This is a genomic window from Gillisella vitis (assembly GCF_021559775.1).
Lineage (GTDB): Bacteria > Pseudomonadota > Alphaproteobacteria > Rhizobiales > Rhizobiaceae > Allorhizobium > Allorhizobium ampelinum.
In genome coordinates this window covers 2936006-2992500 of the sequence record NZ_CP056047.1, presented here as the reverse complement: position 1 = coordinate 2992500, position 56495 = coordinate 2936006, and the positions used below count along the sequence as shown (strand labels likewise).

Genomic DNA, 56495 nt, shown 5'->3' with positions numbered 1-56495 from the left:
GGGAGTGAAATAGAACCTGAAACCGGATGCCTACAAACAGTAGGAGGGCGAAAGCCTGACTGCGTACCTTTTGTATAATGGGTCAACGACTTAGTGTAACTAGCAAGCTTAAGCCGGTAGGTGTAGGCGCAGCGAAAGCGAGTGTTAATAGCGCGATTGAGTTAGTTGCATTAGACCCGAAACCGAGTGATCTAGCCATGAGCAGGTTGAAGGTTGGGTAACACCAACTGGAGGACCGAACCCGCATCTGTTGCAATAGATTGGGATGACTTGTGGTTAGGGGTGAAAGGCCAATCAAACTCGGAAATAGCTGGTTCTCCGCGAAAACTATTTAGGTAGTGCGTCGATCGAATACCTCAGGGGGTAGAGCACTGGATGGGCTATGGGGACTCACCGTCTTACTGATCCTAACCAAACTCCGAATACCTGAGAGTACTAATCGGCAGACACACGGCGGGTGCTAACGTCCGTCGTGAAGAGGGCAACAACCCTGACCTCCAGCTAAGGTCCCCAAGTCATGGCTAAGTGGGAAAGGATGTGAGGATCCCAAAACAACCAGGATGTTGGCTTAGAAGCAGCCATCATTTAAAGAAAGCGTAACAGCTCACTGGTCTAAATAAGGGTCTTTGCGCCGAAAATGTAACGGGGCTAAAGCCATGCACCGAAGCTGAGGATGTGCAGTAATGCACGTGGTAGCGGAGCGTTCCGTAAGCCTGTGAAGGGACAGTCGTGAGACATCCTGGAGGTATCGGAAGTGCGAATGTTGACATGAGTAACGATAAAGGGGGTGAGAGACCCCCTCGCCGAAAGACCAAGGGTTCCTGCTTAAAGTTAATCTGAGCAGGGTTAGCCGGCCCCTAAGGCGAGGCAGAAATGCGTAGTCGATGGGAACCACGTTAATATTCGTGGGCCTGGTGGTAGTGACGGATCACACAAATTGTACAGTCTTACTGGATTGATTGTGCAGTGGAGTGGTTCCAGGAAATAGCTCCACCGTATAGACCGTACCCGAAACCGACACAGGTGGTCAGGTAGAGTATACCAAGGCGCTTGAGAGAACTATGTTGAAGGAACTCGGCAAATTGCACGCGTAACTTCGGAAGAAGCGTGACCCCTTTTTACGCAAGTGGAGAGGGGTGGCACAGACCAGGGGGTAGCGACTGTTTATCAAAAACACAGGGCTCTGCGAAGTCGCAAGACGACGTATAGGGTCTGACGCCTGCCCGGTGCTGGAAGGTTAAAAGGAGAGGTGCAAGCTTTGAATTGAAGCCCCAGTAAACGGCGGCCGTAACTATAACGGTCCTAAGGTAGCGAAATTCCTTGTCGGGTAAGTTCCGACCTGCACGAATGGCGTAACGACTTCCCCGCTGTCTCCAACATAGACTCAGTGAAATTGAATTCCCCGTGAAGATGCGGGGTTCCTGCGGTCAGACGGAAAGACCCCGTGCACCTTTACTATAGCTTTACACTGGCATTCGTGTCGGCATGTGTAGGATAGGTGGTAGGCTTTGAAGCTTGGACGCCAGTTCGAGTGGAGCCATCCTTGAAATACCACCCTTATCGTCATGGATGTCTAACCGCGGTCCGTTATCCGGATCCGGGACAGTGTATGGTGGGTAGTTTGACTGGGGCGGTCGCCTCCGAAAGAGTAACGGAGGCGCGCGATGGTGGGCTCAGACCGGTCGGAAATCGGTCGTCGAGTGCAATGGCATAAGCCCGCCTGACTGCGAGACTGACAAGTCGAGCAGAGACGAAAGTCGGTCATAGTGATCCGGTGGTCCCGCGTGGAAGGGCCATCGCTCAACGGATAAAAGGTACGCCGGGGATAACAGGCTGATGACCCCCAAGAGTCCATATCGACGGGGTTGTTTGGCACCTCGATGTCGGCTCATCGCATCCTGGGGCTGGAGCAGGTCCCAAGGGTTTGGCTGTTCGCCAATTAAAGCGGTACGTGAGCTGGGTTCAGAACGTCGTGAGACAGTTCGGTCCCTATCTGCCGTGGGTGTAGGAATATTGACAGGATCTGTCCCTAGTACGAGAGGACCGGGATGGACATATCTCTGGTGGACCTGTTGTCGTGCCAACGGCATAGCAGGGTAGCTATATATGGAATGGATAACCGCTGAAGGCATCTAAGCGGGAAACCAACCTGAAAACGAGTATTCCCTATCAGAGCCGTGGAAGACGACCACGTTGATAGGACGGGTGTGGAAGCAGGGTAACCTGCGAAGCTTACCGTTACTAATAGCTCGATTGGCTTAATCGTTCTCATTGACCATGCTCATCGACTTCGTCGATGAGCCATCTGTTTAGCGCTCACGCATGAGCGGCTCGTATACGAGCCTATGCTCCGCGAGGGCGCCGAACGATCGGCGACGCGCCTTGCGCTTGCGGACTTCGTCCGAAAGTGCCAAGCAAAACGTCGCGGAATGACGTGTTCATACAATAAGAAAACGGGCAACGCCCGCCAGCTTCTCAATTATGCAAAGCATCAATACGGTTCCGTATCAACGCTTTGGCACCCTTCTGAGCGCAGGCGAAGAAGATGGGTTTGCCAAAGAAAAGGGAACACTATTGGTGCCAAGCGTCAACATTGCCCTTAGCTGACCTGGTGGTCATGGCGGGGCGGCCGCACCCGTTCCCATTCCGAACACGGCCGTGAAACGCCCCTGCGCCAATGGTACTTCGTCTTAAGACGCGGGAGAGTAGGTCGCTGCCAGGTCTGCTAAGCGCAATGTTCATACTCAAATCAATCATCTTCTCTCACATACATCGGCCCCGCCGAAAACATAAAGGGTCGCTCAAGCGACCCTTATTCCGTTAACGAATAACAATATATAACGCGGGGTGGAGCAGCCCGGTAGCTCGTCAGGCTCATAACCTGAAGGCCGCAGGTTCAAATCCTGCCCCCGCAACCAAAATTACATCAATCCCGTAGCCTTAAACGCTGCGGGATTTTTGCGTTTGGGGAATGAGATCCTCCAGGCTTTCAGCTCTGTTTATATGTTACAAGGAAGGATGCGCACAGTTTCGAACCTGCGGCTTACTCCGTAAGTACTCACGGTTGAGATGATATCGATTTTCGAAATTGCTTTGTGAAACTTTCTAGACGGTTGACGTAGCTCAAAGCCTTCCAAGCCACCATCAGTCATCTGTGTCTAGAAGGCTTATGTCTTCTGGACATAATTAAGGATGATGGCCATGGCACAGTCTAATTTTGTTTCGAATGAGAATTCAATCGCACTGGAGGCTTTGCATCGCCAGATGAATGACCTTCGCGCTGACATTGCTGCGCATGCGCAGGATTTGTTGCAAGGTCTGTGCGGTTCGGCGGTGGTTCCCCTGCAACATAGGCCAGCGATTGAAAACCTTTGTCATTATCTTTCACTGCGCCACCGTGACCTACGTGTTTTGCAGCGCGAGTTGATGTGGAGAGGATTGTCGTCTTTGGGCCGGCTGGAAAGCCGCGTGCTTCCAACCTTGGATGCAGTCTCCGCAGCGCTATCGGGTCTACAAGGTGTTGCGTCACACCTCGATGGACTGTCTGAGAGTAAGTTCTTTGCCGGAGAGCGATCGTTGCGAGCGGCAACAGAGGACTTGTTTGGACCGGCCCGCTCCTCTCGCCGCGGGCGGATCATGGTGACCATGCCAAGCGAGGCTGCTGATCAGCCGGATTTTGTACTTGATCTCGCCAAACGCGGGATGGACATTGCCCGGATTAATTGTGCGCATGATGACTGACCTTGCCCCCAAGTTTTATCCAGTTTTGAGTTCGCTCCAGTGGTTTTGGGTTGCTGTATTCGGGGCGGTAGCGGCGGGTTGCGGTGCGGAGCCATTTCGGCTGCGCAGCACCGCATCACGTCGCGGGTTGATGGTCTGAGCGAACTCGGCCGGTGTCAGCCAGCCTAGACCAGAGTGTGGTCGATGATCGTTGTAGTCGCCTCGCCAGTTTGAAAGCCCTGCTCGAGCATGGTTCAGTGACGAGAAGAGCGTTTCATTCAAGAACTCGTCGCGCAGCCGCCCATTGAAGCTTTCGATGAAGGCGTTCTGGATCGGTTTGCCGGGTGCGATGTAATGCCAATCGACCTTCGTCCGATCCGTCCATTGCAGGATCGCGTTGCTGGTGAATTCGCTGCCATTGTCACTGACGATCATCTTCGGCTTGCCTCGTCCCTCGATGATCCGCTCCAGTTCACGGGCAACCCGCAGGCCAGAAAGAGACGTATCGGCGACGAGGCCAAGGCATTCTCTGGTGCAATCATCGACGACGGTCAGCACCCGGAACCTGCGCCCATCGGTGAACTGATCCGACACGAAGTCGAGGGACCAGCGGTCATTGGCGGCAAGCGGGATCAGCATCGGTGCTCGTGTGCCTATCGCCCGTTTCCGACCGCCGCGCTTGCGCACCGTCAGCTTCTCTTCCCGATAGAGCCGGAAGAGCCGCTTATGGTTCACAAGGTGACCCTCACGCCTGAGCAGCACATGAAGTCGTCGATATCCAAAGCGGCGGCGTTCATGCGCCAGCGCCTTCATCCGCTCGCGAAGGTCATAGTCATCGCAGCGCCTGGTCTCGTAACGGATCGTCATCCGGCAAAAGCCGATGGCTTTACACGCCCGCCGTTCGCTCATCTGGTGGTGATCCATCAGATGAGCGACAGCTTTCCGCTTTGCTGCGGGCGTCACCACTTCTTTCCCAAAAGGTCTTTCAAAGCCGAATTGTCGAGCATCGCATCTGCCAGGAGCCTTTTCAGCTTCGTGTTTTCGTCCTCCAGCGTCTTCAGCCGCTTGGCTTCGGAAACTTCCATTCCGCCGAATTTGGCCTTCCATTTATAGATGCTGGCATCGCTGACGCCGTGCTTGCGGCAAAGCTCCGAGACCGGCGTGCCTGCCTCATGCTCCTTCAATATCCCGATAATCTGCTCGTCTGTGAAACGGTTGCGCTTCATTCTCTGGTCCTCTCAATGGGACAGAGCTTACTTCAAAATGGATTAGTTCAGTGGGGCAAGGTCATGACGAGAAGGCATGGACAATGATTTCCGGTCACGTCCGCGCGGCGTCAGAGATCACTGGCCATAAACTGACCGTGTTGATGGATATCGCCGGACCAAAGATTCGCACGGAGGCCGTCGCGGGAGAAAAGCGCAAACTTAAAGTCGGGGACCGCCTCAGATTGGTTGCGCAAGGAAAGCCGCGTCCAACCGAGGATGTGGAGTTTGCGGCGACCGTATCGGTTGCGGAGATCGTCACCCGTGTCGCTGTGGGCCATCGGGTTCGATATGACGACGGTAAGCTGGAAGGTGTCGTTGAAGAAACGGGGCCAAACGAAGCGGTCATTCGTGTAACCCATACCAAAACCGGAGGTGTGAAACTCAAGCCCGAAAAGGGTTTGAACCTGCCCGATACAGCGCTTGGTCTTTCGCCGCTAACGACGAAAGACTATTCCGATTTGGCAACCGTTATGACACACGCGGATATGCTGGGCTATTCCTTTGTCAGCCATGCTGATGATATCGATCTTTTGGAGGATGAACTGGCGAAATTCCCGGCTCGTTTGCAGCCGCTTGGCTTGATTGCCAAGATCGAGCAGCCGCAGGCTGTGACCAACCTGCCGGAATTGATCGTGCGAGCTCGATGCCGTAATCGCCCGTTTGGTGTGATGATCGCCAGGGGTGATCTGGCGGCTGAAATCGGCTTTGAGCGGGTAGCGGAAATGCAGGAGGAGCTGTTGTGGCTCTGTGAGGCAGCCGCTGTACCCACCATCTGGGCGACCCAGGTTCTCGAGGATCTTGTCAAAACCGGTCTGCCGTCCCGGGGAGAGATGACCGATGCCGCCATGGCCGCTCGCGCGGAATGTGTGATGTTGAACAAAGGGCCTGCGGTGGGTGAGGCCGTGAGCCTTCTCGATAGTCTCCTTGCCCGTATGGACGGACATGTGTTCAAAAAGACCCCGACGCTTCGCGCCCTGAAATCATGGTAGAAGACGAACGCTTGTAGCGATCACCTTCATGTGCTTGACCCTCTCGGCACTGGCGGAGAGGGTCAAGTATATTCCAATTCATCATTTGCGGGTCGCCGTTACAGCAATCATTCCACGTAGTATTTATTGTATTGCTTGCGGAATTTCTCTGAACCGCCGAAGTCGCTATAGCGAGTCAGGGTCTGCATGTCTGTCTTGTTCAAGAGAACGCCGAGGACCTTATTGCTGATATGGGGTTCTGCTTCGAGTAGATCGGACACCAGCTTCTTAGGCGTCTTACCCCATTCGACAACGAAGACGAAACCATCTGCCAAGGGGGCGAAGGCCTTGGCATCGACGACTGGGCCAAGCGGCGCAAGATCAACGATGATGTAATCGAACGATTGGCGGACATTTTCGAGCAAGGCATTCATTCCAGGCGATGCGATGAGCTCGTTGGTATGAGCCAGAGATCGGGCTGCCGCGCCGGGAACGATGGGTAGGACGGCAAGTTTCGTTTCCTGGTCGACCTTGATGCAATCCTGCCAGGAGACCTCACCAAGCACGGCCTGCACGAGGCCGGTTTTCGGGGCGGGCTGCAGAAGCCGGCTGAGGCTCGGATTGCGTAAGTCGGCGTCGATCAGCAATGTCCGCTTGCCGCTGGAGGCAAGCAGAACGGCGAAATTTGCTGCAACCGTAGACTTACCTTCGCCAGGAAGTGCCGACAGGACACCGATAACGCGGCTTGTCTTGCCCTGTAGAATAATATCGGTGGCCAGCTTGGTATTGCGCAGGGTTTCTGTGAAGGCGGATCGGGGTGCTTCGATCACGGTTCGCATCATTCTGTCGAGCGATACATTTTCCGCGCCAGGAACGACTGTCGCTCCCTTAGGCGCTTTTTGACGCCAACGGGCAAGTTTGGGATTGATCGGCTTTTTCAACTTGGGACCGAGACGCGGCAGATAACCCAGAGATTTTTGGCCAAGTGTGGTGCGTACGTCGCTTTCCAGCCGGAAATACCGCTCCTGCATTTCCTGAAGAAAGGCTAGCCCGGCACCGGCCATCAGGCCGAGAACCATGGAAAGGGCGATCACCATTGTCTTTTTCGGGCTGGATGGTGAGGCGGGTATGCCAGCCTCCGAGATAACCCGTGCTTTGGCAGCCGGCAGTGATTGGCTTTGGCTGGCCACTTCGTAGCGATTCAGGAAGGCTTCGTAGAGGGTCTTGAGCGCTGACGATTTCTGCTCAAGCTCTCTCAGATGCACAAGCGATCGATTGGCGTCGGAATTGGTGCCGGTCAACTTCTCCAGGCTCCCGCGCAGTGATTGCTCACGCGATCTGGCAACGTCGAATTCATTGCCATAGCTTGACGTCAGTTGTTGCAGTTCCTGGAAAATCTGGCCGCCGACATTGTCTTTTTCAGCCTTCAGCGCTTTGGCCTGGGGATGGGTCGGGCCAAAATTGGCAACGATATCCTGTTCACGCTTTTCGATCGACAAATACCGGCTTCGCAGATCCTGGAGCACCTGATTGGCGCCAGCCTGTCCGGAAACGATGGCATTCTTGACCGCATTTTGCGGGCCTTGCGTGACGATGCTTTTATATTGCTCGTAGCGGGCCTGCGCGCTTGCCGCATCGGCCTGGGCAACGATCAACTGCTTGTTGAGGTCGGTCAACTGTTGTTCGGACATCAGTTCGCCGCCCGTTTGGGTCAGGCCGTTTTCTGCCTTGTATTTCTCAACGTCCAACGAGGCTAGTTGGGCACGCTTTGCCAGGTCGTCCAAGCGACCTTGCAGCCACAGTGTCGCCCGCTCACTGGCGTCGAAATTGGCATTCAACTGATCAGTGAGGAAGGCATCTGCGTAGGCTTTGGTGACTTTCGCCGACAGCAGAGGGTCAGGAGAGCGGTAGGATACGGCAATGACCGCACTGCGCATCACCCGCTCCACGGTGATGTTCTGCTGTAGCATGGCAGCGGCCTTGCCGCGCTTGCCTGCTGCAATTTCCGCATCGGTTAATTTCGGTCCGGGGCTGACCAGTCTCTTTACGGATCGCAACATGTCCTTGACGAAGGAGACTGGCGAGGCAGGAGGATTGGTGACCAGTTCGTTATCGCTGAGCTTGGCCTCATCGACAACCCGCAGGGCCATGCTGTTGGATTTAAGGATTTCGACGGCGCTGGCCAGTTCGGTATCGGCCTGGGAACGGTCACCGGGCGCTGCCTTGTCGTCTTGCGTGTAGCGCGACAGGCTATCATCCAGCAGGATCTGCGTCATCGACGTATAATAGGGTGTCGTGAAGAGCAGATAGGTGACGCCGAGCATCACGAAGAGGGCGATCGACAGACCGACGATCCTGGCCCTGCGCACGGCAATGGTCAACAGTCTATCAAGATCGATAAAGGAATCGGCTTCAGGCTGCTCCCGTTGCAGAACGGCTTTATAGGGATAACTTCTCTCGTTCATGGGGCGGCTCTTCATAATTCGTTGCGGAACATAGTTTGGTCCAAGGATGTCTCGGCGGCACCAGGCCTGAGCCGGAAACCGGCTTCAAACGTGGTTGAGGCATGGATGGCTGTCAGGAAAAGACCTCCGCTGACCTGCCGGGATTCATTTAGGGTTCGTCTCCCGCCAATGCTGTCCGGGCGGGAACTCTTCGTCAGGGCATGGTCTGTCAACGGACAGCTGGACCGCCGCGACTGCTCATGCACATTGGAAAAACTCACACTCATACAGCACTCCAAACCCTTGATCTCGACAGATGCCCGTTTCCCAGCTTCGTTAGGATCGGAATGATCCGACCCTGATCAAGCAAATTGTAGAACAATGTTGATATTCCGGTGCCTCATGTCATTCATGACGAACAAACCAGGCTCAGGCACTTTATATTCAAGCATCGTTGTCGCCTTAAATCGATTTCGGACTTAAGGACTTTGCACTATAGGACGTCTTGGTCCGCCTGAATACGGCATTCATGCGACGGAACCAATTCCTTTAAAAAAGAGTAAACAGCGCAGGTCAAGATCGCTCCGGGTTGGGACAAGGGCTTCATTAATTTTGGTCTTGGCGTGCAAAGATCCATGTCAATTCTCTTTAAAGCAGCGGGTTAGCCCTTGATTGGCGGATCGGCAGAAGAGGTAGCGGCTGTTGATGTCCGGTCTTTCTGCAGGCTCTTTATCAGTCGCCGGAGACGAACGGAGATTGGCATTTTCAGATGGCGCAGCGCCAAGGGATTGGCAAGGGCGGTCTTGATAACACCCGACACCGATCGTGCCTTGAGACTATCGATCAGATTTATGAAAGCGCGTGCTTCCTTCAGGCTGCGGGTTCGAGCCGTCTGGGCCGCAAGGGCTGCTCCTTTCAGCGGATAGCGTGAGATGAAACCGGCATCGGCGGCCATCATTGCATCGACATGATGGAGGCGAAGCACCCGAGAGATCGAACCCTCCCTGATATAATAGAGGTAACCCGCAGTCGGCTCTATTGTGCAGATCGCATTCTCGGCCAAGGCCGAAGCCAACAGCAGATAATCCTCGCCGATCCTGAGGCTTTCGTCGAAACGCAGGCCTTTGTCATTCAGGAAACTGCGCAGGAACACAGGCTTCATATAGCCGAAATTATGTTCGGATCGGAACAGGATGTTGGAGCCGATAAACCGCGCCAGGTCGATTTGGCCGATATGCGCCAGCGCGTCTTCCAGAAACATCGTCCGGCAGGTGCCATTCATGTCGACCACGTCGAGATTATCGACGACGACCTGGGCCTTTTCGTCCTCGGCGCGCTCGATCATTCGAAACAGCCGCATCGGTTTGAATGTATCGTCTGAATCCAGTACGGCGATCCAGCGACCACGGGCGGCATCTATTGCCGCATTCCTGGCACCGCCCGGGCCCTTATTGCGCTCCAATGCGATCAAGCGAACGCGGGGATCGGTGAGGGCTGCGACTCGTTCACGGGTATCGTCGGATGAGCAATCGTCGACAACAACAACTTCGACTGTGACATTAACCTGCGACAGCGCGCTTTCAATGGCGCGCTCGATGGTTTCACCGGTATTATAGGCGGCAATCACCACCGTGACGTCGGGGGTCCAGGCGATCATGGCTTGGCAGTCTCCAGCGATCCGTATTGGTGGATTTCACGAAAGCCGAGAATGCCGGAGACGGCGCCGAGATGCAGGATGCCGCGCAGGACATAGCGATGACGATGGATCGGCATGAAGACGAAAACCAGTGCGGCGAGAAAGCAGAAAACGGCCTTTGCTCCAGCCATCAGGATTGCCTTGAGTTTCGTCAACGCTCCCTTGCCTTCAGCCACCAGCCGGCCATGGGTCTGGCCCATGCGGTAGCGGCGCTTGGCCAACCAGTCGAACCGGCTGCGTGATGGGGTCACGGGCTCATGGAGAAGGGCGTTCTCAGCATAGGCGATCCTGCCGCCATTGCGGTATATATAGGTGAAATACTCGGTATCCTCGCCGCCGGTCTTGCCCAGCGCCAAGTTGAAGCGGCGCTCTGCAAGGCGTGGTGAACGCAGATCGAGAAGCACGTTGCAGGTATAGCCGGTACGGATTTCACCGCCGACGAACACCGGGAATGTCGAGTGAAAGTCACCTTTGCGCATCCATTCCGGCGCGTTGTCACTGTAGCTCGCCCTGACAGGACCAAGCACGGCATCGGCACCGGTTTGGCGGGCAACCGTCAGCAGTTCGGTCAGCCAGCTTTCCGTTGCGGTCTCGTCATCGTCGATAAAGGCGAGGTAATCGGCATCGCTGGCATCCAGGCAGGCATTGCGGGCGATGGATATATTGCCAGCCGGGCAATGGACGTAAATCAGCCCGCAGGGAAGACGCGGGCGCAGGCTATCGACCAAGGATGCAGCACTGGGCGTCTGGTCATTGTCGGCAACGATGATGCGCAGTGACACACCGGTGGGAACGTCGATCATGGCGAGCGACAAGAGAGCTGTCTCAAGCTCCGGCCGACGGAACGTGCAGATGCCGATATCGATGCGGATGGGATGGGCGGCATTCATGATGCAACCTCTTGGCTGGGCGGCAGCGGATAGGTTTTACGATTGCGAAAATCCAATATTTCCCGCCAGAAACCGGCCGACCAGGCAAAATGCATGATCATTGCCGAGAGGGCGGCCAGCGGCCCAAGTGGTTGGCGCTCGCCGATGGCGAGCCAGACGCCGTAGCCAAGGCAGGCCAGTGCCCAGACGAGAAGCGGGATGAGTGCGAGCCAGCTGAACACGCACAGCAATGCGAAAACGGCAACCGGAGCCACGGCCAGCGGAATGAGCTGACGCAGGCTTGGACGGGAGCGATGTTTCAGGAAATTCTGGGCGCGGCCGCGGCCATAGCCAAAATATTGCCGGTAGAGCGGCAAGGGGCTGGAGCGTGGATAATAGACCATGCTGGTATTGGCGGTCATCCAGACACGAAAGCCGGATTTATTCAGTCGGTAGTCGAATTCCGCATCTTCGTTATGGCGGAACGATTCGTCATAGCCGCCAATCGCTTTATAGGCGGCAATGCGGATCAGGGCGTGATGGCCATGATCCGTCCAGTGACTTTGAGCGCCTGTGCGATGCTTGGAGCCACCGTTGCCGAGCTTGGAATTCTGAGCCAGGGCCGTTGCCTTCTGGAACGTTCCGAAGCCAACCGTCAACATGCCGACAACGACGGAATCGGCCCCGGTTTCCAGGGCCTCTGTTACCAGTGTCTGGCAATAATCGTCTGGATAGGTGCCATGGGCATCGATGCGAATGATATAATCGTAATCGCCGCCGAATTGCGCAACGGTCAAGTTGACGGCGGCGCTCTGGATCTTCTTGGGATTGTCGATCAGCCTGACCTTGGAATTCTCAGCGGAAATGCGCGAGACGATCGCCTGGGTCTGATCGCGGCTGCCCCCATCTGCCACGACGATTTCAGCGTTCAGATCGTCAAGCGCCTTGGCCAGATTGGCGATAACGCCCGCGATATGCTTTTCTTCGTTGAGGCAGGGGATGACGATCAGGCATCTTACGGATTTCAGCTTGTCAGCCATCATGAACGTCTACCTTGTTCGAAAGGGTTGGCTTGGTTGAAAGGATCGGCGCCTTCAGGGCGTTTGAATTCAGAGAGCGGGAGGCCACGGGATCTGCAGGAAGTGCCGCTAGTCGTCGCACCAATGTCTCGCAATCGGCTCTGGTGAGCGTGAAGCTGTGAGGATCCTGAGCGGCAACCGCATCGAAGGCGGACTGATAGCGCTCGGCATTCATGGTTTCAAACAGTGAAACGAGGGACGAGACACTTGCATCAGGCAATTCAAAGCCAATACCCTTGCGGGCCAGGTAGCGTGCTGTCTCAGTTCCCTTCAGGGCAATGGGAACGGTGCCATAGCGACATCCTTCATAGAGCCGGTTCGGCAAAAGCCAGCTTGAATTCTGGCCTTCCTCGTAGAAATCGATGGCCCAGACAAATTGAACCTGCTGGTAGATGCCTGCCAGGTCCTCGGGATTTTTGTAGGGTCCATGAAAATTGACATGCGGTTCACGTGCGACCTGAGCATCGAAATTCTCAAACTCGATATGAGCTGGACGTCCACGCATCTCAACAACTGCCGAACCCTGCATCGACCGGGTGAATTCACCGAGCAGTTTAAGGGATTTCGAACAGCGTAGGGCGCCGAACCAACCAATGCGCCAAGGCTGGCCGGGAGCCGGAACCCGCGGTGTCAGCGCCAGCGGTGCGTCTTGCCCGGACAGGTCGAGCACCTGGTTTTCCAGCAGCATGGTCGGCAGATCGAGACCTGAAAGCGGCTGAAAATACTGTTCGACAAAGGCCGGAGAGCTGGTGATCAACAGGCTTGCCTGGCGACCGAGCCGCGCTTCCAGACCGCGCAGGGACTTGCCGAGCGGATCATTGCGCAGCATCAGCCGGTGAATGTCGAGACATTCATAGACCATCGGCACGGCTGCACCGAAAATATGGCGGGCGCGACGGCCTATGGCCAGCATTTCAAGATTGCGGGCAATGATCACGTCCGGGCGGGGCAGATGGCCAAGTTTTGCGGCGGCTGACAAGCTGGCTTTCAACACCGTTGCTGCGCGGTGAGCAAAGCGGCCATCGGCGGTTATTCCAAGCTCAATCGGCTGAACACCTTCCACCGCGGCCAATTTGTTTTCATCGCGGCGAAAGCCAGCCAGCATCACGTCCGCGCCACCGGCACGCAACATCATCACCCTGCGGCGAATGGCAGGATCGGCAAGGTCATGCGCAAGGTATAGCACACGTATGGTCATTGGCCCCCTTTGTGCAATTGCGGGGAAACCCTCGCCAGTGAGGATCCGGTTTCCCGCGCTAAATTGCGTCTTCATGGAAAGGTAAGCCACCCATGGCATACCTCGCCCCCTGTCATAATGATGCGGCATGTCTTTTCTTGAACCTTACCCGGATCAAGCCATGATGCAGTAGTCTGGCAATGTGGCGTCCCTCTCAACGTAAGGCCGCTCTCACATTGTTTGGTCTCAATTCAGCGTGCAGGCTACCGATTCCGGGAACTGGCACTTATCGCCCAGCGCCGTGAATGCCAGTCGCTCTACGGTCATGGTCTGCGGTCCGGAATAGGAAAACGACCCCATCCAGTCCTTCAATGTATCCGTACCCCAAAGACTGAAGAAGATCTTCTGGCTGTGGCTGGGCAATTTGGCCGGATCGGTCACGTCCTGAACCAGCTTGCCGTTGACATAGTAGCGCAGCCTGTCCTTTTCCCAGACAAAGGCATAATCGTTGAAGCCCTTGTTGGCGCCGTTATCGACGGCAGCCATTTTTTCATTGCCACCCTTGGCCGAGATATACTGGTTGACCTGAACCTCGTTGAGGTTCTTGCCAAGGATCTCGAAGTCGATCTCGTCATGGGGAGTTTTGTCGCGCGGGCCGATAAAGGTGAAAAAAGCCGAATTCAGCCCGGACGCATCGGCGGTTTTCAGGCGCGCCTCATAGGTGCCATAGCTGAAGCGCTGCTTGGTCTGGATTTCGGCGCAGGAATACTGACGCTCGCCCAGCGGCTTGTCGTCAAATGTCAATTCCAGATGGCCATCCTTGATTTTCACGTTCTTCTTGGTCCACGTGCAGTTCTGATGCGGTCCGTTATTCCAGCCGTCGGAAATATACCAGCGTTTTAAATCCAGTTTGTCAAATGTATCGACAAAGGATTGTCCTTCCACGGGTTGCTGGGCATGTGCCGTGGACAGGGTCATCAAAACCGTCGCACCGAAAGCAGAGGCGCAGAGTAGGCGAGAAAACAGACCTCGGAAAAGCGAGGGGTGGTTCATGTCAGTCTCCTTTGCTGAAGGCAAGCGCCCGCCCGGCTGCCACGTTCTTGTTCTTGTCTCTGCCGCTTGCATTGCGCTGGCCGGTCATGACCCCGTAAAATCCCGGCGTCAGCCGGATCGCCAGGAAATGGGAGGCAAGCAGCAGGCAGAAGGTGACGGGTAGTGCAAGGACGTAAAAGAGGGGGTAAGGCCCTATATCGAATTTTTGCCAGATCATCCATGCGGTCATCAAGATCGGATAATGCGCACAGAAAATCCAGAAACTAAGTCCGCCGGGTGCGGCGACCAGTGTTTTGCCAAGGCGCGTATTCTTGAGCAGCCGGGTCATTTCCCAGGCTCCCAGGCCGCCAATCACCGTGATCAGACCATATATCACATCAAGCCAGAGTGGGTGCTCGTTAAAGCCGGCTTGATACATGCAGACGAAGACCGCCATGGCCGAGACCAGCACGGCTGCCACAATCGGCAAGGCATAACGGTCGAGCTTGCGGATATCGACATTGTGTATCGCAATCGCCGCACCAGCCGAAAACCCGAGAATGATCGATTTTTTCAGGAAGATCATATTGGGCACCGGTAGGACGACATAAAGCAACAGAACTCCAAGCGTCAGTGCGGGTTGGCGTTTCACCAGGAAGCCAATCAGCGGCGATAAGAGGAAGCAGAGCAGCAGATCACGCAGGAAATAGAGCGGCAGATTGATTGGCCAATCTTCCGTCGCCAGCACCAGGGTAACGAGTTCCCGATAAGACGCGGTCAGTACGCTTGGGAAATATCCTTCGCCATAGCCCAGAGATTGCGTCGTCAGCACATACAGGAAAACGATGCTGTTCCAGAGCAGGAACGGCAGCAATACGCTTACACTTTTTGAGCGCAGCACTTTCCTGTAATCGAAACCGTCCAGCCCTTTGCGAAACATCAGCAAGCCGGAAATCGCACTCAGGCAGGGAACGCCAATGCGAAACAGCATGTCACCGAGAAAGGCGCGCAGCCAATCAAAGGCGCCGTATTGGCCCAGATAGGCGTTCGACTGCGGATCGAAGGGGACATGTACGAAGACAATGCCGACGATCAGCATCAACCGCGCCATATGAATCCGCGCGGAAAGTTCCTGGTCGATCTTCACGATATTCGGTACTCCTGTCTTCAATATCCTCTATCGTCCCCATCACCCCGCAGCCCTTCACAGTATGGGCCAGCACCTTCACATTATGGGAATGTGCCTGTAAAAATGTGGCAGTGCAGCAAAAATTTACCTCTGGTTACTCAATTTTTTGCGGCTCGCTTGGTGAACATAGTTGGGGTTAGTGGGGCGATAACTGGATTTTTTTGATAAAATATTGTAAATTCAATGGTTTATATGTATGCACGTAAAGCTATATATCTATTCGCGTCTGCGACTATTTTTTTGTCCATAGCTCGAAAAAAGCTAAGGAATTGCGCCGCCTCCACCACCGGTTTTCCCGGATTAGCGCAGAATGGCTCGATAATGAGGCGGCGCAGAGCAGTTTGCGGGGATTTCCATCATTCCGCAGGTGCGGGGGCAGTGGATCTGCGGTTGCGCACCATGGTTTTCAGTTTTCTCAACAATTCGGCCTCCGTCAGAACAACGAATACACCGTAGATTGTGCCGCCTATCAATCCGCCAATCAATACTTGTAGTACGGGATTGGGGACCAGATACCCATAAAAATGCAGAAGGGCGCGAACCATGCCAGCCATGATCAGAGCGGTGACCATCGGCCGTGTGGAAATAAACATGCCCTTGAGGAAGGGCATCTGGTCGGCGCGGAACACCACCCAGGAATAGCCGAAGAGCACGACGACATTGACGACGCACAGCGCCACCATGGCATCGACCAGGTTTCCGAAAGCTGCGGCAACCGCCACGGCAACGGTGGTGACGATTGCCCGGATGACGGCCCACCAGAACAGCGTACCGCCGTGCCCCACGCCCTTTAGATAGGGAATAAACGTGCTGCAAGGCGTGAGGATGCCCTTCGACAGAGCAAGCAGACCGAGAACCGGCCAGGCCCAGGCCCATTGCGGTCCAAACAGCACCAGCATGGCCGGCTCGGCCAATGCCCACATGCCGAACATCATCGGCGCCAGCAGCACGGTCGTCACCTGGGTGCTCAACATCAGCGCCTGAGAGCGGCGATCCCGGTCATGCATCATGGTGCTGAAGGCGGGAAACAGCACGCCCATGACAGCGGATAGGACGACCTGGTTGGGAATGCTGGAAAACCGGTTGGCGGCGGAATAAGCGCCGGCATCCGACAGGCCGAGATAGCGGGAAATCACCACCATGGGAGATTGGAAGGTGATGAAATTGGCGATTTCCGACCCCATCATGCCGAGGCTGAAGCGACCGAGCGCCAGGATACGACGCGGCTTGAAGGCAAAGCCCGGGACATAACCGGATACATAATAGAGCCCGCAAAGCCGGATGATGGAGGAGGAAAACAATTGCGCCACCAGCGCCATCACCCCATAACCCATCAAGGCCATGCCGACCGCAATCAGTGCGCCGGCTGATTCGGAAATCATGCTCCACAGCGCGTCCTGGCTGAACTGCATTCGCCGGGCCAGGAGAGCATAGGCAACGTCTCCGGTCAGTTGCAGCGGAATGAGCACCGCCATGATGCGCACCAGCGGCGCGGCCTCGACCGCCCCCAGCATGGCCGAAATCGGTTCGGCAAACACGTAAAGGAGGGTTGCCATCAGGCAGGAAATGATCAAATTCGCCCAGAAAACAGAATGGATCGTCTCCGGCTCTTCCTTTTCCTGGATGACCAAAGCTGCACCGAAACCCGCACCGCCGATCATCGCCAGGAATTGCACCACGGTTAGCGCAACGGCGACAGCACCGAATTGATCGGGAGTGAGAATGCGCGCCAGGATCGGGACCGTGACAAATTTAAGCCCGAAAGTGCCTGTCTTGGAAAGGACGCTCCAGCCGACATTCCGGGTTACGGATTTCGCATTGACGGTTGGCGGCATGGGCAAACATCCTTGGGTCTGGGGGCGAAAGAGCGGTTACAGGTCGAAAAGCTTGTGGGAAAGCGCCAAAATTGTATGGTTATGGAGAGTTTTTGCTTTCAGGGTGGCAAACAACACAAGCGCTATGGCGAACCTGATTGCATCATGGAATATGGTGCAAGGCACCATAGTCTGATAGCGCAAGGGTACATAACAGGCAACTGAACCTCTTTCTTGAGAAACGACAGGGCAAAAAGATGGCGAAGCTGACGGTGATTATTCCCTTCTATCAGAAGGAAGCCGGAATTTTAAGACGGGCGCTGGGCTCGATTTTTTCCCAGACATTCCAGGACTTCGACATTATTGTGGTCGATGACCAGTCACCCTATTCCATCGATTTGGAATTGCAGCCGCTGGAGCCGGCACAACGTGCCCGTATTCGGGTGATCAAGCAGGAGAATGGTGGTCCGGGCGGTGCCCGCAATACCGGGCTCGACGCAATTGCCGCCGATTGCGATTTCGCCGCCTTCCTGGATTCCGACGATGAATGGGCGCCGGACCACCTGAAAAATGCCTATGAGGCCATGACTCGCTTCAATGCGGATTGCTATTGGGCATCGATCCACGGCGGAGATGATTTCTACTATCATTTCAGCGTTGCCGAGCTGAAGAAGACCGAAAAAACCGTGGAGCTTCAAAAGACGCCACTGGTGCTCGAATTGCCGGAAATGCCAGTGGTGATGCTGAAGAACTGGAGTTTCCTGCATCTGTCCTGCATGGTGATTGGTCGCCCGCTGTTTGAGAAAATCCGGTTTGAAGCCGAGCTTCGGCTGGCTGCTGAAGATGTGCTGTTCTTCTGTGATTGTGTGCTGGCAGCCAAGCGCGTCATTTTGTGTGATGCCGCCGGAGCCGAGCGCGGTGAAGGAATTAATATTTTCCACAGTATTGATTCAAGTTCTCCCGCCTTTCTCCAGCAGCAGTTGAATACCTGGGTGGCGCTTGATACGCTTGAACGGCGATTTTCAAATAAACCTGAAGCCTTGAGCTTTATTCAGCACTATAAGCAGACCGCTCGTAAAAATGCCCTCTGGGGTCAGATGGGCATGGTAAAACGCCGTAAGCTACCGCAATTCGGCGTGCTATTACGATGGATGAGACGGGATCCTGCCATCGTGCAAAGTGCTTTGGCCCTTGCGGTTGGTAAATTTTCCCGCTGATATAAAAGTATCTTGAAATGCAGTGATCATGCATTCTCATCGGGCGTCTGCCTCGCCCCGTAAAGGAACATTCATGCAGCCTTACTATTGGGAATCCGCCCATGGAAATTTTGGTGACGACCTGAACCTTTGGTTATGGGATTTTCTCATGCCAGGTTTTCGGGATGTGCATCCGGAAACGTTGCTTGTCGGCGTCGGAACTGTTCTCAATCGCGCTCTTTTGCCGGAAGGTCAGCATAAGCTGGTGATCGGCAGCGGTTTTGGCTATGGAAGCCTGCCGGATATGAGCCGACCGGAAGAATGGGATATAAGGTCCGTGCGCGGTCCTTTGACTGCCAAGGCGCTTGGTCTGCCGCCGGAAAAAGGTGTGATCGATCCGGCTGTGATGCTGGCCGACATGCCTGAATTCCAGAAGCTGCCAAAACTCTACAAAAAGAGTTTCGTTCCTCACTGGGAATCGGCGGTAGCGGGCGTTTGGGCATCAATTGTACCCAAAGTGGGTCTCACCTATATCGATCCCTGCGGCGAGGCAAAGGCGGTTATTCGTCAGATCCTGCAATCCGAGGTGATTATCGCCGAATCGATGCATGGCGCGATCATTGCTGATGCTCTACGCGTTCCATGGGTCGCGGTCAGCACCTCAGCTTCTATCAATAGTTTCAAATGGAACGATTGGGCTTCTACTCTTGGTGTGACTTACAAACCCCTGCGCGTCCCACTGTCCAGCCGCGCTGAAGCGCAGATAAAGGGTGAAAGCTTTTGGGGGATGAGCTTTAAAAACCACCAGCCAGCCCCAGAAAATCCAAATGATCTGGCTGTGGATGCAGCGGTTCTGGAACAAGCACGCGGTCCGAAGCAAACTGGATTGCGCACCGTCGTCAAGCAGATCCTGGCAGGGCCAGCCATGCTTAATCTATGGAAGGCAGGCCAAGCAGAACCGCAACTGAGCCGGGATTCGGTTTTGCAAGAGCGCAAAGCACGGTTCCTGGAGGTTATTGACGGCGTCCGTCGTGATTATGGGATCGGCGCGGCTTCCTGATCATGCAGGTGTATGAAAGTCTGTCCGGTTTACTCTGAGCCGGGCAGATTTTTCATTTATGCGGTGCCGTAACGCATCATAGATGACTTGTTACAGCGCTGTACGTGCATGTTTTTCCTGGAAAACTCTATCGTTGGTCGGCATCCGCTATGGCAGGCAACAGATAGCGCAGAGGCCCCGAGGACTGGGCAGATTGAGGGCGTTGGCCATTGCCCATCAGCACGTCTTTCTTATCGGCTGCAATCCCGCCGATGATGGCCGGTATGGCCATAGGATGGCTCACGGCATAGGCGATGGCTGAAAATGCACCCTGATTATTCTTTAAATCGAGAAAATGGCGCAACTCGTAGCGGTCGCGAATGTGCTTTTCATGTTGGGTCAACAGTGACCTCTGTTCCTGCGTCAGGTTTGGATTGGCAAGAATGGAGCGGTCAGCTTCGTAAAGCCGCTTGAGATCTTCGGTGCGATGTTTGCCGCTCAGCGAATCATGGCGAACAACGGCGCCATAGCCGCAGCTATGAATGATTTTGTAGCGTGCGCCAGCGACAAGTGCGCGTGCGTAAAGATCATAATCTTCACCAAGGCGGAGCTTTTCATTATACCGCAAGCCACAGCGATCCAGAAAATCGCGCCGCATCACTGGCTTTAGGAAGCCGATTTCCCCGCGTTGCGCGCCTCTTTGGGAAATATTTCCGGCAATGAAATCCTCAAGCACCAAAAGGCGGGCCTGACGCCGGAAACGTTTGACGCCGGTACTGACCTGGGAAACGCATTCCTCTTTTACAAAAACGATATTGTCGGCAATAAAATCCCACTGGTCTTCAGCCATCATCTGGGTGAAGCGTCCTGGCAGGAAAAAATCATCTGCATCGAGAATAGCCAGCAAAGGTGCCGTCGATGCTTCAATGGCGCAGTTGCGCGCGGCGGCTGGGCCGCGATTATGGTCGAAACGGATAATTTTCAAGCGACCGCTGTTGTCATCGGCGGATAGTGCTTCTGCACCAGTTCCATCCACAGATCCATCATCGACAACGACCACTTCATGCGTTTCGGCTTCCGCTAAGGCAGAACGCACCGCCCGTGCCACAGTGGCGCTAGCGTTTTTGGCGGCAATAATAACGCATACGGTGGAATTCATCGTCATTACGGCCCCCCGTACTCTAATCTGACGCGCAGGTAGCGCGTTTCTGATAAGAACAGATGACGAAGCAAAATTTCCCCTACATTACGGCAGGAACCGGAAAGGCAGTGGATGTCTTCCGGGGTTCTAATCGCCTTGCTCCAAATCAACCGTTTTCCAAGCCAAACGCGGCTTTCAAACACAAATGCTTGGCGAAGTGAGCCGTGTCAACGGCTTTCGCGCAATCTTTGCCATTTGATTTTGGCTGAAACGCGGCCAGGCGAAAAGAAGACCGGTTAGTTGTTGCGCAATGCGGTTTGACCCGTCTCGCCAAGCGCGCGGATCGCGCCGTTGCTGGCTGTCGCGTCGCTGGTCCCCATCGCCTGCGTGCGGCGCTTTGATTCCTGGAAAACAAGATAAGCGACAGCGCAGAAGTAACCAACCTGCAAAAGAATGGCGGCCAAAACTGTTTTAATGAGCGTGCCAGCAAGCGAGCCTGACAGGAAATAAGTCGCAACTGCAAACACCAGCAGTGCACCAATCATGCTAAAGAAGACCTTAGGCGCATGCATAATTTAGAGCCTCCCCCCGGTACATTGATCTTGAGATCATAGCCATTGCCTTCTCCTCAGAGGCAAATTGAATATAGGCACCTTGCCTCATTCTTTCAATCTTCATGTTTTTACGGGCCTTTGGCTGCGATCTTGTCATGATGATAGAGCAAATGGCTTGCAGGACCGTTACAAAAATCAGTCAATTTTTCTGGCCGCTTTAGGGAATTACTAACTATTTCCTTGGCTTGCGACGGCACTTCGATAAAGGTCATTGCGTGTTGGAATAGGGAATGCATTGTCGAAGGAGAGGCGGCGATCGGGCTGAAAACCTATATTTCGCCTTTCTGAATTCATTAAATCTTTACCCAATTCAATCACGAATTGTTACAATATTAGGATATTGTTTTAAACCTATATGCGTCGCACCATAATGATGCAATGCAATATCCATGTCGGGGGACATCAACCTGACCCTCTTTCCTTCATTTCACATGACGAATTTATGAAACTTCCAGGAGTCCGCATTTATATTATAAGTAAAAAACATTCCATTTGCGGGAAGGTTAAAGGATTTTCATTGCAAAATATCCAAAAATGGAAACCTAAGTGTCACAACGGGACATTAAATACTTAAAATGTAGTGCAGGAAAGACACATATTCTAATTGCTATCATTCCATCCTCTGGAAGGTTTTCTGCAAAGGGTATTGCGAAGGACAAATTATCACCACACACTAGGGATCAATGACCACGGACGCGTCCCGTCGGGACCCGACCAATCGCCCACGTAAATGGAGTTACCTCTATGAAGTCCGCGACAAGATCGGCCAGTTCGCCGTTTTTTACGACCGCCGCATCCGGTACCCAGCCGGTTGGTGGTCTTGCCAAGAGAGGGTTTGATATTTTCATCGCCACGATGGCGCTGATTATGTTCAGCCCGATGTTCTTGATGATTGCAGCCATGGTGAAATTTACCGATGGCGGCAGTGTGTTTTACGGCCATCGCCGTATCGGACATAACGGCCAGCAATTTCATTGCATGAAGTTTCGCACCATGGTGCAGAATGGCGACAAGGTTTTGCAGGATTACCTGCGGGCCAATCCGGAAGCCTATGAAGAATGGCGTGCCACCCGTAAGCTGCAAAACGATCCCCGCGTCACGGCGATCGGTTCTGTGCTGCGTAAGCTCAGCCTGGACGAGCTGCCCCAGCTGTTCAACATCATAAAGGGTGAGATGAGCATCGTCGGACCCCGGCCTGTGGTCGAGGACGAGCTGGAAATGTACGATAGTGCCGCTGCATTTTATCTGCAAACCCGCCCTGGCCTGACTGGTCTCTGGCAGGTGAGCGGTCGCAACGATGTTTCCTATGAAACGCGGGTGGCTATGGACACGCAATATGTTAAGACATGGTCGCTTGCCAGAGATGTCCTCATCATGGTCCGTACCGTTCCGGCCGTGTGCCTGTCTCGCGGCAGCTACTAAAATCTAAAGAATGTCATAAGGGCGGAGCCAGAAGGCTGCTGCCCGAAATGACGTTTAGACCAGCCGCATTTTTATTGAATACGCATAGGATTTGCCATGAAGGCTTACGGATTTGCTGGAGGATTTCGGTCATCCACGCGCATTACGACCTTGAACGTTGCAGCAATCGCGCTTTGCCTGTCCTTGGCTGTGCCGGGATTGGCATTGGCAGATGACTATCGTCTGGGTGTAATGGACAAGATCCGCGTTCGGGTGGCGGAATGGCAGACGGCCGAGGGCGCCGTACGGGACTGGGCCGCCGTCAGTGGCGACTATTCTGTCGGCGCTGCGGGCCAGGTGTCTCTGCCCTTCATTGGCGAGTTGCCGGCCTCGGGCAAGACCACTGCCGACGTTGCCGATGAGATCGGCAAAAAGATGCAACAATTGTTCGGTCTCAGTGATCGACCGTCCGCATCGGTTGAAATTTCCGAGTATCGCCCCGTCTACATGGCTGGTGCAGTTCAGTCGCCGGGTGAATATCCCTATGCACCGGGTATGACTGTGTTGAAGGCGCTCAGTGTCGCAGGCGGCTTGAAGCGCGCCGATGCTGGCCAGCGTTTTGCGCGTGATTTCCTTCAGGCACAGGGGGATGGCGCCGTTTTGGTCTCCCAACGCAACCGTTTGTTGGTCCGTCGTGTGCGCGTTCTTGCGGAAATGAATGAAAAAGAGACGATAGAAATTCCCGAGGAATTGAAATCCATTCCCGACATCAACCAGCTGGTTGAGTCGGAAGCGGCCTTGATGAATTCCCAAACCGCCAAGCTCAAGGTTCAGTTGTCATCCCTTGCCGACCTTAAGACTTTGCTTGCGGCTGAAATCGAGGCTCTTGGCAAGAAGTCAGAAACCCAGACCCGTCAGTTGACGATGGTTCAGGAAGACCGCGACAAGGTCAATAGCTTGAGCGAGCAGGGCCTGGCGCTGAGTTCGCGTCGTTTGGCGGTCGAGCAGCAGGTGTCGGATTTGCAGTCGGCACTTCTGGATATCGATACCAACACGCTGAAGGCCAAGCAGGATCTGAACAAGGCCCAGCAGGACGAGACCACGACGCGCAACGATTGGGATGCACAGCTTGCCCAGGAATTGCAGGATACCGAAGCTGAGCTGGACCAGATTGCGTTGAAGCTTTCCACCAGCCGTGGCCTGATGGCCGAATCCCTGCTGCAATCTTCGGAAAGCGCCAGTGCCAAGACTGCCGATGGCGAAGCCAATGTCGCTTATTCTATCGTCCGCGAAAAGGATGGGAAGCCCACCGAAATCGCTGTCGACGAAAATACCTCGGTGACGCCCGGCGATGTGATCAAGGTTACGGTAAAGCTGTCTCAGCCAGCCATGCGGTAACGGTCGATGCGGATCGCCAAATCGCATCTGATCGACCCGGAACGCAATGGCCTCTATGCCGTCACGGCGATTGCGCTTTCCTATTTCGTTTTTGCCTATTCTGCCCGTTTCGGGCAGATTTCAATTCTGGCCTATTACGGGGTCTGGCTGCCGCTGATTGCTGTGAATTACCGGCGCGTGCTCGGTAACTATGGTCTGTACCTTCCGATCTTTGCCTTCAGTATTCTGACGATTCTATCGATCTTCTGGTCGGCGGCGCCACCGGTGACAGTCAGGGCCTCGTTGCAATATTTCTCGCATATCGTCTGTGCGTTGATTGCCATGCGTGTGGTGGGCATAAGGTCCTTTCTGAGGGGATCCATGATCGGCACAGGAATCGTGCTGGTCTATTCACTGCTGTTCGGCTCCTATTTCCTGGATCCCCTGGACGGATCGTTCAGCTTTGTGGGTGCTTTCTCGTCAAAGAACCAGTTGGGTTTCTATGCCTCCCTCGGCGTGTATTTTTCGTTCGCTGCGATCATTATCCTGAAAGAACGCAGCATATGGATGCTGCCGCCCGCTGGGCTGGCTTTGCTATCGGCTTACTGTCTGTTTGCATCCGAATCGGCCACATCGGTCATTACCGTCATGGCGGTGGTCGGTGCGTCCCTGGTCTTGAGAGCGGTTATTCTTCTGTCGCCGCGCCATCGTATTGTGCTGGTAGTGGCTGGCGTCGTGCTTGGCGGGCTTGGCGCGGCTGCGTTCGTTTATGCTGGTGGCGTCGATTTGATCCTGGGAGCGTTCGGAAAGGATTCGACCCTGACGGGGCGAACCTATCTTTGGCAGCAGGGCATAGCGGCGGCCCTGGCGAATCCGATTTTTGGCGTCGGTTACCAGGCCTATTGGGTCCAGGGCTTTTCCGAGGCGGAGCGGCTATGGGATGAGTTCTACATCCCAACCCGGGCCGGGTTTCATTTTCACAATACCTTCATCGAAACCGCTGTTGAGACGGGGATTATCGGCCTCGTTCTGCTGGTTGCGATGTTGGTCGTCGCATTGATCGGCAATCTCAAACGTCTGCTCGTCAATGCCCGAGATCCAGAGGCCGGCGTGCTGTTCGGTCTCGCCATGCTGTTGGTCGAGCGGGCTTTCGTGGAAATCGATATTATCTTCGCCTATCAGATCGGCTCATTCCTGCTTTATTTCATGCTGGGCAAGCTTGTTCAGCGCCGCGCCATTCCGGTGACACGCTCAAGTGTCGTGCGTTATTATGGTGATGGAACCTCGAGCGCCCGCAATATCTAAAAAACAACGGCGCTGTAGCCGTTGTAAAAGAAGCGCTACTGCATCATATATGAATGATCGGCTGCCTTGCTTGCAGGATTCTGTCTTTGCGCTGTGCTTTCTTTTGCAGGCGTGGATTTTAGAAGTCGCCACCCGTGTTTTGCCAAAGCACACAAGACGCCGTAACGCTTTAAAGATGCTGCATAATGGTCCTGAATTACGTTGGATTTAGGCAATCGTGCAGCCACAGTCATAATCGACAGTCGATTTCCTGACCGTATCCCTTTGCTCAAGCCCGTTCATTCGAAGGACTAAGCCATGATTCGCTTCACCACCATTACCGATGATGCCGCACCGGCAAAAACGCCAGCCGTAAAGGCCGTTTCAAATGAGACCGCGCCTGAGCAGCAGCCCGAGCCGGCAAAAACCGAAAAACGGCAGAAACGTAGCAAGTCGGCAGATGGCGGTGAAAGACTGTTGTGACGATTGGGCATGGCTACTGAGATTTGATCGCGAAGTTTCTTGGCGTTCGATTTGAGAAATGCATGCAGTCGTGGAACCTTAGGTGCCTTTTTTCACTTCAGGAATCCGATAATGACCTCTTTTCTTTGAAACATGCGAGCGAGAATAATGCGATGGCTTTAACCTTCCCGAATAGTAGCCGCAGTTTCGATGAGAAGGGACACCGCATCCGGTTTCTTGGTTACGACGGCATGTTTGAAATCCGGTTTTTCGTAGAACTTGATGCGATATCCAAGGCGATGGCCAAGGTCATTGTCGGAGAGCACGACTTCCTTGCGGCATTCGACAATCTTCGCGGGTCTATTCTGGATGTTGCGAGAAAAGCCTATGGAAAAAAAGGCGGCAACAACATGTATCTTTTGACCGCGGCGGATTTCCATTGACCGTAGAACAGCTGGATCTGTCACGTACTCTCTGAACCTGACGGGGGTCCAATGTCTTCTGCTCACGGCTACGTCAAACTCTAAGCAAAGGGATTTTACATTGACTGATCAAGATGAGGATCTGGTTGAGCGCCGCGCTGTTCGTGCCCAGGAAAAACTGGTGAAGCAGCAGGAAGGGCAGCAGGCGATGGATGAACATCTCGCTGCCCTCGAGCGGCAGAAGGAAAAGACCTTGCGGCTGCGCGAATTAAGGCATGCCTTGGAGGCAGAAAAAATGCAGACAGCCGTCAAGGCAAAGCCCGCAACCAAACGCGCTGGTCAGCTGTAAACGGCTTTGGACGGAGATGCCGTATTTTATCCGCGGCCCAAAACACCCGTCATATCAGGTGGTAGCAGCCGGCGCGAAATTCGTGTCGAGGAACTGCTTGCTGATTGATAGATCGAGTTGAGTGAGATTATGCCCCGACGGCAGGATTTCGTGGCTGACCGTATGGCCCACAGCTTGAAGCGAGCCGACCAATCGTTCTGCATTGTCTGCGGGAACGATTGGATCCATCGCTCCAGATAGGATGAGAACTGGCACGCCATCGGCAGTGTCATGCACCACCGGCGGCGATTTAAACGGGGTCATGGCCCGCAACAGTACCGCACCAGCCAAGGCCTGGCGATGCAGCAACAGCAGAGCCGCGGCAATATTGGCGCCATTGGAGAAACCGACGGCGACCGGGGCTGCCAGGTTATGAGCCGCACGGGCCTCCTTTATGAAGCCGGCCAGATCCGCTGCCCGCACCCGCAGGTCATCTTCATCGAACACACCTTCCGCCAACCGTCTGAAGAAGCGTGGCATGCCGTGTTCCAGGACTTGTCCACGGGGTGATAGGAGAGCCGCACCCGGTGAAAGGGCAGCGCCAAGCGACAAGAGATCATTTTCGTTGCCGCCTGTTCCATGCAGCAAAAGCAAGGGCGAAAGGTTTGGCACCGTTGCCGGAACAAACTGATGGATAAACGACGAGATGGGGGATTGGGTCATGTCGGATCTCTCCTGTGCTGCCTACTGCAAAATAAGGACCTTGGCCTCGACGAAATTATGCAGCAAAGCCAGCGCGTTGCGACATTGTTTTGGCGGCGCGTTTCGCAAGCGCGCCGCATTTTGTAGCATTCTGACTAAGCCTGCTTGGTCTCGCCAAGGGGGCTGATATCCGGCAACATGCCCTCAATCCGGCCCCGGAAGCCTTCAAGGCCCTTCGGCAGCTTCAAGGCCTGACCCAGGCTTTCTGCCGGTTCATCGACGGCAAAGCCGGGGTCGAGCGTGGCGATTTCGAACAACACGCCACCCGGAGAACGGAAATAGATCGAGCGGAAATAGTCCCGGTCTTTCTGTTCCGTTGTCTGCAAGCGGTGATTCTTACGCAGTTTTTCGGCCATTTCCGCCTGTTCTGCATCGTCCTTCGCTCTGAAGGCAACGTGGTGCACCGAGCCAGCACCTGGCCGGGCGGGCAGAAATTCACCGGCGGCGCGCAGGTCCACAACCCCACCGATCTCCGTGCCAGGCACATGATACCGGGTGACATAGCCTTCCTTGCCCTGCTGTTCAAAGCCGAACACATCGGTCAGGACAGCAGCCGTTGCGTCAATCTTGTCCAGCAGCAGCGTCACCCCGTGAAATCCCCGCAGCGCGTGCTCCGAAGGAATGCCCGGTGCAGCCCAGGCGGCTTCGTGTTCGATGTCTTCAATGCCGACCAGGGCAAGTCGCATCCCATCCGGATCCTTGAAGGGCAGGACTGTCTGGCCAAAGCGCTGTTCGAGCTTTTCATGCACGACGCCCTGTTCGATAAAACGGTGCGCCCAGAACCCCAGGGAGGATTTGGGAACCCGGTAACCGGTTTCCTGGGTTTCACCGATGCCGAGGCGGCCCGGTGCGGCGTGTTCCCAGGGGAAGAAGGTCATGATCGTGCCCGGATTGCCTGCCTCATCGCCGAAATAGAAGTGATAGGTGCCGGGATCGTCGAAATTTACAGTCTTCTTGACGAAGCGCTGGCCGAGAACTCGGGTGTAGAAATCGAGATTGCGGCGCGCTGGGCCAGCAATAGCTGTGACGTGATGAATGCCGTGTGCCATGGAACTCTCCTTTGCTTGGTCAGCATTGAGCCGGGCGGCTTGGATTGCCGCGTTTCGGTTCTCTGGGCCGTGAAAGCGGGTGCAGGATTGGACTTCGGTTCCCGATGTCGGCAATGATGCGGCGCTTTCGATGACCAAGAGATAGGCGCTTGGCGTTCGGATTGCAGCTGGTTTTGCTTGCATTCATGCAAACTTGACTTTGCGCTGTAAGAAACCAGAATGCATTCTGGAAATAAACGCGGAGGCTTATCATGCGGGCAGCAAAATCCTTGGCCTGGGACGATCTGCGGCTCGTCAAGGCTATCGCCCAGGCATTGGGCATGGCTGGGGCAGCTGCGGCGCTGGGGATTGATCATTCCACGGTTTTCCGCAGGCTGGGCGCCCTGGAAGAGGCGCTGGGTGTGCCGCTGTTTGAGCGCAGGCGCTCCGGCTATGCACTGACGCCGACCGGGGAAGAAGCGGTGCGTACTGCCGAGCGGATCGAGGCGGAGGTCGCGCAGCTGGAGCGCCGCCTGCAGGGCCGGGAGATTGCGCCGGCCGGTGAAATCCGGGTGACGACGGCTGACAGTCTGCTGGTCTATTTGCTGACGCCCTTGTTTGCCCGCTTCCAGCAGGCCTATCCTGACATTCAGCTGGATGTGGTGATCGGCAATAATGCTTTGAACCTTTCGCGGCGGGATGCTGATATTGCCATCCGCGCCACGGACAATCCGCCGGACATGCTTGTCGGGCGGCGCATCGGCCTGATCGCCTGGGCACTCTACGGTCGCGGCCAGGATTTTGCCGCCGCATCCGCCCCTAAGCCGGCAGAACTCAATGCCGCTCACTGGGCCTGCCTAGGCGAAGACATGGCGGGGTTGAAAGTGGTCAAGGCGGCCAAGCAGCAGCTGGCGCCAAAACAGCTGCGCTACCGCGCCAATTCTGTGCTGGCATTGGCCGACGCGGTTGAGGCAGGCATCGGCATCGGCCATATTCCCTGTTTCATCGGCGACGTACGCCCCGCCCTGGTTCGGCTTTCGCCGACCATTCCTGATTATTCCGCCAGCCTTTGGCTGTTGACCCATCAGGACCTGCGGCATTCGCCCCGTATTCGTGTGTTCATGGATTTCATTGCCGCTCAGTTGATCCCGCTGCGACCTTTGATCGAGGGGGAACTGCCGGGCCGTTCCGACACTCTCCAACAGCGTTGATGTCGCTGTGGTCGCGGCGCGGCCAGGATCAGGCCGGGGAAAGTTTACCTTGCTATGCCGTCTGCGTCTTTACGGAACAATCTTTGTCATGCATTTCCTGTTGAAAGCCGATGGGTGAGAATTCGTTAAGATTGTTTGAATAGTGTCAGCGTAGAGAGGGTATCTTGAAACGACCGTAGAAGGTCGCTAGTAGTTTGTTGCGCCCACCGTCTGCGATGGCAGTCGCACTGTGGAAGCGCCAAGGAGTTGTGCGAGTGGAGAGTTACCCGTTGAAAAAGGTTGTCGCAGTTTTTGTTACTGCGGGTCTTGCAGCATGCGATACTCTACCGGCCTCAGGGCCGCTTTCCTCGCAGATCGAGAGCCAGGCAGGTAAGTCAAGGCAGGAGCTAAACAGGCCCAATGCATCGGTTTTCGATGTCGTAGATGTCGATCAGCGGACTGCTCGCACGGTTTCCGGTTTTTCCAATTCGATGTTCAGCCGCCGGTTCGGCATTGGCGGGCGGGCTGGTCGGGTGGTGATCGGGATTGGCGATCAGTTGAAGATCAGCATTTTCGAGGCGGGATCGGACGGGCTATTTTCTACGAGCCAGTCCAAGCAGACAACCATCGATGTGGTGATCCAGCCGGACGGAACCGGCACCATTCCTTATGTCGGACAAATCGTTCTTGCCGGCAAGACCCAGGAAGAAGCACGCAAGGCTATTCTGGCCAAACTGGTCAATAAAGCGGTTGAGCCTGATGTCCTTGTCACGGCAGCGGGCACCGCCTCGCGTTCCGTCACGGTTTCCGGCTCCGTCGGCAAGCCTTCGAATGTGGAGCTGACGCTGGCCGGAGACAAGCTCACCGAGGTGATCGCACGGGCTGGCGGGGCTTCCAGCGAACCCTACGAATCCTACGTAACCCTGGTACGCGGCACCAAATCCGCCAGCGTGCTTTTGAAGTCGCTGATCGAAAATCCGCGTGAAAACATTTATGTCGAGCCGCGCGACCAGATCTATGTCACCCACGATCCCCGCACCTTCACCATTCTGGGTGAAGTCCAGAAGAATGGCCGGGTACCCTTCGGCGCCAATGATCTGAACCTCCTTGAAGCCATTGCGCTTGGCGGCGGCGGTTCCGACAGCCAGGTGGATGCGGAAGGCTATTTCGTGTTCCGCTACGAGGAGCCGGAAATCGTCATGGATATTCTGGGTGCCAAGCGGTTCCACGAATTGCAGTCCAAGGGCATGGTGGCGAGTAAGGATGGCCGATACCCGATCGTCTACCGGTTCAACATGCGTTCACCCGATAGCCTGATTGTCGGCCAGAGTTTCCCGATCAAGAGCCGCGATGTCATCTATGCGTCGCGTCATCCAACGGTCGATTTCATGAAGTTCATGCAATTGATCGCAACCCCTGTTGGTACGGCCTCCGGCGTTCGCAGTTTGACGGATTAATTTTGAGGGGAGTTATATCAGGATTCATTGAAAATGACGCCTGATATTCCCCATGAAAACAAGTCAAGTGCTTGATATATATCAAACTCTATAGGGTTGCTCGTGGTGAGCCTTTTCGGATAACGGATCATCCTCCGGTGGCGGTTTCCTGCGTGTCACCCGGGTGGTCGATGACTGTTTTGCAGGGGCTTTCGGTCGCCGCCGCGATTTTGTCGGTCCATACCTCGTGCACATAATATCGACCGTGACTGCGACATTGGCCTCCATGTCGCGTTCGCTCGGAATACCGGCTACACCAAGCAGCACAGGTTCATAAAGACCGGCCTCGCACAGCGCCTTGAATTCCCGCGCCGCCTGCGCGCTATCGGGTGGGACAAGTTTACCTGACATCTTCATCGTCTCGAAAATCTGTATGAAGCGGTCCAGCACCCGGCGCGGACCGATGTCGAAGTAAATCGCGCTGAGATCAGTGGCCCTGCCTGCTTCCGACACCACCAGCCGGGTAATTGCGATGATCTTAGGGCGCAGCAGCAGCCTTAGATAATTCATTCCGAGTGCTTTCAGCGTATTCGCCGCGTCCTGCTCCTTGTCGATGGCGTCCATCAAAGGGGCAAAGGCATCTTCACCCGCCTGGACGACAAAAGCAGCAAACAGATCCGCCTTGCTTGGGAAATAGCCGTAGAGCGTTCCCTTGGATCCGCCGACTTCTGCCGCCACCGCCGCCATCGATACCTGGGCATAGCCATGGCGAAGAAACATCGACCCGGCGATGTCGACAATGGCCTGGCGCTTGGCCTGGGTTCTGACACGCATGGCGCCTCCTGAAATCGTACTGGGATGTACGTTTATAACTTGACGTCTGTCACATGGCTGTATATGTACAATATCGTACGGTTATGAAAGGTCAATCCGATGACAGTCCCATTTCCAAATAAGCCTGAATTTACTGGATCGCTCTATAAGCCGGCCCGTTTTGAAGGCCAGGTTTATGATCTCGAAGTGGAGGGCAAGGTGCCCGAGGAGATCGACGGCACGTTCTTTCAGGTTGCTCCCGACCCGCAATATCCCCCAATGCTTGGAGAGGACATTTTCTTCAATGGCGATGGCGCTGTCAGCGCCTTCCGGTTCAAGAACGGCCATGTGGATTTTCAGCGTCGTTACGTGATGACCGAGCGATTGAAGGCTCAGCGCGACGCCCGCGCCTCCCTGCATGGGATCTATCGCAATCCCTTTACCAATGATCCGAGCGTCAAGGATATTTCCAACTCCACCGCCAATACCAATGTCGTTGTTCACAATGGCAAGCTGCTGGCGCTGAAGGAGGATAGCCCACCTTATGCCCTCGACCCGATCACGCTTGAAACCATCGGTCTTTATGATTTCGATGGTCAGTTGACCAGCGCGACCTTCACGGCCCATCCGAAATTTGACCCTGAAACCGGCGATCTGCTGTGTTTCGGCTACGAGGCCAAAGGCGAGGCGACCCCCGACATCGTCTATTACGAGATCGACAAGCATGGCCGGATGAAGCGTGAAGTGTGGATCACTGCACCTTATGCCGCAATGATCCATGATTTCGCGGTCACGGAGCATTTCGTGATTTTCCCGCTGATGCCGTTGACGGCGGATCTGGAGCGGATGAAGCAGGGCGGCAAGCACTTCCAGTGGCAGCCGGGTCTGGATCAGCTGTTCGGCATTCTGCGCAGGGATGGCGACGGACGTGATGTTCGTTGGTTCAAGGCGCCCAACGGCTTCCAGGGCCACACGCTGAACGCCTTCGATGACGGCGGCAGGATCTTTGTCGATATGCCCGTTACATCAGGCAATATCTTCTATTTCTTCCCGCAATCGGATGGCACGGTGCCGCCGCCGGAAACCCTGTCGTCACAGATGATGCGCTGGACTTTCGACATGCGGTCGAACGGCAACAATATCGAAGTGAAGCCGCTCACTAGTTTCGCGTGTGAGTTTCCCCGCAGCGACGACCGCTATTGCGGCCGGCAATATCGCCATGGCTTTGTGATCGCCATGGATCCCACCAAGCCCTTTGATGAAGCCCGGATCGGTCCGCGTCCGTTTCAGTTCTTCAACCAGCTGGCCCATCTGGATATTGCAACCGGAAAGACCCAGCTCTGGTTTGCAGATGACCAGTCCTGTTTCCAGGAGCCGATCTTCGTGCCGCGCCGGCCGGATGCGCCTGAAGGCGATGGCTATGTTATCGGTCTGGTTAATCGGTTGGCGGAGCGCGCCACGGATCTCCTCGTGCTGGATGCGCAACATCTGTCCGACGGTCCGATTGCGACTATCAAGCTGCCGATGCGTCTGCGCATGTCGTTGCACGGCAATTGGGTGCCGGGCGATCAGCTGAAGGCGGTTTGACGTCGCCTGAAGGAAAGTATCGGGCTGAAAGCCGTAAACGATTTTCAGCCCGATGCCCGGATCTCAAGGCGAAGTTGCTCACGTATCCGCGCCTTGAAAACATTGAGAATATGTCAAATGCAGAAAAAAACGTGAGATATTTGCAAACGCATTTCCTGCATCTTCGCAAGGGCGCGTTGTCATCAGGAAATCTCGCCAGGACCGGCTGGCATGCCGCTTTTATCAAATAGGCAGTCCAAGCTGAACCCAGTCTTGCCTGGTGGATCTTCGGCCCCCTGCCACCCTTGAAGAGAACCGACCGCATGTCCCCAGCGACAAAAAACACAACATGTGGTGATGTAAACCGGTGGCGGCGTCGATTTGTTTTCTTAAAAGGCCCCAGCGTCAGCTTTGCCTTGCGCACCACCATTGCCGCTATTCTTGCCATGGCGCTGGCCACTTTGCTGCAAATTCACCATCCCTATTGGGCGGCAATGACTGTGTGGCTGGTCGCCCAGCCCACCCGTGGCCTGGTGGTCGAGCGGGGGCTGGCGCGTCTGGTTGGCACTATCATCGGGGCACTTGTCGGTTTTCTAATGCTTTGGCAATTGAGCGCTGCACCTGGCCTGCAGCTGTCGGTGCTGATTTGCTGGGTTGCGCTGTGTGCCGCGGCTGGGTCGTTCTTTCGCCACTTCCGGTCCTATGGGCTTTTGCTGGCTGGCTATACCGCTGCCGTCGTTACCATGTCGGGTCTGATCGAGCCCCAGCTTGGCCATGAACTTGCCTGGTCACGGATCGCCTGTACCCTGATCGGCGTGGTGGCTTCGCTTGTCGCCACGGTGCTTTTCGCGCCGGGGGCGACCAAGGACATGGTTCATACCCGCTCGCTGGCACTTCTGCGTCAGGCTCTGTCGCTTTCGGCGACCTTGCTGAAAACCCGTGAAGAGACTGTGGGTGAACCCGTGCAACAGTTCTTCTCTGCGGTGGTCCAAATGGACGCCGATCTCGATACATTGGCCGCGGGCTCGCTCACAGGGCACCAGCGCGCCCGGTTCGCCCGTCACATTGCCGCCGCCTCGACCATTCTTGTCACTGAAGCGATGACTGCCCGCCAACTCGAGGAACCGCAGGTGAGGGCGGAAAAGACCGCCGACACATTGGCCGTCGTCGATCAGGCGCTTGGGCGTGGTGATATCGAGGCTGCCCACGCTGCCGTCACGGCAATTGGCGACCATGCCCCGCAATTGTCCGCAGCCGTGACCGCTGCGATCAATTATTTGGGTGAGCTTTCCGCTGTCCAGCCGGTCAATCGCCTGCTGGACCTCAATGCCTTGCGTATCTCGGACAAAAGGGCGGCAGCAATTGCCTTTTGCCGGACTTTTCTTGCGCTCAGCGCCGTGGCCCTGGTCTGGAAGCTTACCGGCTGGTCACTGGGTCCGGTCATGCTCATGACGGCTGCCGTATTCGTGACGCTGTTTTCAAGCCATGAAGCCCCTCAGCTCGCGGTTGGTGAGGCATTGAAGGGGACGCTGTGCGGCGCAACGCTTGGCATGTTCTCGCGGATCTTTCTGCTGCCGCATGCGGAAAATTCGCTGGACATGCTGTTGATGGTGGCGCCCTTCCTGGCAGTGGGCGCCTATGCCATGTCGCGTCCGAAAACCGCCAAAGCGGCCATCGATGGCAACATGTCCTTTCTGCTCGCCGCCCAGCCGGTTTTTCCGGTGGCGGTATCGCCCTGGCTTGCGGTCGAACAGACCTTGGCGATGGTGGCGGGCGTGGCGGCGGCGGCACTCGCCTTCCGGTTTGTTTTTCCGGTCAATCACCGGCTGGTGCTGACAGTGCTGCGCAACCGTTTGACGGAGGATCTTGAGGTCACGGCCCGGCTTGCAAGCCATGAACAGGTGCTGCAACGCCGCTTCAGAATGATCCAGCGCATCCTGCGCATGGGAAGTCTGCGGCTTGTTGCGCCTTCAGAAACCAGCCGGGACGTGTTTCTGCTTCTCTGCCTTGTGACCATGCTTGGCCGTCTTCTGGAGCGGCGCGGGCGCGATGACATCGCCTCGCTCGACAGGCGCTATGTCGATTTTGCACTCGAGGCGCTAAAGGCGGCTCCTGAAAACTGGGAGCACCATCATTCGGTCTTCTCGACCCTCCTGAAGCGGGATCCGGTCCTGGTTCCCCACGCATCCCTTTGAATTCCAATTGTGGAGAAAAACAATGAACGCGATCGCTCGGTCGGAATCCTATGGCGTTTACAGCGGCCAGTATATTGGCGGCATTTGGCGTCCTGGCGCCGCAGGTGACGTCCTTAACGTCAACAATCCCTATTCCGGGGAGAGGATTGCTGAAATCGCACTGGCCTCAGTAGAGGATCTTGATGCTGCCTATTTGGCTGCCGAAGCGGCGCAGCGCGATTGGGCAGATAGGCCCGCCAGTGTAAAGAGGGATGTCTTTCTGCGTGCGGCGCAGATCGTTGAACAACGGCATGCTGAAATCGTCGATATGATCATCGCCGAATCCGGCAGCACACGCATCAAGGCCGAGATTGAATGGGCCTCGGTGCGCGATATGATGCTGGAAGTGTCCGGCATGCCATCGCGCGTCCAGGGCCGGATTATCCCCAGCGAAGTGCCGGGAAAGGATGTGCGGGTGCATCGCGCTCCTCTCGGTGTCATCGGCGTTATCAGCCCCTGGAACATGCCGATGCATCTATCACATCGGTCGATCGCACCGGCGCTGGCGCTCGGCAATGCGGTGGTTGTCAAGCCGGCGGAAGAGACCCCGATCAGCGGCGGTTTGATGATTGCCAAGATTTATGAAGAGGCTGGCCTGCCGGGCGGCCTCCTGAATGTGGTCGTCGGCCTTGCCGGGGTAATCGGCGACATGTTCACGCTGCATCCCGTGCCGAAATTCATTTCCTTCACGGGATCGGCACGCGTCGGTCGTCATATCGGGCAGCTTGCCATGCAGGGCTCAACCTTGAAACGGGTGGGGCTTGAACTTGGCGGTAATGCGCCTTGCGTCGTGCTTGATGATGCGGATCTCGATCTGGCCGTCCGGGGCGCGCTCTTTGGCCGTTTCCTGCACCAGGGCCAGATCTGCATGAGCACCAACCGGATCATCGTCGATGCCTCGATCTATGACGAGTTTGTCACGCGATTCATTGAGCGTGCCTCCAAGCTTACCTATGGTGATCCCAGTCTGATCGGCACCAATATCGGTCCGATCATCAGCAAGCGCCAGCTTGACGGTATCCTGGCAAAAATTAATGAAGCCAAGGCCTCCGGCCTTCATCTGGCATTGGGTGGTGAGCCGCAAGGCCTGGTCCTGCCGCCGCATGTGTTTATTGATGTCGATAACAACTCGACGCTGGCCCAAAGTGAACTGTTTGGCCCCGTTGTTCCGATCATCAAGGCTCATGGTGAGGAGGACGCGCTGAAACTCGCCAACCAGACCGAATTCGGACTTTCCAGTGCGGTTTTCACACGCGATGAAGGGCGTGGCCTGCGGTTTGCCAAGCGCATCCATGCCGGCATGACCCATATCAACGATATTTCCGTTGCCGATAGTCCCAATGCCATGTTTGGTGGTGAAAAGAATAGTGGTATCGGGCGTTTCAACAGCGATTGGGTCATCGCGGAATTCACCTGTGATCACCTGATCACCACCCAAAGCATTCCCCTGCAATATCCCTTCTGACCGAAGGCGCTTCGTTTATCGCACGGACACGACAGCATCAGACGTTTCATAAAACGCATGATGCTGTCGTTAAGAGCGATCGGCCAGCATTTCAGCGGCCATAAAGCGTCAGGATGGTGGTGGAGGCATTTTTCGCTGCGGTCTCGATTTGGGCGTCATTTGGACGATCAATCAGGCCCCAGAGGCAGTGTTCATAAATACCCGCCTCGGCCACTGCCTTGAACTGTAAGGCCGCCATTGCGATATCCGGGATGGCGAGCGCCTGGCGTTCGACCAGATGCTCCAGCTTTTTTTCGATCTGGTCCAGCGTGGCCCGGGGTCCATTCTGATAGAAGATCCTGCCAAGCTCTTGAAAACGTGGCGCTTCGGCAATCACCAGCCGGTTGATGGCGAGAACTTCCGGCGAAAGCAGTAGCCGCAGGTAGGCGCGCGCATAGGCCGTCAGCGATTTTTCCACATTGTCGCCAGCCTGATTGCTATCGGCCAGAGCTGCAAAGGGTTCGCGCCCTGCTTCAATCACATAGGCTTCGAACAAGGCTTCCTTGGAGGGGAAATGATTGTAAAGGGTCGATTTCGATCCGCCGACCGAGGCCGCGATCTGCGCCATATTAACGGCGCCAAATCCGTGTTCCCGGAACAGATTCCCGGCAATCGTCAGGATCTGGCGTCGTTTCGTCTCGCTTTTTGTCCGCATGGGTTCTCTGGTCGGAATACATCGAAGATGCTGATGCATCCACATATTGAGGATCATCGCTATCCCTGATGCCTCAAGGCTTCAAGTGTTCATTCTCCACGAGAACTATCCTAAAATTCTTGCCAGGTTAAGGTTCTGTGTCGCAGAAGGAACAATCTTCTTCAGCTTTGATACCCTGCGTCTAGCGTCACGGTGAGGAGATCGCACTGCGCCGTTAGTGTCAGGTCCAGTGGATCTCCTGGCGAAAACACCAGGGTATCGAAACGGCGCAGGGAAATGGTTTGTCCATTGGCAATGACAGTGGCATCACTGTTGAAAACGGCCAGTGTTGTGATTGTGGTCGTGATCACTTGGCCGTGCAGCACTTCCAGATTGCCCCGTTGCATGCTGTGGCGAAAGTGGCTGCGCCGGGTCATGATATTGAGATCAATGGTTTTGCTGCCAAGATTGCGACTGGAAACGGCCAAATCGCCAGAAAAGGCGAGGGGCTCACTGCCTTGTTTGAGTGTCACATCTTGGCCGTCCGGTAATGACAGAACCATGCCGTCACCTTCCAACAATGCAATGCTGCGATCCACACCGGGAAAGGTCGAAAAAGGGCCGTTCGCGCCGACATGGGCGATGGACAGCCGGTAATCGAAATCCCCAAGGCCACTGTCAGGCGGAAAAATCAGGATTTCCTCTGTCATGCCCTGGCCGTTCTTCCAGGGCATGCGGCGATAGTCTTCCCGACGCAGAATCTGCATCTCAATTGCCCAGAATGCCGGGCAGGCGCAGGCCTTTTTCCTTGGCGCAATCCAGCGCTATGTCATAGCCCGCATCGGCATGGCGCATGACGCCCGTGGCCGGGTCGTTCCACAACACCCGCTCCAAGCGCCGTGCTGCATCATCACTGCCATCGGCGCAGATCACCATGCCGGAATGCTGGCTAAACCCCATGCCAACCCCGCCGCCATGGTGCAGCGATACCCATGTGGCACCCGAGGCGCAATTGAGCAGCGCGTTCAGCAAAGGCCAGTCAGACACGGCATCCGAGCCATCCTTCATCGCTTCGGTTTCGCGGTTGGGCGAGGCAACGGAGCCGCTATCCAGATGGTCACGGCCAATCACCACGGGAGCCTTTAGCTCGCCACTGCGCACCATTTCGTTGAAGGCAAGACCCAGTTTGTGGCGATCACCCAGACCCACCCAGCAGATGCGGGCGGGCAGGCCCTGAAAGGCAATGCGCTCGCGCGCCATATCTAGCCAATTGTGCAGATGTTTGTTGTCGGGCAGCAATTCCTTCACCTTGGCATCGGTCTTGTAAATATCCTCCGGATCACCCGAAAGGGCAGCCCAGCGGAACGGACCAATGCCCCGGCAAAACAACGGACGGATATAGGCAGGCACAAAGCCGGGGAAGGCAAAGGCATTTTCCAGCCCTTCCTCCTTGGCAACCTGGCGGATATTGTTGCCGTAATCCAGCGTCGGCACGCCCACGTTCCAGAAATCGACCATGGCGGCGACATGCACTTTCATCGAGGCACGGGCGGCACGCTCCACGGCCTTCGGATCACTCTCCTGCTTCGCGCGCCACTCGGCCACCGTCCAGCCGGAGGGCAGATAACCATTGATCGGGTCGTGGGCCGAGGTCTGGTCGGTGACAATATCGGGACGCACACCACGTTTCACCAGTTCCGGGAAAATATCGGCAGCATTGCCAATCAGGCCCACGGATTTGGCTTCGCCTGCCTTGGTCCACTGGTCAATCAACGCCAGCGCTTCATCCAGCGTGTGGGCCTTGGCATCGACATAACGGGTGCGAAGGCGGAAATCCACACGGGTTTCATCGCATTCCACCGCAAGGCAGCAGGCCCCGGCCATCACAGCCGCCAGCGGCTGCGCGCCACCCATGCCGCCGAGGCCACCCGTTAGTATCCACTTACCTTTGAGATTGCCGTTATAATGCTGACGCCCGGCCTCCACGAAGGTTTCATAGGTACCCTGCACAATGCCTTGCGTGCCAATGTAGATCCACGAACCTGCGGTCATCTGGCCATACATGGCCAGTCCCTTCTTATCCAGCTCGTTGAAATGGTCCCATGTGGCCCAATGGGGCACGAGATTGGAATTGGCAATCAGCACCCGTGGCGCATCTTTATGGGTTTTGAACACACCCACCGGCTTGCCCGATTGCACAATCAGGGTTTCTTCTTCGGTCAGCGTCTTCAGCGTGGCAACAATCCTGTCAAAATCCTCCCATGTGCGGGCGGCGCGGCCAATGCCGCCATACACCACCAGCTCATGCGGGCGCTCGGCCACGTCTGGGTCGAGATTGTTCATCAACATGCGCAAGGGAGCTTCGGTCATCCAGCTCTTGGCCGATAGCTCCGTGCCAGTGGCAGCCCGCACATCGCGGATATTGTGGCGTGGGTTGGTCATGATCATTCCCCCTTTTGTTTCAGTTGAAACGCGATGTGTTCGATCCGCTCCAGAATGGCTTTGAGATGTATGCGCAAGCGGCCTGCCTTTTCCTCGTCATAGGCGAAAGGCGGCTCTTCACTGGCAAGGTGAGAGGCCTGCGCCAACTCCATCTGAATGGCGTGAATGCCCGTGTCTGGCTTGCCGTAATGGCGCGTGGTCCAGCCGCCTTTGAAGCGGCCGTTGAGGATAGATGTGTAACCCTCCGCGGATGCTGCAATCTCCACCGTTGCCGCTTCAATCGCGGCATCACAGGTGCGGCCCATATCGGTGCCGATGTTGAAATCCGGCAAGCGGCCTTCAAACAGAAAGGGGATGTTGGCGCGGATAGAATGGCAATCATAAAGCACGGCCACGCCATGGATGGCTTTGACGCGTTCAATCTCGGCTAAAAGCGCTGCGTGATAGGGTGCGTGAAAGGCCGCCAGACGCTCCGTAATATCCGCCTCAGTCGGTCCATCAATCCAGATTGCCTTTCCGTCAAAATCCGTCTCTGGAATAAGCCCCGTGGTGTTTTGCCCCGGATAGAGGCTTACCCCCGCCGGATCACGATTGGCGTCAATGACATAGCGATGGAAGGTGGCGCGAACGGTGGTGACTTTTGGCAACAGGTCTTTGTACAGATGATGGATGTGCCAATCGGTATCGGCCAGCAGTTTGCCGTTGTCGTTGAGGCGGTTCCAGATGGCAGGTGGCACATCCGTTCCCGTGTGCGGGAAGGCGAGGATGAGGGGGGAGGTGCCTTGGGTGATTTCGAACACTTGGGTCATACGACATGTCTCCCGTGGAGTATGGGGTTACCCCCCTCTGTCCTGCCGGACATCTCCCCCTCAAGGGGGGAGATCGACTCGTTGAAAAGTGCTTGGATAGAGAATTGAACTCGGCATTGCTTCTTGCTGATCTCCCCCCTTGAGGGGGAGATGGTCGGCAGACCAGAGGGGGGTAGACCCCATATAAAAACGCCCATAGCTCTCACCCCTCCAACTCGGGCAAAATTCCAGCCGATACGCTCCCCACCAAAGCCCCATCAGCCACCAGAGCGCTGGCTGCCGCCAAATCCGGTGCCATAAACCGATCTTCTTCCAGCGTCGGCACAACGGCGCGCAGGGTATCCATGGCCTTTTGCAGCTCCGGGCTGGTGGTGAGGGGTGCGCGAAACTCCACGCCTTGGGCTGCGGTCAGCGCCTCAATGCCAATGATGGCAAACAGGTTTTCGGTCATTTGCAACAGTCGCCGCGCTCCGTGGCAGGCCATGGAAACATGGTCTTCCTGATTGGCAGACGTTGGCGTTGAATCGACTGAGGCCGGATGGGCCATCTGCTTGTTTTCGCTCATCAGCGCGGCAGAGGTGACTTCGGCAATCATCAGGCCGGAGTTGAGGCCCGGCTTTTTCGCCAAAAACGCTGGCAAGCCATAAGACAGGGTCGGGTCTACCAACAGCGCAATGCGCCGCTGGGCAATGGCTCCGATTTCACACACGGCAATGGCAATCTGGTCTGCGGCAAAAGCTACCGGTTCGGCGTGGAAATTACCGCCAGACACCACACTGTCATCGGAGAGTACCAGCGGATTATCCGTCACCGCATTGGCCTCGATTTCCAAGGTGCGTGCGGTCATCCGCAGCAGATCAAGGCAGGCTCCATCCACCTGCGGCTGGCAGCGGATGCAATAGGGGTCTTGCACGCGCTCATCGCCATCCAAATGGCTTTGGCGGATCACGGAGCCTTCCAGCAAAGCCCGCAAGCTGGCAGCCGTATCAATCTGGCCCTTGTGGCCGCGAAGGGTGTGAATATCCGCCGTAAATGGAGCCGAGGAACCCATGGCCGCATCGGTGGACATTGCCCCAGTGATGAGTGCGGCTTGCGCTGCGCGATGGGCGCGGAAAAGGCCTGCCAAAGCCAAAGCCGTGGAGGCCTGCGTGCCATTGATCAGCGCCAGCCCTTCCTTGGCTGCCAAAATAACCGGGGTAAGGCCAGCGCGTTCCAGCGCAAGTTTGCCCGGCAGCTTTTCACCCTGATAGAAGGCTTCTGCCTCGCCCATCATCACCGCCGCCATATGAGCCAGCGGGGCAAGATCACCGGATGCGCCGACAGAGCCCTTTTCCGGGATCAGCGGAATAACGCCCCGCTCCAACATGGCTTCAATCAACCGCACCAGTTCCAGCCGCACGCCGGAGGCTCCACGGCCCAGCGAAATTAGCTTGAGCGACAGGATCAGCCGCACGATATTTTCAGCCAGTGGTGCACCGACGCCGCAGCAATGGGAGAGAATGAGATTGCGCTGAAGCGTGGCGGTATCCGCTGCATCAATCTTGATGGAAGCCAGTTTGCCAAAGCCGGTGTTGACGCCGTACACCGGCTCATTGCCCGCAGCTATAGTGGCAATGCGGGCGGCGGCGCGCTCAATGCCCGCATCAAAGCTGCGATCCAGAACGGCAGGCTCACCATGCCAATAGATTTTCGCCAGATCGGCCAGCGGCACAGAGCCGGGGTAAAGGGTAATGGTCATAATGGCCCCTTATTGTTATGTGTCTTGGCCGCGCCACACCCGCTGGTGCAGCGGGTTAAAGCCCATGCGGTAGACAAGCTCAGACAGTTCAGAAATATTCCAGATGGCCAGATCAGCCGATTTTCCGGCTTCCAGCGTGCCGATTTCATCCAGCCGACCCAATGCGCGGGCGGCTTCGCGGGTCACGCCAGCTATGCACTCCTCCACCGTCATGCCAAACAGGGTGGCCCCCATATTCATGGTCAGCAGCAGCGAGGTGAGTGGTGAGGTGCCGGGGTTGTTGTCGGTGGCCAGCGCCATTTTGGTGCCATGCTGGCGGAAGAGATCGACAGGCGGCTTTTTCGTCTCGCGGATAAAGTAAAAGGCACCCGGCAGCAGCACCGCCACGGTGCCGGCTTTGGCCATGGCATCCGCGCCCGCCGCATCGGTATATTCCAGATGATCGGCAGACAGCGCGCCATACTCCGCAGCAAGCGCTGCACCGGATAGATTGGAAAGCTGATCGGCATGCAGTTTCACAGGCAGGCCCAGGGCCTTGGCTGCATCAAACACTATGCGCATCTCATCGGGTGAAAAGGCAATGCCCTCGCAAAATCCATCCACGGCATCAACAAGCTGTTCTGCATGGGCCGTTTTCAGCCCGGGAAGTACCACCTCGCGGATAAAATCACCATTGCGGCCCTTGTACTCAGCAGGCGTTGCATGAGCACCGAGATAGGTGGTGGTGATGGAAACGGGGCGCGTATCGCTGAGTTTTTTTGCTGCCCGCAGCATTTTTAGCTCATCTTCCACCGTCAGCCCATAGCCGGATTTGACCTCAATGGTGGTGACGCCCTCGGCCAGAAGCGCATCCAGACGTGGCAGCGTTTCGCGCAGCAAATCCGCCTCACTCGCCGCCCGCACCTTGGATACGGATGAGACTATGCCACCGCCCGCCCGGGCGATTTCTTCGTAGCTGGCACCCGCTAGGCGCATTTTAAATTCATGGGCGCGGTTGCCTGCGTGCACCAGATGGGTGTGGCAATCCACCAGGCCGGGAGTGATCCAGCGGCCCTCGCAATCGGTAACATCGGCAGCGTTCAGCAGGCTAATTGGCAGTTCCGCCATTGGGCCAGCGTAGACAATCTTGCCACCGCGCACCATCAGCGCGGCATCTTCGATAATGCCGAGGCCTGATCGTTGCGGATTGAGCGTTGCCAACCGCGCATTGGTGAAAATGCGATCCCGATCTGTCATGCTGATCCCTTATTATTGCGGTTCAGGCTGCATTGCGCCTCACCGATTTTCCTATTATGTATATACTTAATGAGCTCATGCGCAAGACAGAAAATGCTCAAGACAGAAAAGGCGCAAGTCAGAAAATGAGAGGGGAAAGCCATGACGACACTCCACGCAAAACAGGCGCTATTGCCGGATGGCTGGGCCAAGGATGTGCGGCTGACGCTGAAAGGCCGCTCCATTTCCGCGATTGAGCAGGGTGTTGAGGCGCAAGCTGGCGATGAGCAGCATGAGATTTTGCTGCCCACAATGGCCAATTTGCACAGCCATGCCTTTCAGCGCGGCATGGCGGGTTTGGCGGAATTGCGCGGGCCAGACAATGATAGTTTCTGGAGCTGGCGCACGGTGATGTATCGCTTTGCGCTGACCATGAATCCAGAGCAAATGCAGGCCATTGCCGCCCAGCTTTATGTGGAAATGCTGGAGGCCGGATTTGGCCGGGTGGGCGAGTTTCACTATCTCCACCATGACCGTGATGGCAGCCCTTTTGCCAACCGCGCCGAGATGGCAGAGCGAATTGTTGCTGCGAGCATTGAGACCGGAATTGGCCTCACGCTCCTGCCCGTGTTTTATGCCCATTCCGGCTTTGGTGGTTTGGCCCCCAATGAGGGCCAGCGACGGTTTATCAATGATGTCGATGGTTTTGCGGAGCTGTTGGAGGGGGCAAAAAAGGCGGCTTCACACCTGCCCGGTAGCATCGCGGGCATTGCACCTCACAGTCTGCGGGCCGTGACACCGGAAGAATTAGAGGCCCTGCAACAGCTCTCATTCGATGGGCCAATCCATATTCATGTGGCCGAGCAAGTGAAGGAAGTGGAGGATTGCGTGGCGTGGTCTGGTCAGCGCCCGGTGCAATGGCTGTTGGACAATGCTGATCTCACCACTCGCTGGTGCCTGATCCATGCGACCCATATGACGGATGATGAGACGGTGCGGATGGCAAGAAGCGGTGCCATTGCCGGGCTTTGCCCGATCACCGAGGCCAATCTGGGTGATGGCACATTCAATGCTGACGTGTTCTTGGGGCAGGGCGGGCGCTTTGGCGTCGGCTCAGATTCCAACATTCTGATTGGCATTGCTGATGAGTTGCGCCAGCTGGAATATTCGCAACGTCTGGCTCATCGCGCCCGTAACGTGATGGCTTTGCCCGGTGGATCAACGGGCCGGTATCTGTTTGACGGCGCTGTGAATGGTGGGGCTGCGGCGTTGATGGCGCAGACTGGCTTGGCGGTGGGCAAGCCTGCCGATGTTGTCAGCCTCAAGCCGCACCATGATCTCGGTTTGAGCGGAGATCAGGTTTTGGACAGTTTTCTCTTTGCCAATGGTGCTTTGATGGATTGCGTCTGGGTGGGTGGCACCAAGCTGGTGGACGCCGGGCGGCATATTGCGCGGGAGCGGATTGCGGCGCGGTTTGCGGGGGTTATGCGGGAGTTGATGGCGGCGTTTTGAGAGGGGAGTGGTTGGTGTTGGCGCAAGGCACCCCCCTCTGGCTTGCCAGCCATCTCCCCCTCAAGGGGGGAGATCCGCAGAATTGTTGCCGTCCAATTCCTATTTTGATGTGTTATCACCACTCTCGATGTTGTTGTAAGGACGAGTGTTTAATGTCCTTCCGATCTCCCCCCTTGAGGGGGAGATGGTCGGCAGACCAGAGGGGGTAAGCTTGCTCAGGTCTATTTGGCGACCCCACCATTTCGCGCCGCCACATACCGATTGACCGGCATCGACAGCCCCAAATTCTCCCGCAACGTATTGCCCTCATACTCTTCCCGAAACAATCCGCGCCTGCGCAATTCTGGCAGCACCAGCCGCACAAAATCATTCAAGCTGGCGGGCAGGGTTGGCAGCATCAGAATAAAGCCGTCGGCGGCTCCGGCCTGGAACCATTCTTCCATAAAATCGGCGATCTCGGTGGGGGTGCCGGTAATGCCATTGCCGGTGCTTTTCTCGGCGTAGAAGCGGATCAGCTCGCCAACGGTGTGGCCTTCCATGATAAAATCGCGCAGCCATTCAAACATGGCTTTCGAGCCTTTTGGCTCGGCGGGCAGGCGCTCCAGCGGGAAAGGCTGATCGAGCGCCACGCCGGAAAGATCGGCCTCCAGAAATTCGCCCAGCATCCAGCGGCCGACATCGGGGTGCAGGTTATCGATCAGGAAATCGACCTTGGCTTGGGCTTCCGCTTTGGTTTCTCCAACGTTGACCACCAGCCCGGGCATCAGCTTTAAATCATTGGTAGAGCGGCCATATTTGGCCATGCGGCCTTTGATATTGTCGGCAAAAGCCTTGTTGCGCTCCAGATTTGAGGCAAGGCTGAAGACGATTTCGGCGGTGCGGGCCGCCAGTTCCATGCCCGCTTCCGAGCCACCGGCTTGCGCAATCACCGGGCGGCCTTGGGGGCTTGCTGCAATGTTGAGCGGGCCGCGCACCTGAAAATGCTTGCCCTTGTGGTTCAGCGTGTGCAGCTTTTCTTTGTCGTGGTAAAGCCCGTTGGCCTTGTCCAGCACCAGCGCATCTTGCTCAAAACTGTCCCACAGTCCAAAGACGACATCGACGAACTCCGAGCCGCGCTCGTAGCGTTCCGCATGGGGCGGCAGGCCCTCGAAGCCGTAATTATAGCCCGTCTCGTCGTGGTCGGAGGTGACAACATTCCAGCAGGCACGGCCACCGCTTAAATGATCGATGGAGGCAAAAATGCGGGCAATGTTATAAGGCTCGTAATAGCTGGTGGAGGCGGTGGCGACAAAGCCAAGCTTTTCCGTCAGCACGGACAGCGCCGAAATCAGCGACAGCGGCTCAAACCGGTTCATCTTGGTGGGTGAGCGCGCCAGCGCATCGGCATCGCCAATGGCGGCGGCGGGAGAATCGGCCAAAAACATGAAGTCGAATTTCGCCGCTTCGGAGATTTTTGCCACGTTCAGCAGGTGATCAATCTTGTTGGCACCCTGCACATCGGCATCCGGGTGCCGCCACGCTGCCGGGTTGAAACCGAAAGTATAGACGAAGGTTCCGAGTTTCAGCGTGTCGGTGCGGGCCATGGGGATCTCTTCTTTTCTGATCAGGTTGGAGTCATAATACGTTGGGATGGGGTAAAGCGGGCCGTGACGGCATGGCTGGCACCGGGATAGGTCAGGCGCACCTGGGTGACGGTTTCATCCAGCCGCCATGTTTGGCGCTCCACCACCAGAACCGGGGTGTTGGCGGCAATATCCAAGGTTTTGGCCGCTGCATCATTGGCAGCTTCGGCGGCAATGCGGTGCTCTGCGGCGTTCCATGGAATGTGCGTCAAAAGCCACGGACCGGGAGCCAGATCGGCAAAATCAGCATCCGCTGCCTGCGGCACCACGCCGAGGTTGATGATACGTTCTTCAAGGCAGAAAGGACTATCATCAGCATAATGCAGACAGGCGAGGGTCAGCAGCTTGCGGCGCGGTGCGAGAGAGAGGTTTTCGCACTCTGTCTTGGTCGGAGGGCGGATGGTTCGCGACAGAATGCGGTGATGGTAGGTCTTCTCTAACGAGATGACCTCATCACGGATGTCGTAAATTTCCAGAATGGCGCTTTGCGAGTTCTGCGGCATGACGATGCTGCCGGTCTTGCGCTTGCGCAGCACAAGGCCAGCGCGAGCAAGCTGGGTCAGCACCTTGTTGACGGTCATGCGTGAGCAGGCATATGTCTCGGCCAGCACTTGCTCGGACGGAATTTTATAGCCCGGCGGCCATCGACTTGAGAGAATATTGCTCTCAATGTCATCCAGAATACGCTGGTGCAGCGATTTGCTGCGTGTGTCTATCTCTTCAGTCATCATGCCAGCATCGACGCGCCGCGATCCAGATAGGTATCAAGGAATTGTTCCAATCGGGGATGGCGCGGCTTGGCAAAAACATCCGATGGCGCGCCGGTAAACAGCAATTTTCCCTGGTCGAGAAAGCTGATCTGCTGGCCAACCGTGGCGGCAAAGCCGATTTCGTGGGACACGACCACCATGGTCATGCCCTCGGCTGCCAGATCGCGCATCACGTTGAGCACTTCGCCGGTTAATTCCGGGTCGAGCGCCGAGGTTGGCTCATCAAACAGCATGATTTTCGGTTGCAAGGCAAGGGCGCGGGCAATGGCCACGCGCTGTTGCTGTCCGCCGGAGAGCTGCGACGGGTAGTGGCCTGCGCGGTTTTCCAGCCCTACCTTTTTCAGCTGCGCCATGGCGCGGTCTTCTGCCTCGCGTTTTGGCACTTTATGCACGGTCTTCAGGGCTTCGGAGACATTACCAAGCGCGGTCATATGCGGCCAGAGATTGAATTGCTGGAACACCATGCCGATTTTGGAACGCACGGCGCGGATTTGGGCGGCAGGCAAGCGTTCACGTTGACCATCGGGTTTTTCGAAATAGCCAAGCGCTTCGCCGCTGACGGTGATCATGCCTTCGCTGGCCTCTTCCAGAAAGGCCATGCAGCGTAATAGCGTGCTCTTGCCTGAGCCGGAGGGGCCAATCAGGCAGGAGACCTTACCTTCCGGGATTTCCAGGTTGATGTCATTTAACACGGTATTGGTGCCAAAGCGCTTGACGAGCTTGGAAACGGAAATAGCGGGAAGCGTCATGGCGCGGAAAACCTCAATCTGCTCAAACGGGATTCAGCCTTGCGGGCCGCCCAAGCGGTGGCCTCCACAATGACCCAGTAAATAACCGCCAGCACGAAAATCGCCTCCAGAAAGGCATATTGCGCAGAGCCAATGGCGCTGACGGTGGCGGTGAGTTCGGGAACGGTGATGATCGACAACACCGCCGACTCTTTCAGAAGAATGATCGCCAGATTGACGCAAGGGGGCAGCACAATCAGCGCCATTTCAGGCAGGAGAATGCGGCGGATGGTTTGCAGCCGTGTTAAGCCGAGGCATTCGGCTGCTTCCACATGGCCATGGGGAACAGAACCATAGCCTGCCCGGAAAATCTCGGAATAATAGGCGGCGGAATAGATGGTGAGGCCAATCAACCCGCAAGGGATAGGGTCCAGCGACAGGCCAACATAGGGGCCGCCGTAATAGACCAGAAAAATCTGGATAAGAAACGGCGTGCCGCGTAACACTTCCACCACCAATCCCAGTGGAATATCCAGAAACCTGCCGCCGTAGCGCCGTCCTGTCGCGACGAGAAAGCCAACGACAATGCCCAGCACCATGCCGACCACCCAGATCCACAGGGTGGTGGTGGCACCGCTGAAAATTTCCGGCAGATGATCGAGAATGACTTTCGGATCAAAGATCATTTGACCGCTCCCGGCAGGCTACGCTCGGTGATGCGGGCGATCATCGCCACGCTCCAGCAGATGATTAGATAAATCAGCGCTGCCGATGAAAACAGCTCAATGGGCAGATAGGTGGAGGCGGCCAGATCCTGTGCCATGCGGGTCAGCTCGACAATGCCGACGACCGAGACCAGCGAAGAGGATTTGAGGATCATGATCGCCTCATTGACCAAAGCCGGAAAGGTGAGTCGCAACGCAATGGGCAGTTTGATGCGTAAAAACGTCTGGCGGCCTGAAAAGCCTGCCATATCGGCAGCTTCCACCAAGCCTTTGGGGACACTTTCAAAGCCCCCACGCAGGTTTTCGGCCTGATAAGCTGCTGTGCAAAGCGAAAGGCCAATGATGGCGGCCACCACGCTTGGCACATTGATGCCTATAAAAGGCAGGAGATTGTAAATCAGCAGCAATTGCACCAGCAATGGCACGCCGCGAAAGAAGCTGATGAACAGCTTGGTTGGCATTGTATAGAGTCGTTTGCCGGAGAGCATGGCGCCAGACAGGGCAATGGCAATCAAAAAGCCGATGGCAATCGAAATCACGCTGATGCCCAGCGTCCATCCGGCAGCCTTGACCAGCAAAAAGAAGAGTTTGAATGACATGGCACCCCAGTCTCCGCTGTTGCGGACCACAATAAACGACAGCGTGCGGGATACCCCCCTCTGTCCTGCCGGACATCTCCCCCTCAAGGGGGGAGATCAGATAGATCACCACGACTTGCTTAAACTGACGCAACCGCAAAATGCCGTTCTGGCTGATTGACTGGGCGCTTCGGGCGAGTCGATCTCCCCCCTTGAGGGGGAGATGCCTGGCAAGGCAGAGGGGGGCAGGCGGCAGATCAAGCGATCATCTGTCGTTCCAGAGGCAGAACCTTAGGATAGCTCACCTCAAAACGCCGGGTCTTTTACGCTATCAGGCGTATCAAACTTGGTGCCAAACCACTTTTCCTGCAATTTCGCCATGCGGCCATCGCCCTTCATCTTGATGATGGCGGCATCGACGGCGTCGATCAGGCTGGCGTGGTCAGCATCCTTGGTGCCAACAAAGCTGAAATAGCTCTTTTTGCCAAAGGGTGGCACCACCACTTCAAAGGCTCCATTGCGCTGCTTGGCCACAAAAGCAATGTTGGGCAGCGAATTGGCAACGGCCACCACGCGGCCTGCGGCCATATCGGCATAGGCATCGTTGAAGGAGACATATTCACGTACATCAATTTTCTTCGGCAGGGTTGCGGAAAGCTCCTGCAACTGCGCCAGCTGGGCTGTGGCCTTGCCGACGCCAACAGATTTACCCGCCAGATCCTCAGGCTTGGTAATAGTCTTGTCGCCAGCCTTTTTCAGAATCGCAACCGTGGCTTCGGCAATGGGCGCGGTGAAGCGGTAGCGCTCCATGCGGGCTTTGGTGACGGTGGCGGGGCCTGCAACAATATCGAACTTGCCTGCTTCAAGGCCGGGCAAAACGCCGTCCCACGGCAGGGCAATCCACTCAACCTTCACGCCCAGTTCCTTGCCGATTTCCGCAAAGAGATCAACGTTGAGGCCGACGTGGTCGCCACCATCAATAAAATCGAACGGCGCAAAGGCGGTTTCCGTTCCGACCTTCAACGTGCCTGCGGCCTTGATTTTCGTCAGCGCATCCTCGGCATGGGCCGAAAGGCTCGCGCCAAACAACAGGGCAGCACCAAGCGCCGCCTTCAACAACAGTCTTTTCTGCATCGCGATTTCTCCAGTTGCCCGCAACCGGCGATCTCTCGTACCGGTGCAATTCCCCTCAGCCGTTTCTCGGCTATTTGACTATACAAATAGAGCGGGGAAGGGGGCAGCTGTCAATGCTATTGTGCGGAAAATAAGCGTGCTTATTTTCTAAGCAGATCTTTGGCTGGAGTCGAGGCGAATCCGCCCCTTTTTCCAGGAAAATGCTATTTCACGCGATGGCGACGATATCGACGCTGATATCGGCGGGCCGGGAGGCTTCGATCACCAATCGCCCGTTGGGCAAGTCGTTGCCGTTCAATTTCCAGGCGATTGCGGCCTCGTCCAGTCCGTAATGAACCCAACGGTCCCGCAGACGCTGTTCCAGCACCTCCAGTGGGGGGCCAACGAACACAGTCAGGTCGAAGCAGCTTTGCAGACGGGTCCAAGGCGCGCGATCCAGAAGCAGGTAATTGCCCTCGACCAGAATGAAGCGGGTGTCAGGCGAAATTGACCGGGCCGAAGCAATCGCCAATTCGCGGTCGCGGTCGAAGACCGGTACGAGAACCTCCTCATCGCCGGCCTTCACCGCAGTGACGATGTCGAGAAAGCCACGCACGTCGAAGGTTTCCGGGGCGCCTTTGCGCTTCAGCAGGCCGCGCTGTTCCAGAATGCCATTGTCCATATGAAATCCGTCCATCGGCAGGATTTCCGCAGTTTCGCCCCGCGCAATCAGCGCCTCGCGCAAGGCTTCGGACAGGGTTGACTTACCGGCCCCTGGCGGCCCGGCAATGGCGATCATGAAACGGCTGGCCCCTTGGGCCAGCCGCGTGATTTCCTCAAGAAGGGAGGAAATAGATGTTGTCATGCTGCAATCGCTTCTGCTGGTGCTTCTTTTGCACCCGTCATGAAGGCCACGGCATCCGACATGGTGTAATCCTTCGGATTGATCACGCACAAGCGCTTGCCAAGCCGATGAATATGGATGCGGTCGGCCACTTCAAACACATGCGGCATGTTGTGTGAGATCAGCACGATCGGCATGCCGCGCGAGCGCACGTCCTGGATCAGTTCCAGCACGCGGCGGCTTTCCTTGACACCCAAGGCAGCGGTTGGTTCGTCGAGGATAACCACCTTGGAACCGAAGGCTGCGGCACGGGCCACAGCCACACCCTGACGCTGACCGCCCGACAGGGTTTCCACTGCTTGATTGATATTCTGGATGGTCATCAGACCAAGCTCGGACAACTTTTCACGGGCAAATTTGTCCATGGCAGGCTTGTCCAGCGCCCGGAACACGCTGCCCATGATGCCGGGTTTGCGCATTTCGCGGCCTAGGAACATATTGTCGGCAATGGAGAGTGCCGGAGACAGGGCAAGGTTCTGATACACCGTTTCGATACCGGCCTTGCGGGCATCAATCGGCGAACGGAAATTGATGGTCTTGCCTTCAAGCTTGATCTCGCCTTCATCCGGCGTCACCGCGCCGGAAATAGCCTTGATCAATGAGGATTTACCAGCGCCGTTATCGCCGATGACTGCAAGGATTTCACCCGGATAGAGATCAAAATCGGCGTTGTCGAGGGCAGTGACGCGGCCATAACGCTTGACGAGACCACGGGCGGTGAGAATGGGTTCTTGTGCCATTAGCCAGCTACCTTTCTGATCCATTGGTCAATTGCAACGGCGGCAATGATCAGCACGCCGATCAGCATATAGGTCCATTGCGGGTCGGTGCCGGCCATGCGCAGGCCAAGCTGGAACACGCCGACGATCAACGCGCCAAACAGCATGCCCATGATGGAGCCGCGGCCACCAAACAGCGACATGCCGCCAATCACTACGGCCGTGATGGATTCGATATTGGCAAACTGGCCAGCCGTTGGCGATACCGAACCGATACGGCCAATCATCGCCCAACCACCCAGCGCACAGATCAGGCCGGCAAGGGTGTAGACGGAAATCAGCATGCGCTTGACATTGACGCCAGACAATTCCGCTGCATCGGGATCGTCGCCGACAGCGTAGAGATGGCGGCCCCAGGCGGTGTTGTTCAAGACATACCAGAGGACCGCAACCAGAAGGGCGAGTGCGATCACACCATAGGTCAGGACGGCGCCGCCCAACTTAAAGCTTTGGCCAAAATATTGCAGGATGGGCGCATTGGTGCCCAGGTCTTGCGAGCGGATTGTCTCGTTGCCGGAATACAGGAAATTGGCTGCCAGCACGATCTGCCACATGCCGAGTGTGACAATGAAGGGGGGCAGCTTGACGCGGGCCACCAGCACGCCATTGATGAAGCCGCAAATGCCGCCGACGGCAAAGCCGCACAGCACGGCAAGCGGGCCAGGCACGCCATAGTGAACGGCAAATTGCCCCATGACGACAGAAGACAGGACCATGATGGCCCCCACCGAAAGGTCAATCCCGGCGGTGAGGATAATCAGGGTCTGGGCTGCGCCGATGATGCCGGTAATGGCAACCTGCTGCAAAATCAGCGTCAGGGCAAAGGGTGAAAAGAATTTGCCACCCAGAATGACGCCGAACGCGATCAGTGACAGAATCAGCACGATCAGTGGCACGGCAGCCGGGCTGGAATGCAGGAAGTGCTGAAACTTTTGCAATGGCGTCTTGTCGTTGGTATCGAACTGCGCGACCGCAGTGGCACTGCCCGACAGCACATTCTCGTATTCAAGATGAGGTTTGGTGGCGGCTTTTGGCTCGCTCATCGGCTTTCCTCCCGTGGACCTCTTCTGAGGCTTGAGGGCCGGGCTGGACCGTGACACCAATTGCCGACGGCCGCCTGCGGCATTGTAGAATTTATGTATTCAACCCAGAAATCTGTCTATTACTCTTGGTTGCGTATCGCGCTTACCAGAAAGGCGGCCTGAGCCGCCCTTCCGTTGCAATATTTCAAGAGCGTATCAGCCCCAGCACTTCTTCAGGCCTTCGGCGACGTCGATTGACGGTACGCCCTTGGCAGCCTTGTCGGTGACGAGCGAAACGCCCGTATCAAAGAAGTCCTTGCCAGCGGTTGGCTTTGGCTTTTCGCCAGAGTCAGCAAACTTCTTGATGGCTTCGATGCCGAGAGCCGCCATCATCAGCGGATACTGCTGCGATGTCGCACCAATCACGCCTTCCTTGACGTTTTTCACGCCAGGGCAGCCGCCGTCAACCGATACGATCAGCACGTCCTTCTGCTTGCCAACAGCCTTGAGGGCTTCATAGGCACCAGCAGCGGCTGGTTCGTTGATCGTGTGAACAACGTTGATGTTCGGGTTTTTCTGCAGAAGGTTTTCCATGGCCGTACGGCCACCTTCTTCGTTGCCGTTGGTGATGTCGTGGCCGACGATGCGCGGGTCGGTTTCGTCACCAATCTTGTTCGGGTCCTTCGGATCAATGCCGAAGCCGATCATGAAGCCCTGGTCGCGCATAACGTCAACCGATGGCTGGGCAGGGGTAAGGTCGAGGAAGGCAACCTTGGCATCCTTGGCCTTGTCGCCCAAGGTGGCGGCAGCCCACTGGCCAATCAGCTTGCCAGCAAGAAGGTTGTCGGTCGCAAATGTCGCGTCAGCGGCATTGACCGGATCAAGCGGCGTATCGAGTGCGATCACCAGAAGACCAGCGTCGCGGGCTTCCTTGACGGCAGGCACGATGCCCTTGGTGTCGGAGGCGGTGATCAGGATACCTTTGGCACCATCGGCAATGCAGGTTTCAATGGCTGCAACCTGGCTTTCGCTATCGCCGTCGATCTTGCCGGCATAGGACTTCAGCGTAACGCCCAGTTCCTTGGCCTTGGCGGAAGCGCCTTCCTTCATCTTGACGAAGAATGGATTGGTATCGGTTTTGGTGATCAGGCAGGCTGAAACGTCAGCAGCCTGTGCGCCTGTCGAAAAGACAACGCCGAGAGCCAGGGCGCCAAGCGTGGCGCCGATCAAATTGGTCTTCATATGGATCCTCCCAAGGACAAAGATAAACGCACCCTCTCAAGGGGCCGTTCGGTTCGCATAGTCCATCACCTCTCCCGTGTTGGCCCCCATGCTTCCTGCCTCAAGAAAACACTATTCCAAATGCCTGTCAATAAATAAATCGAGTTGAATTATTAATCCACTGTGGCATGCTTGGCGCGGTCGTGGCAGGGCGGGAGGAGCCTGTGCCAGGCTGATACGGAGCAGGATGCTCAGCAGAATTGGTTGCCGGGCCAGGATGGCGAAATGCTAATCCGGCAGAGCTCGGGGCCTTGAAATTCTTGTCGCACGCGGCTCTCTGGCCGGGTTGGGCGGGATGGGAGGATGATCGATGACAGAGGGAATGAATGCGGGTCTGGCCATGCCGCCCGCTGCCCTCGAGACGAGTGGCGGCGCCAATCAGGTCGGCGTGCGCGCCTATAACGAGCGGCTGGTCATGTCGCTGGTGCGCCGGCATGGCAGCCTGTCCAAGGCGGAAATTGCCCGGCGCAGCGGTCTCTCGGCCCAGACGGTGACCGTGATCATGCGGGTGCTGGAGCGCGAAAAGCTGCTGGTGCGCGGTGAGCCGGTGCGTGGACGCGTCGGCCAGCCTTCGGTGCCAATGCGGCTCAATCCGGATGCGGTCTATTCGTTCGGGGTCAAGATCGGGAGACGCAGTGCCAACCTGGTGCTGATGGATTTCGTCGGCACGATCCGCCATGAGGTGCGTCGCACCTATCCTTATCCGATGCCCGGCCTCCTGCTGGATTTCATCGTCGGCGGCATTTCCGATATCGAGGGCAGGCTTTCCGTAGCTGAGCGGGCCCGAATTGCCGGTGTGGGCATCGCAGCGCCGTTCGAACTGTGGAGTTGGGCGGAGGAGACCGGCGCGCCATCAGAGGAAATGGATGTCTGGCGCGATACCGACCTGCAAGCCGATGTCGCGGCCCGGATTGGTTATCCGGTCTTCATCCAGAACGATGCGACCAGCGCCTGCGCCGCCGAACTGGTGTTCGGGGTTGGGCCACACTATCCGGATTTCGTCTATTTTTTCCTCGGCTCCTTCGTGGGCGGCGGCATCGTGTTGAATTCCTCGCTGTTTTCCGGACGCACCGGCACAGCTGGCGCGGTTGGGCCGCTGCCTGTGCAAAGGCGCGATGGCAAAACCGTCCAGCTTTTGAAGATCGCGTCGATTTTCGTGTTGGAAAACCTGCTGCGTGACTATGGACAGGATAGCCAGTCCCTGTGGTATTCGCCGAGCGACTGGGTGGACTATGGCGAACCGCTGGAGATCTGGATCCGCGATACCGCCGCAGCGCTGGCCCAGGCGATTGTGGCGGCGGCCTCGATCATCGACTTTTCCGCCGCCGTCATCGATGGCGGTTTTCCGCAATGGGTACGCCAGCGTTTGGTCGTCGCCATCCAGGAAGCGGCGCGTGATCTCGACCTCCAGGGTGTATTGATGCCCGAGATCGTCGAAGGCGCCGTCGGCCACCAGGCCCGGTCGGTGGGCGGTGCCAGCCTGCCGCTGTTTTCCCGTTATCTTTTGGATCAGAATGTGTTGTTCAAGGAGTTACTGTAAATGCTGAAGGGTCTCAACCCCATCCTCAAT

At 56.3% G+C, this 56495-nt stretch carries 48 protein-coding genes, 1 tRNA gene and 2 rRNA genes (2 of these 51 running past the window's edge); 21 read left to right on the top strand and 30 right to left on the bottom strand.

Going from position 1 to position 56495, the window contains the following annotated elements; all coding sequences use genetic code 11:
* The 4 genes from AVCG78_RS13885 to AVCG78_RS13870 form a co-directional block, all read left to right on the top strand.
* Positions 1–2266: ribosomal RNA gene (locus AVCG78_RS13885) — 23S ribosomal RNA — on the top strand; it begins 675 nt to the left of the window's first position.
* A gap of 341 nt (positions 2267–2607) precedes the next feature.
* Positions 2608–2722: ribosomal RNA gene (gene rrf / locus AVCG78_RS13880) — 5S ribosomal RNA — on the top strand.
* A 119-nt stretch (positions 2723–2841) separates the two neighbouring features.
* Positions 2842–2918: transfer RNA gene (locus AVCG78_RS13875), tRNA-Met, on the top strand.
* Positions 2919–3192: 274 nt separating this feature from the next.
* On the top strand, positions 3193–3741 hold the full coding sequence (locus tag AVCG78_RS13870) for a hypothetical protein (RefSeq protein ID WP_174089754.1): 549 nt from the start codon (positions 3193–3195) through the stop codon (positions 3739–3741).
* Positions 3742–3756: 15 nt separating this feature from the next.
* Here the strand turns inward: AVCG78_RS13870 and AVCG78_RS13865 are convergent.
* Positions 3757–4946, bottom strand: a protein-coding gene (locus AVCG78_RS13865) for an IS3 family transposase (protein WP_156636673.1) whose coding sequence is annotated in 2 segments (ribosomal slippage) — positions 3757–4697 and positions 4697–4946 — 1191 coding nt in all. Because the reading frame shifts where the segments join, the coding sequence is not laid out codon by codon here.
* 50 nt (positions 4947–4996) lie between these two features.
* On the opposite strand from AVCG78_RS13865, the gene AVCG78_RS13860 reads away from it, so the two are divergent.
* A complete protein-coding gene (locus tag AVCG78_RS13860; protein WP_234796124.1) occupies positions 4997–5977 on the top strand; it encodes a pyruvate kinase in 981 nt (326 codons plus the stop codon).
* Between the two features lie 107 nt (positions 5978–6084).
* Here AVCG78_RS13860 and AVCG78_RS13855 read toward each other — a convergent pair whose 3' ends face one another.
* The 8 genes from AVCG78_RS13855 to AVCG78_RS13820 form a co-directional block, all read right to left on the bottom strand.
* Entirely contained in the window at positions 6085–8421 is a 2337-nt protein-coding gene (locus tag AVCG78_RS13855; RefSeq protein ID WP_012654199.1) for a polysaccharide biosynthesis tyrosine autokinase, read from the bottom strand.
* Between the two features lie 640 nt (positions 8422–9061).
* On the bottom strand, positions 9062–10057 hold the full coding sequence (locus AVCG78_RS13850) for a glycosyltransferase family 2 protein (protein ID WP_071203336.1): 996 nt from the start codon (positions 10055–10057) through the stop codon (positions 9062–9064).
* Positions 10054–10986: a glycosyltransferase family 2 protein gene (locus AVCG78_RS13845; RefSeq protein WP_071203335.1), complete on the bottom strand. Its 933-nt coding sequence runs from the start codon at positions 10984–10986 to the stop codon at positions 10054–10056. The genes AVCG78_RS13850 and AVCG78_RS13845 overlap by 4 nt, the downstream gene beginning before the upstream one ends.
* On the bottom strand, positions 10983–12008 hold the full coding sequence (locus AVCG78_RS13840; RefSeq protein WP_071203334.1) for a glycosyltransferase family 2 protein: 1026 nt from the start codon (positions 12006–12008) through the stop codon (positions 10983–10985). The genes AVCG78_RS13845 and AVCG78_RS13840 overlap by 4 nt, the downstream gene beginning before the upstream one ends.
* Positions 11998–13242, bottom strand: coding sequence for a glycosyltransferase family protein (locus AVCG78_RS13835; protein WP_071203333.1), 1245 nt, complete (start codon positions 13240–13242; stop codon positions 11998–12000). Before AVCG78_RS13835 ends, AVCG78_RS13840 begins: the two co-directional genes overlap by 11 nt.
* A gap of 225 nt (positions 13243–13467) precedes the next feature.
* Positions 13468–14274: an endo-1,3-1,4-beta-glycanase ExoK gene (exoK, locus tag AVCG78_RS13830; RefSeq protein WP_012654204.1), complete on the bottom strand. Its 807-nt coding sequence runs from the start codon at positions 14272–14274 to the stop codon at positions 13468–13470.
* A gap of 1 nt (position 14275) precedes the next feature.
* Positions 14276–15400 carry an acyltransferase family protein gene (locus tag AVCG78_RS13825; protein ID WP_041698621.1) on the bottom strand — a complete coding sequence of 375 codons (1125 nt, stop codon included), beginning with the start codon at positions 15398–15400 and terminating at the stop codon, positions 14276–14278.
* Between the two features lie 398 nt (positions 15401–15798).
* Complete coding sequence (locus AVCG78_RS13820) at positions 15799–17277, bottom strand: lipopolysaccharide biosynthesis protein (RefSeq protein WP_071203332.1); 1479 nt, start codon at positions 17275–17277, stop codon at positions 15799–15801.
* Positions 17278–17513: 236 nt separating this feature from the next.
* On the opposite strand from AVCG78_RS13820, the gene AVCG78_RS13815 reads away from it, so the two are divergent.
* Positions 17514–18473 (top strand): glycosyltransferase family 2 protein, encoded by a 960-nt coding sequence (locus tag AVCG78_RS13815; RefSeq protein WP_071203331.1) that lies wholly within the window; start codon positions 17514–17516, stop codon positions 18471–18473.
* A 73-nt stretch (positions 18474–18546) separates the two neighbouring features.
* Positions 18547–19512 (top strand): polysaccharide pyruvyl transferase family protein, encoded by a 966-nt coding sequence (locus AVCG78_RS13810; protein WP_071203330.1) that lies wholly within the window; start codon positions 18547–18549, stop codon positions 19510–19512.
* A 127-nt stretch (positions 19513–19639) separates the two neighbouring features.
* Here AVCG78_RS13810 and AVCG78_RS13805 read toward each other — a convergent pair whose 3' ends face one another.
* Together AVCG78_RS13805 and AVCG78_RS13800 are read right to left on the bottom strand one after the other, a co-directional pair.
* On the bottom strand, positions 19640–20656 hold the full coding sequence (locus tag AVCG78_RS13805; protein WP_071203329.1) for a glycosyltransferase family 2 protein: 1017 nt from the start codon (positions 20654–20656) through the stop codon (positions 19640–19642).
* Positions 20657–20928: 272 nt separating this feature from the next.
* Complete coding sequence (locus tag AVCG78_RS13800) at positions 20929–21204, bottom strand: exopolysaccharide production repressor protein (RefSeq protein ID WP_071203328.1); 276 nt, start codon at positions 21202–21204, stop codon at positions 20929–20931.
* 786 nt (positions 21205–21990) lie between these two features.
* Between AVCG78_RS13800 and AVCG78_RS13795 the strand changes: the two genes are divergently transcribed.
* The 6 genes from AVCG78_RS13795 to AVCG78_RS13770 all read left to right on the top strand — a co-directional run bounded on the left by AVCG78_RS13795 (position 21991) and on the right by AVCG78_RS13770 (position 26541).
* Positions 21991–22668 carry a sugar transferase gene (locus AVCG78_RS13795; protein ID WP_012654211.1) on the top strand — a complete coding sequence of 226 codons (678 nt, stop codon included), beginning with the start codon at positions 21991–21993 and terminating at the stop codon, positions 22666–22668.
* Between the two features lie 96 nt (positions 22669–22764).
* Complete coding sequence (locus AVCG78_RS13790) at positions 22765–24045, top strand: polysaccharide biosynthesis/export family protein (RefSeq protein WP_071203327.1); 1281 nt, start codon at positions 22765–22767, stop codon at positions 24043–24045.
* Positions 24046–24051: 6 nt separating this feature from the next.
* Positions 24052–25329 carry an O-antigen ligase family protein gene (locus tag AVCG78_RS13785; protein WP_071584720.1) on the top strand — a complete coding sequence of 426 codons (1278 nt, stop codon included), beginning with the start codon at positions 24052–24054 and terminating at the stop codon, positions 25327–25329.
* A 297-nt stretch (positions 25330–25626) separates the two neighbouring features.
* A complete protein-coding gene (locus AVCG78_RS13780; RefSeq protein WP_156582993.1) occupies positions 25627–25791 on the top strand; it encodes a hypothetical protein in 165 nt (54 codons plus the stop codon).
* Positions 25792–25943: 152 nt separating this feature from the next.
* A complete protein-coding gene (locus tag AVCG78_RS13775; RefSeq protein ID WP_041698993.1) occupies positions 25944–26213 on the top strand; it encodes a DUF1488 family protein in 270 nt (89 codons plus the stop codon).
* 100 nt (positions 26214–26313) lie between these two features.
* The gene (locus AVCG78_RS13770; RefSeq protein ID WP_041698624.1) at positions 26314–26541 is read left to right on the top strand and encodes a hypothetical protein; all 228 of its coding nucleotides are present in this window, start codon (positions 26314–26316) and stop codon (positions 26539–26541) included.
* 54 nt (positions 26542–26595) lie between these two features.
* Here AVCG78_RS13770 and AVCG78_RS13765 read toward each other — a convergent pair whose 3' ends face one another.
* On the bottom strand, positions 26596–27243 hold the full coding sequence (locus tag AVCG78_RS13765; protein ID WP_071203325.1) for an alpha/beta hydrolase: 648 nt from the start codon (positions 27241–27243) through the stop codon (positions 26596–26598).
* Between the two features lie 134 nt (positions 27244–27377).
* Positions 27378–28331, bottom strand: a complete 954-nt coding sequence (locus AVCG78_RS13760; RefSeq protein ID WP_071203340.1) for a ring-cleaving dioxygenase — start codon at positions 28329–28331, stop codon at positions 27378–27380.
* 251 nt (positions 28332–28582) lie between these two features.
* Between AVCG78_RS13760 and AVCG78_RS13755 the strand changes: the two genes are divergently transcribed.
* Positions 28583–29521, top strand: coding sequence for a LysR family transcriptional regulator (locus tag AVCG78_RS13755; protein WP_071584721.1), 939 nt, complete (start codon positions 28583–28585; stop codon positions 29519–29521).
* A 269-nt stretch (positions 29522–29790) separates the two neighbouring features.
* Positions 29791–30957: a polysaccharide biosynthesis/export family protein gene (locus tag AVCG78_RS13750; protein WP_041698627.1), complete on the top strand. Its 1167-nt coding sequence runs from the start codon at positions 29791–29793 to the stop codon at positions 30955–30957.
* Positions 30958–31038: 81 nt separating this feature from the next.
* Here AVCG78_RS13750 and AVCG78_RS13745 read toward each other — a convergent pair whose 3' ends face one another.
* Positions 31039–31770, bottom strand: a complete 732-nt coding sequence (locus tag AVCG78_RS13745) for a TetR/AcrR family transcriptional regulator (RefSeq protein WP_071203323.1) — start codon at positions 31768–31770, stop codon at positions 31039–31041.
* A gap of 99 nt (positions 31771–31869) precedes the next feature.
* On the opposite strand from AVCG78_RS13745, the gene AVCG78_RS13740 reads away from it, so the two are divergent.
* From AVCG78_RS13740 to AVCG78_RS13730, 3 genes are all read left to right on the top strand, one after another.
* Positions 31870–33336, top strand: coding sequence for a carotenoid oxygenase family protein (locus AVCG78_RS13740; RefSeq protein ID WP_012654221.1), 1467 nt, complete (start codon positions 31870–31872; stop codon positions 33334–33336).
* A 395-nt stretch (positions 33337–33731) separates the two neighbouring features.
* Positions 33732–35510: an FUSC family protein gene (locus AVCG78_RS13735; RefSeq protein ID WP_174089756.1), complete on the top strand. Its 1779-nt coding sequence runs from the start codon at positions 33732–33734 to the stop codon at positions 35508–35510.
* A 22-nt stretch (positions 35511–35532) separates the two neighbouring features.
* Positions 35533–37014, top strand: a complete 1482-nt coding sequence (locus AVCG78_RS13730) for an aldehyde dehydrogenase family protein (RefSeq protein WP_071203321.1) — start codon at positions 35533–35535, stop codon at positions 37012–37014.
* Between the two features lie 91 nt (positions 37015–37105).
* Here AVCG78_RS13730 and AVCG78_RS13725 read toward each other — a convergent pair whose 3' ends face one another.
* The 6 genes from AVCG78_RS13725 to hutI all read right to left on the bottom strand — a co-directional run bounded on the left by AVCG78_RS13725 (position 37106) and on the right by hutI (position 43912).
* Positions 37106–37708, bottom strand: coding sequence for a TetR/AcrR family transcriptional regulator (locus AVCG78_RS13725; protein WP_071203320.1), 603 nt, complete (start codon positions 37706–37708; stop codon positions 37106–37108).
* 161 nt (positions 37709–37869) lie between these two features.
* A complete protein-coding gene (locus tag AVCG78_RS13720; RefSeq protein WP_071203319.1) occupies positions 37870–38454 on the bottom strand; it encodes a HutD/Ves family protein in 585 nt (194 codons plus the stop codon).
* A gap of 1 nt (position 38455) precedes the next feature.
* Positions 38456–40129: a urocanate hydratase gene (gene hutU / locus AVCG78_RS13715; protein WP_071203339.1), complete on the bottom strand. Its 1674-nt coding sequence runs from the start codon at positions 40127–40129 to the stop codon at positions 38456–38458.
* A 2-nt stretch (positions 40130–40131) separates the two neighbouring features.
* The gene (gene hutG / locus AVCG78_RS13710; RefSeq protein WP_071203318.1) at positions 40132–40938 is read right to left on the bottom strand and encodes an N-formylglutamate deformylase; all 807 of its coding nucleotides are present in this window, start codon (positions 40936–40938) and stop codon (positions 40132–40134) included.
* 202 nt (positions 40939–41140) lie between these two features.
* Positions 41141–42676: a histidine ammonia-lyase gene (gene hutH / locus AVCG78_RS13705; protein ID WP_071203316.1), complete on the bottom strand. Its 1536-nt coding sequence runs from the start codon at positions 42674–42676 to the stop codon at positions 41141–41143.
* Positions 42677–42691: 15 nt separating this feature from the next.
* Positions 42692–43912 carry an imidazolonepropionase gene (gene hutI / locus AVCG78_RS13700; RefSeq protein WP_071203315.1) on the bottom strand — a complete coding sequence of 407 codons (1221 nt, stop codon included), beginning with the start codon at positions 43910–43912 and terminating at the stop codon, positions 42692–42694.
* 141 nt (positions 43913–44053) lie between these two features.
* Here hutI and AVCG78_RS13695 point away from each other — a divergent pair, with 141 nt between their 5' ends.
* Positions 44054–45403 carry a formimidoylglutamate deiminase gene (locus tag AVCG78_RS13695; protein WP_071203314.1) on the top strand — a complete coding sequence of 450 codons (1350 nt, stop codon included), beginning with the start codon at positions 44054–44056 and terminating at the stop codon, positions 45401–45403.
* Between the two features lie 221 nt (positions 45404–45624).
* Here AVCG78_RS13695 and AVCG78_RS13690 read toward each other — a convergent pair whose 3' ends face one another.
* The 10 genes from AVCG78_RS13690 to AVCG78_RS13645 form a co-directional block, all read right to left on the bottom strand.
* Complete coding sequence (locus AVCG78_RS13690; protein ID WP_071203313.1) at positions 45625–46986, bottom strand: LLM class flavin-dependent oxidoreductase; 1362 nt, start codon at positions 46984–46986, stop codon at positions 45625–45627.
* A gap of 20 nt (positions 46987–47006) precedes the next feature.
* Positions 47007–47756 (bottom strand): histidine utilization repressor, encoded by a 750-nt coding sequence (gene hutC, locus AVCG78_RS13685; RefSeq protein ID WP_071203312.1) that lies wholly within the window; start codon positions 47754–47756, stop codon positions 47007–47009.
* Entirely contained in the window at positions 47753–48544 is a 792-nt protein-coding gene (locus tag AVCG78_RS13680; RefSeq protein WP_071203311.1) for an amino acid ABC transporter ATP-binding protein, read from the bottom strand. Before AVCG78_RS13680 ends, hutC begins: the two co-directional genes overlap by 4 nt.
* A complete protein-coding gene (locus AVCG78_RS13675) occupies positions 48541–49209 on the bottom strand; it encodes an amino acid ABC transporter permease (protein WP_071203310.1) in 669 nt (222 codons plus the stop codon). The genes AVCG78_RS13680 and AVCG78_RS13675 overlap by 4 nt, the downstream gene beginning before the upstream one ends.
* On the bottom strand, positions 49206–49847 hold the full coding sequence (locus AVCG78_RS13670; RefSeq protein ID WP_071203309.1) for an amino acid ABC transporter permease: 642 nt from the start codon (positions 49845–49847) through the stop codon (positions 49206–49208). The genes AVCG78_RS13675 and AVCG78_RS13670 overlap by 4 nt, the downstream gene beginning before the upstream one ends.
* A gap of 285 nt (positions 49848–50132) precedes the next feature.
* Positions 50133–50960: a transporter substrate-binding domain-containing protein gene (locus tag AVCG78_RS13665; protein ID WP_071203308.1), complete on the bottom strand. Its 828-nt coding sequence runs from the start codon at positions 50958–50960 to the stop codon at positions 50133–50135.
* Positions 50961–51168: 208 nt separating this feature from the next.
* Positions 51169–51804, bottom strand: coding sequence for a nucleoside triphosphate hydrolase (locus AVCG78_RS13660; protein ID WP_071203307.1), 636 nt, complete (start codon positions 51802–51804; stop codon positions 51169–51171).
* The gene (locus tag AVCG78_RS13655) at positions 51801–52583 is read right to left on the bottom strand and encodes an ATP-binding cassette domain-containing protein (protein WP_071584724.1); all 783 of its coding nucleotides are present in this window, start codon (positions 52581–52583) and stop codon (positions 51801–51803) included. The genes AVCG78_RS13660 and AVCG78_RS13655 overlap by 4 nt, the downstream gene beginning before the upstream one ends.
* Positions 52583–53665 (bottom strand): ABC transporter permease, encoded by a 1083-nt coding sequence (locus AVCG78_RS13650; protein WP_070149098.1) that lies wholly within the window; start codon positions 53663–53665, stop codon positions 52583–52585. The genes AVCG78_RS13655 and AVCG78_RS13650 overlap by 1 nt, the downstream gene beginning before the upstream one ends.
* 195 nt (positions 53666–53860) lie before the next feature.
* Positions 53861–54886 (bottom strand): sugar ABC transporter substrate-binding protein, encoded by a 1026-nt coding sequence (locus AVCG78_RS13645; RefSeq protein WP_012654240.1) that lies wholly within the window; start codon positions 54884–54886, stop codon positions 53861–53863.
* Between the two features lie 349 nt (positions 54887–55235).
* Here AVCG78_RS13645 and AVCG78_RS13640 point away from each other — a divergent pair, with 349 nt between their 5' ends.
* Complete coding sequence (locus AVCG78_RS13640) at positions 55236–56465, top strand: ROK family transcriptional regulator (protein WP_071203305.1); 1230 nt, start codon at positions 55236–55238, stop codon at positions 56463–56465.
* Positions 56466–56495: the start of an RbsD/FucU family protein gene (locus tag AVCG78_RS13635; protein WP_071203304.1), read on the top strand. It continues 402 nt past the right edge of the window; only the first 30 of its 432 coding nucleotides appear in the window; the start codon lies at positions 56466–56468; its stop codon lies beyond the right edge, outside the window.

Bases quoted from the DNA above. Each gene is read 5' to 3' on its own strand.
- AVCG78_RS13840 (WP_071203334.1), bottom strand. From the start codon at position 12,008: ATGATGGCTGACAAGCTGAAATCCGTAAGATGCCTGATCGTCATCCCC.
- hutG (WP_071203318.1), bottom strand. From the start codon at position 40,938: ATGACCCAAGTGTTCGAAATCACCCAAGGCACCTCCCCCCTCATCCTC.
- AVCG78_RS13680 (WP_071203311.1), bottom strand. From the start codon at position 48,544: ATGACGCTTCCCGCTATTTCCGTTTCCAAGCTCGTCAAGCGCTTTGGC.
- AVCG78_RS13850 (WP_071203336.1), bottom strand. From the start codon at position 10,057: ATGATCGCCTGGACCCCCGACGTCACGGTGGTGATTGCCGCCTATAAT.
- AVCG78_RS13870 (WP_174089754.1), top strand. From the start codon at position 3,193: ATGATGGCCATGGCACAGTCTAATTTTGTTTCGAATGAGAATTCAATC.
- AVCG78_RS13660 (WP_071203307.1), bottom strand. From the start codon at position 51,804: ATGACAACATCTATTTCCTCCCTTCTTGAGGAAATCACGCGGCTGGCC.
- hutI (WP_071203315.1), bottom strand. From the start codon at position 43,912: ATGACAGATCGGGATCGCATTTTCACCAATGCGCGGTTGGCAACGCTC.
- AVCG78_RS13775 (WP_041698993.1), top strand. From the start codon at position 25,944: ATGGCTTTAACCTTCCCGAATAGTAGCCGCAGTTTCGATGAGAAGGGA.
- AVCG78_RS13745 (WP_071203323.1), bottom strand. From the start codon at position 31,770: ATGCGTGTCAGAACCCAGGCCAAGCGCCAGGCCATTGTCGACATCGCC.
- AVCG78_RS13755 (WP_071584721.1), top strand. From the start codon at position 28,583: ATGCGGGCAGCAAAATCCTTGGCCTGGGACGATCTGCGGCTCGTCAAG.
- AVCG78_RS13720 (WP_071203319.1), bottom strand. From the start codon at position 38,454: ATGCAGATTCTGCGTCGGGAAGACTATCGCCGCATGCCCTGGAAGAAC.
- AVCG78_RS13730 (WP_071203321.1), top strand. From the start codon at position 35,533: ATGAACGCGATCGCTCGGTCGGAATCCTATGGCGTTTACAGCGGCCAG.
- AVCG78_RS13820 (WP_071203332.1), bottom strand. From the start codon at position 17,277: ATGCCGCCAACCGTCAATGCGAAATCCGTAACCCGGAATGTCGGCTGG.
- AVCG78_RS13655 (WP_071584724.1), bottom strand. From the start codon at position 52,583: ATGGCACAAGAACCCATTCTCACCGCCCGTGGTCTCGTCAAGCGTTAT.
- AVCG78_RS13845 (WP_071203335.1), bottom strand. From the start codon at position 10,986: ATGAATGCCGCCCATCCCATCCGCATCGATATCGGCATCTGCACGTTC.
- AVCG78_RS13665 (WP_071203308.1), bottom strand. From the start codon at position 50,960: ATGCAGAAAAGACTGTTGTTGAAGGCGGCGCTTGGTGCTGCCCTGTTG.
- AVCG78_RS13795 (WP_012654211.1), top strand. From the start codon at position 21,991: ATGAAGTCCGCGACAAGATCGGCCAGTTCGCCGTTTTTTACGACCGCC.
- AVCG78_RS13855 (WP_012654199.1), bottom strand. From the start codon at position 8,421: ATGAACGAGAGAAGTTATCCCTATAAAGCCGTTCTGCAACGGGAGCAG.
- AVCG78_RS13640 (WP_071203305.1), top strand. From the start codon at position 55,236: ATGACAGAGGGAATGAATGCGGGTCTGGCCATGCCGCCCGCTGCCCTC.
- AVCG78_RS13645 (WP_012654240.1), bottom strand. From the start codon at position 54,886: ATGAAGACCAATTTGATCGGCGCCACGCTTGGCGCCCTGGCTCTCGGC.
- AVCG78_RS13815 (WP_071203331.1), top strand. From the start codon at position 17,514: ATGGCGAAGCTGACGGTGATTATTCCCTTCTATCAGAAGGAAGCCGGA.
- AVCG78_RS13695 (WP_071203314.1), top strand. From the start codon at position 44,054: ATGACGACACTCCACGCAAAACAGGCGCTATTGCCGGATGGCTGGGCC.
- AVCG78_RS13740 (WP_012654221.1), top strand. From the start codon at position 31,870: ATGACAGTCCCATTTCCAAATAAGCCTGAATTTACTGGATCGCTCTAT.
- AVCG78_RS13760 (WP_071203340.1), bottom strand. From the start codon at position 28,331: ATGGCACACGGCATTCATCACGTCACAGCTATTGCTGGCCCAGCGCGC.
- AVCG78_RS13780 (WP_156582993.1), top strand. From the start codon at position 25,627: ATGATTCGCTTCACCACCATTACCGATGATGCCGCACCGGCAAAAACG.
- AVCG78_RS13790 (WP_071203327.1), top strand. From the start codon at position 22,765: ATGAAGGCTTACGGATTTGCTGGAGGATTTCGGTCATCCACGCGCATT.
- AVCG78_RS13800 (WP_071203328.1), bottom strand. From the start codon at position 21,204: ATGCATGCGCCTAAGGTCTTCTTTAGCATGATTGGTGCACTGCTGGTG.
- hutU (WP_071203339.1), bottom strand. From the start codon at position 40,129: ATGACCAACCCACGCCACAATATCCGCGATGTGCGGGCTGCCACTGGC.
- AVCG78_RS13675 (WP_071203310.1), bottom strand. From the start codon at position 49,209: ATGATCTTTGATCCGAAAGTCATTCTCGATCATCTGCCGGAAATTTTC.
- AVCG78_RS13725 (WP_071203320.1), bottom strand. From the start codon at position 37,708: ATGCGGACAAAAAGCGAGACGAAACGACGCCAGATCCTGACGATTGCC.
- AVCG78_RS13690 (WP_071203313.1), bottom strand. From the start codon at position 46,986: ATGGCCCGCACCGACACGCTGAAACTCGGAACCTTCGTCTATACTTTC.
- AVCG78_RS13835 (WP_071203333.1), bottom strand. From the start codon at position 13,242: ATGACCATACGTGTGCTATACCTTGCGCATGACCTTGCCGATCCTGCC.
- AVCG78_RS13670 (WP_071203309.1), bottom strand. From the start codon at position 49,847: ATGTCATTCAAACTCTTCTTTTTGCTGGTCAAGGCTGCCGGATGGACG.
- AVCG78_RS13805 (WP_071203329.1), bottom strand. From the start codon at position 20,656: ATGACGATGAATTCCACCGTATGCGTTATTATTGCCGCCAAAAACGCT.
- AVCG78_RS13810 (WP_071203330.1), top strand. From the start codon at position 18,547: ATGCAGCCTTACTATTGGGAATCCGCCCATGGAAATTTTGGTGACGAC.
- AVCG78_RS13785 (WP_071584720.1), top strand. From the start codon at position 24,052: ATGCGGATCGCCAAATCGCATCTGATCGACCCGGAACGCAATGGCCTC.
- AVCG78_RS13650 (WP_070149098.1), bottom strand. From the start codon at position 53,665: ATGAGCGAGCCAAAAGCCGCCACCAAACCTCATCTTGAATACGAGAAT.
- AVCG78_RS13765 (WP_071203325.1), bottom strand. From the start codon at position 27,243: ATGACCCAATCCCCCATCTCGTCGTTTATCCATCAGTTTGTTCCGGCA.
- exoK (WP_012654204.1), bottom strand. From the start codon at position 14,274: ATGAACCACCCCTCGCTTTTCCGAGGTCTGTTTTCTCGCCTACTCTGC.
- hutC (WP_071203312.1), bottom strand. From the start codon at position 47,756: ATGATGACTGAAGAGATAGACACACGCAGCAAATCGCTGCACCAGCGT.
- hutH (WP_071203316.1), bottom strand. From the start codon at position 42,676: ATGACCATTACCCTTTACCCCGGCTCTGTGCCGCTGGCCGATCTGGCG.